42 protein-coding genes and 1 tRNA gene (1 of these 43 cut by a window edge) are annotated in these 57,671 nt (G+C 57.5%); 15 read left to right on the plus strand and 28 right to left on the minus strand.

Annotated elements, in window-relative coordinates:
- Both ACWUI2_RS11895 and ACWUI2_RS11900 read right to left on the minus strand, forming a co-directional pair.
- Positions 1–3,203 carry the 5' portion of a hypothetical protein gene (locus tag ACWUI2_RS11895; RefSeq protein ID WP_486983065.1) on the minus strand. It extends 2,284 nt beyond the left edge of the window, so the window shows 3,203 of its 5,487 coding nt (coding positions 1–3,203); the start codon lies at positions 3,201–3,203; the stop codon falls past the left edge of the window.
- A gap of 305 nt (positions 3,204–3,508) precedes the next feature.
- Entirely contained in the window at positions 3,509–4,921 is a 1,413-nt protein-coding gene (locus ACWUI2_RS11900; RefSeq protein WP_486983066.1) for a Glu/Leu/Phe/Val family dehydrogenase, read from the minus strand.
- A 357-nt stretch (positions 4,922–5,278) separates the two neighbouring features.
- Between ACWUI2_RS11900 and ACWUI2_RS11905 the strand changes: the two genes are divergently transcribed.
- A complete protein-coding gene (locus ACWUI2_RS11905) occupies positions 5,279–6,415 on the plus strand; it encodes an IS110 family RNA-guided transposase (protein ID WP_486981276.1) in 1,137 nt (378 codons plus the stop codon).
- Between the two features lie 500 nt (positions 6,416–6,915).
- Positions 6,916–8,052, plus strand: coding sequence for an IS110 family RNA-guided transposase (locus tag ACWUI2_RS11910; protein ID WP_486981276.1), 1,137 nt, complete (start codon positions 6,916–6,918; stop codon positions 8,050–8,052).
- A gap of 586 nt (positions 8,053–8,638) precedes the next feature.
- On the opposite strand, the gene gcvPB is transcribed toward ACWUI2_RS11910, so the two are convergent.
- On the minus strand, positions 8,639–11,671 hold the full coding sequence (gene gcvPB / locus ACWUI2_RS11915) for an aminomethyl-transferring glycine dehydrogenase subunit GcvPB (RefSeq protein WP_486983067.1): 3,033 nt from the start codon (positions 11,669–11,671) through the stop codon (positions 8,639–8,641).
- 192 nt (positions 11,672–11,863) lie between these two features.
- Between gcvPB and ACWUI2_RS11920 the strand changes: the two genes are divergently transcribed.
- Together ACWUI2_RS11920 and ACWUI2_RS11925 are read left to right on the plus strand one after the other, a co-directional pair.
- Positions 11,864–13,255 carry an ATP-grasp domain-containing protein gene (locus ACWUI2_RS11920; protein ID WP_486983068.1) on the plus strand — a complete coding sequence of 464 codons (1,392 nt, stop codon included), beginning with the start codon at positions 11,864–11,866 and terminating at the stop codon, positions 13,253–13,255.
- Positions 13,248–14,366 (plus strand): M20 family metallopeptidase, encoded by a 1,119-nt coding sequence (locus tag ACWUI2_RS11925; protein WP_486983069.1) that lies wholly within the window; start codon positions 13,248–13,250, stop codon positions 14,364–14,366. The genes ACWUI2_RS11920 and ACWUI2_RS11925 overlap by 8 nt, the downstream gene beginning before the upstream one ends.
- A 547-nt stretch (positions 14,367–14,913) precedes the next feature.
- Here the strand turns inward: ACWUI2_RS11925 and ACWUI2_RS11930 are convergent.
- The 4 genes from ACWUI2_RS11930 to ACWUI2_RS11945 form a co-directional block, all read right to left on the minus strand.
- Positions 14,914–16,161, minus strand: coding sequence for a tagaturonate epimerase family protein (locus tag ACWUI2_RS11930; RefSeq protein WP_486983070.1), 1,248 nt, complete (start codon positions 16,159–16,161; stop codon positions 14,914–14,916).
- Between the two features lie 166 nt (positions 16,162–16,327).
- Positions 16,328–17,368, minus strand: coding sequence for a hypothetical protein (locus ACWUI2_RS11935; RefSeq protein ID WP_486983071.1), 1,041 nt, complete (start codon positions 17,366–17,368; stop codon positions 16,328–16,330).
- A 31-nt stretch (positions 17,369–17,399) separates the two neighbouring features.
- Positions 17,400–18,182, minus strand: a complete 783-nt coding sequence (locus ACWUI2_RS11940; RefSeq protein WP_486983072.1) for a type II secretion system protein — start codon at positions 18,180–18,182, stop codon at positions 17,400–17,402.
- A complete protein-coding gene (locus tag ACWUI2_RS11945; protein WP_486983073.1) occupies positions 18,172–19,476 on the minus strand; it encodes a hypothetical protein in 1,305 nt (434 codons plus the stop codon). Before ACWUI2_RS11945 ends, ACWUI2_RS11940 begins: the two co-directional genes overlap by 11 nt.
- 70 nt (positions 19,477–19,546) lie before the next feature.
- Between ACWUI2_RS11945 and ACWUI2_RS11950 the strand changes: the two genes are divergently transcribed.
- The 3 genes from ACWUI2_RS11950 to ACWUI2_RS11960 all read left to right on the plus strand — a co-directional run bounded on the left by ACWUI2_RS11950 (position 19,547) and on the right by ACWUI2_RS11960 (position 20,948).
- The gene (locus ACWUI2_RS11950; RefSeq protein WP_486983074.1) at positions 19,547–19,927 is read left to right on the plus strand and encodes a Fur family transcriptional regulator; all 381 of its coding nucleotides are present in this window, start codon (positions 19,547–19,549) and stop codon (positions 19,925–19,927) included.
- A gap of 44 nt (positions 19,928–19,971) precedes the next feature.
- Positions 19,972–20,166: a hypothetical protein gene (locus ACWUI2_RS11955; protein ID WP_486983075.1), complete on the plus strand. Its 195-nt coding sequence runs from the start codon at positions 19,972–19,974 to the stop codon at positions 20,164–20,166.
- 176 nt (positions 20,167–20,342) lie between these two features.
- A complete protein-coding gene (locus tag ACWUI2_RS11960; protein WP_486983076.1) occupies positions 20,343–20,948 on the plus strand; it encodes a peroxiredoxin in 606 nt (201 codons plus the stop codon).
- 273 nt (positions 20,949–21,221) lie between these two features.
- On the opposite strand, the gene ACWUI2_RS11965 is transcribed toward ACWUI2_RS11960, so the two are convergent.
- The 3 genes from ACWUI2_RS11965 to ACWUI2_RS11975 all read right to left on the minus strand — a co-directional run bounded on the left by ACWUI2_RS11965 (position 21,222) and on the right by ACWUI2_RS11975 (position 25,478).
- On the minus strand, positions 21,222–23,105 hold the full coding sequence (locus ACWUI2_RS11965) for a TRAP transporter permease (protein WP_486983077.1): 1,884 nt from the start codon (positions 23,103–23,105) through the stop codon (positions 21,222–21,224).
- Positions 23,106–23,117: 12 nt separating this feature from the next.
- Entirely contained in the window at positions 23,118–24,191 is a 1,074-nt protein-coding gene (locus ACWUI2_RS11970; protein ID WP_486983078.1) for a TAXI family TRAP transporter solute-binding subunit, read from the minus strand.
- A gap of 1,047 nt (positions 24,192–25,238) precedes the next feature.
- Complete coding sequence (locus tag ACWUI2_RS11975; protein ID WP_486983079.1) at positions 25,239–25,478, minus strand: hypothetical protein; 240 nt, start codon at positions 25,476–25,478, stop codon at positions 25,239–25,241.
- A 773-nt stretch (positions 25,479–26,251) separates the two neighbouring features.
- Here ACWUI2_RS11975 and ACWUI2_RS11980 point away from each other — a divergent pair.
- The gene (locus tag ACWUI2_RS11980) at positions 26,252–27,214 is read left to right on the plus strand and encodes a DNA/RNA non-specific endonuclease (RefSeq protein ID WP_486983080.1); all 963 of its coding nucleotides are present in this window, start codon (positions 26,252–26,254) and stop codon (positions 27,212–27,214) included.
- 35 nt (positions 27,215–27,249) lie between these two features.
- Here ACWUI2_RS11980 and ACWUI2_RS11985 read toward each other — a convergent pair whose 3' ends face one another.
- From ACWUI2_RS11985 to ACWUI2_RS12005, 5 genes are all read right to left on the minus strand, one after another.
- Positions 27,250–27,714, minus strand: coding sequence for a response regulator (locus ACWUI2_RS11985; protein WP_486983081.1), 465 nt, complete (start codon positions 27,712–27,714; stop codon positions 27,250–27,252).
- Between the two features lie 6 nt (positions 27,715–27,720).
- Positions 27,721–30,285, minus strand: a complete 2,565-nt coding sequence (locus tag ACWUI2_RS11990; RefSeq protein WP_486983082.1) for a CHASE domain-containing protein — start codon at positions 30,283–30,285, stop codon at positions 27,721–27,723.
- A 165-nt stretch (positions 30,286–30,450) separates the two neighbouring features.
- Positions 30,451–31,239: a restriction endonuclease gene (locus ACWUI2_RS11995; RefSeq protein ID WP_486983083.1), complete on the minus strand. Its 789-nt coding sequence runs from the start codon at positions 31,237–31,239 to the stop codon at positions 30,451–30,453.
- Between the two features lie 404 nt (positions 31,240–31,643).
- On the minus strand, positions 31,644–32,057 hold the full coding sequence (locus ACWUI2_RS12000; RefSeq protein WP_486983084.1) for a type II toxin-antitoxin system VapC family toxin: 414 nt from the start codon (positions 32,055–32,057) through the stop codon (positions 31,644–31,646).
- Complete coding sequence (locus ACWUI2_RS12005) at positions 32,054–32,302, minus strand: type II toxin-antitoxin system Phd/YefM family antitoxin (RefSeq protein ID WP_486983085.1); 249 nt, start codon at positions 32,300–32,302, stop codon at positions 32,054–32,056. Before ACWUI2_RS12005 ends, ACWUI2_RS12000 begins: the two co-directional genes overlap by 4 nt.
- Positions 32,303–32,818: 516 nt before the next feature.
- On the opposite strand from ACWUI2_RS12005, the gene ACWUI2_RS12010 reads away from it, so the two are divergent.
- The 4 genes from ACWUI2_RS12010 to ACWUI2_RS12025 all read left to right on the plus strand — a co-directional run bounded on the left by ACWUI2_RS12010 (position 32,819) and on the right by ACWUI2_RS12025 (position 39,867).
- Positions 32,819–34,720 (plus strand): fibronectin type III domain-containing protein, encoded by a 1,902-nt coding sequence (locus tag ACWUI2_RS12010; RefSeq protein ID WP_486983086.1) that lies wholly within the window; start codon positions 32,819–32,821, stop codon positions 34,718–34,720.
- An 859-nt stretch (positions 34,721–35,579) separates the two neighbouring features.
- Complete coding sequence (locus tag ACWUI2_RS12015; protein ID WP_486983087.1) at positions 35,580–36,956, plus strand: hypothetical protein; 1,377 nt, start codon at positions 35,580–35,582, stop codon at positions 36,954–36,956.
- 475 nt (positions 36,957–37,431) lie between these two features.
- Positions 37,432–38,457: a hypothetical protein gene (locus ACWUI2_RS12020; RefSeq protein WP_486983088.1), complete on the plus strand. Its 1,026-nt coding sequence runs from the start codon at positions 37,432–37,434 to the stop codon at positions 38,455–38,457.
- Between the two features lie 177 nt (positions 38,458–38,634).
- Positions 38,635–39,867: a glycosyltransferase gene (locus tag ACWUI2_RS12025; RefSeq protein ID WP_486983089.1), complete on the plus strand. Its 1,233-nt coding sequence runs from the start codon at positions 38,635–38,637 to the stop codon at positions 39,865–39,867.
- Between the two features lie 370 nt (positions 39,868–40,237).
- Here the strand turns inward: ACWUI2_RS12025 and ACWUI2_RS12030 are convergent, their stop codons facing one another.
- The 5 genes from ACWUI2_RS12030 to ACWUI2_RS12050 form a co-directional block, all read right to left on the minus strand.
- Complete coding sequence (locus tag ACWUI2_RS12030) at positions 40,238–40,645, minus strand: type II toxin-antitoxin system VapC family toxin (protein ID WP_486983090.1); 408 nt, start codon at positions 40,643–40,645, stop codon at positions 40,238–40,240.
- Positions 40,642–40,905 (minus strand): AbrB/MazE/SpoVT family DNA-binding domain-containing protein, encoded by a 264-nt coding sequence (locus ACWUI2_RS12035; protein ID WP_486983091.1) that lies wholly within the window; start codon positions 40,903–40,905, stop codon positions 40,642–40,644. The genes ACWUI2_RS12030 and ACWUI2_RS12035 overlap by 4 nt, the downstream gene beginning before the upstream one ends.
- Positions 40,906–41,277: 372 nt before the next feature.
- Positions 41,278–42,432 carry an ACR3 family arsenite efflux transporter gene (gene arsB / locus ACWUI2_RS12040; protein WP_486983092.1) on the minus strand — a complete coding sequence of 385 codons (1,155 nt, stop codon included), beginning with the start codon at positions 42,430–42,432 and terminating at the stop codon, positions 41,278–41,280.
- Positions 42,432–42,905 carry an arsenate reductase ArsC gene (locus ACWUI2_RS12045; RefSeq protein WP_486983093.1) on the minus strand — a complete coding sequence of 158 codons (474 nt, stop codon included), beginning with the start codon at positions 42,903–42,905 and terminating at the stop codon, positions 42,432–42,434. The genes arsB and ACWUI2_RS12045 overlap by 1 nt, the downstream gene beginning before the upstream one ends.
- Positions 42,906–42,935: 30 nt before the next feature.
- Positions 42,936–43,316, minus strand: coding sequence for an ArsR/SmtB family transcription factor (locus tag ACWUI2_RS12050; protein WP_486983094.1), 381 nt, complete (start codon positions 43,314–43,316; stop codon positions 42,936–42,938).
- A gap of 582 nt (positions 43,317–43,898) precedes the next feature.
- Between ACWUI2_RS12050 and ACWUI2_RS12055 the strand changes: the two genes are divergently transcribed.
- Entirely contained in the window at positions 43,899–44,111 is a 213-nt protein-coding gene (locus ACWUI2_RS12055) for a hypothetical protein (RefSeq protein WP_486983095.1), read from the plus strand.
- Positions 44,112–44,492: 381 nt separating this feature from the next.
- On the opposite strand, the gene ACWUI2_RS12060 is transcribed toward ACWUI2_RS12055, so the two are convergent.
- From ACWUI2_RS12060 to ACWUI2_RS12070, 3 genes are all read right to left on the minus strand, one after another.
- Positions 44,493–44,810, minus strand: a complete 318-nt coding sequence (locus ACWUI2_RS12060; protein ID WP_486983096.1) for a hypothetical protein — start codon at positions 44,808–44,810, stop codon at positions 44,493–44,495.
- Positions 44,811–44,988: 178 nt separating this feature from the next.
- Positions 44,989–45,798 (minus strand): hypothetical protein, encoded by an 810-nt coding sequence (locus ACWUI2_RS12065; protein ID WP_486983097.1) that lies wholly within the window; start codon positions 45,796–45,798, stop codon positions 44,989–44,991.
- A 718-nt stretch (positions 45,799–46,516) separates the two neighbouring features.
- Entirely contained in the window at positions 46,517–48,529 is a 2,013-nt protein-coding gene (locus ACWUI2_RS12070; protein WP_486983098.1) for an RCC1 domain-containing protein, read from the minus strand.
- A 1,506-nt stretch (positions 48,530–50,035) separates the two neighbouring features.
- Here ACWUI2_RS12070 and ACWUI2_RS12075 point away from each other — a divergent pair.
- On the plus strand, positions 50,036–50,713 hold the full coding sequence (locus ACWUI2_RS12075; RefSeq protein ID WP_486983099.1) for a hypothetical protein: 678 nt from the start codon (positions 50,036–50,038) through the stop codon (positions 50,711–50,713).
- A gap of 1,036 nt (positions 50,714–51,749) precedes the next feature.
- On the opposite strand, the gene ACWUI2_RS12080 is transcribed toward ACWUI2_RS12075, so the two are convergent.
- From ACWUI2_RS12080 to ACWUI2_RS12090, 3 genes are all read right to left on the minus strand, one after another.
- Positions 51,750–52,646, minus strand: coding sequence for a hypothetical protein (locus ACWUI2_RS12080; protein ID WP_486983100.1), 897 nt, complete (start codon positions 52,644–52,646; stop codon positions 51,750–51,752).
- Positions 52,647–52,792: 146 nt separating this feature from the next.
- Complete coding sequence (locus ACWUI2_RS12085) at positions 52,793–53,350, minus strand: hypothetical protein (RefSeq protein WP_486983101.1); 558 nt, start codon at positions 53,348–53,350, stop codon at positions 52,793–52,795.
- A gap of 15 nt (positions 53,351–53,365) precedes the next feature.
- Entirely contained in the window at positions 53,366–55,522 is a 2,157-nt protein-coding gene (locus ACWUI2_RS12090; protein ID WP_486983102.1) for an AAA family ATPase, read from the minus strand.
- An 85-nt stretch (positions 55,523–55,607) separates the two neighbouring features.
- On the opposite strand from ACWUI2_RS12090, the gene ACWUI2_RS12095 reads away from it, so the two are divergent.
- Positions 55,608–55,757: a hypothetical protein gene (locus ACWUI2_RS12095; protein ID WP_486983103.1), complete on the plus strand. Its 150-nt coding sequence runs from the start codon at positions 55,608–55,610 to the stop codon at positions 55,755–55,757.
- Positions 55,758–56,893: 1,136 nt separating this feature from the next.
- Here the strand turns inward: ACWUI2_RS12095 and ACWUI2_RS12100 are convergent.
- Both ACWUI2_RS12100 and ACWUI2_RS12105 read right to left on the minus strand, forming a co-directional pair.
- The gene (locus tag ACWUI2_RS12100) at positions 56,894–57,229 is read right to left on the minus strand and encodes a hypothetical protein (RefSeq protein ID WP_486983104.1); all 336 of its coding nucleotides are present in this window, start codon (positions 57,227–57,229) and stop codon (positions 56,894–56,896) included.
- Between the two features lie 252 nt (positions 57,230–57,481).
- Positions 57,482–57,558: transfer RNA gene (locus tag ACWUI2_RS12105), tRNA-Pro, on the minus strand.
- Between the last annotated feature and the right edge of the window lie 113 nt (positions 57,559–57,671).

Raw genomic sequence — 57,671 nt, forward strand, 5'->3', positions numbered from 1 at the left:
CCGGATGGATAGGCGCGGTTGGTTGGATCGAAGAAAGTCGAGGTGAAATAGGTGGCGGAAGCTTCTTCCCAACCCCCCATCAGGTGGAGGAGGGAGTCGGGGTTGAAGTTCTTTGAGGCGGTGGTCCGGACGTGCGCCGCAAGATCCTCGAAGAACGGCACCGAGATTTTCGCCGCGAAGTTGAGGCGGCCTTGTCCCTGTTGTTGCTCGGAAGAAGAGGCGAAGTCGTTGAAGTAAGCGTCGGAGATGGCAGTCAACTCATAAACTTCGTCGGCGGGGCCGTCCATTTCGACCCGGTTGGGCAGGCGGAGGCGTGAGGTGATTTCGGTTTGGAGCCCATTGTCCCGCGAGAACTTCTGGTGGATCAGTTCGCCGTCGGGACGGATCCCGATCGCGCCGTGGAGGGCGACGTCGATGAGGGTGGAGTAGGCGCTGACCCCGAGCATCGCGAAGGAATCGGTGGATGGATCGCAACTATCGGAAGTGACGAAGCTGAGGGCGGCGACGTCGATATCGGCGTTCCAGTAGGCGAGTCGTTTTTCGAGTCCCCCCTCCGGAAGGCGGGCCGTATCCAATGCGCCGAGACAGGTGAAGGAAAGACCGTCGAACTCAAACTTCTCGGCGGAAGGGAAAGGGACCGCCATCGAGCCGGCGGTGAAGCTGCGTTCGGCATTGGTCACGCTGTCGATGAAACCGAGGCCGTAGTAATCGAAGGTAAAATCGTAACCGTAGAGTTTGAGTTCGGACGGAAACGAGCCCGGGGTCGCTTCGAGGGTGCCGGTGACTCCGCTGAAGCGGGCGTAGAATTTGTTGCAATCCCGCGGGGTGTAGGAGACCAGATTGCCGGCGATGTTGGCGAGGCCGAGCATCGATCCGTGTTCGATGGTGAGATTGACGCCCGCGTAGTGATGCGTGCCGGCTTGGTCTTCCGCGCTGCCGGGGCGGGCGACTTCGGTCGGTGTGTCGTTGTGGACGGCGGAAAGGTGGATCGCCCCCGGGCCGTGGTTCGCCGTGTCGGTTCCGCCGCTGCCCGGAATGAAATGGCCGGTGAGGTGGAACACCGCTTCGGTGAAGGAGTGGATGGAGTGGGCGAATACATCTTCTTCCAGAGAACTGAGCGCGTCGATGTAACCCCAGCTCAAAACGGTGTCGCCGGGAAGTTCGTCGATCAGCTCGCCATGTCCGATCAGACCGCCGTCGGGAGTGAAGAACAAAGTCGGGACGTTGACCAGGAACCGGCCGATCTCGGCGCCGTCGCCGCAGTCGTCGTCGGGACAATTCTGCCGGTATTCGAGGAGAAGCGGGGCGACGTTGGTGAGGGAGCCACCCTGGACGGAGTCATCAATGATCGACAGTGCGCCGGAATTGAAGGCGACGAGGGCTCCGTAGGGGAAATGGGTTCGGAATTTCCCTTCCTGAAAGAGGAAATCGGCCCGAAGGCGGGCGGATTGATCTTCTCCGACCATTACCCGATATAGGGGCGTGTCGAGCCCGTAAACGGAGGCGTAGTAACCGGCGTTGTTCGGTTTGATCTGGTCTTTTTGGGGAATGGGTGAATTGGCGAGGAATTGATGTTCGGTTTCCCGGACGTAGCGGACATTACCGGTACCATTGAGGCGGAATTCTCCGGTGGATACGCGCCACTCGAGTCCGGACGTTTGAATCGCGGCCGGTTTGGTCTCCTCGACGATGTAGACGGGCGAGCCGAAACTGAAGGGGATGGCGGTTACCGCGGGTCGAAGTTGGTCGTCGAGCTTTTGGTTGGACGAATAAAGGTTCGCGAAGAGCGTCCGCATTTGGATATCGCTATAATATCCCATCCCTTGTGGCAGGAAGACGTTCAGATCCCCGACGAGACCGCTGACGCTGAGCCTCAGGTTCTCGCGGGCGAAGCGGACACCCGTAGCGTCGTCGAAGTCGGGGGAGACGGGACTGTCGACGGAGAAAGGTGCCGTGACGCTGTGGACCGAGGCGGTGCCGTCGCTGAACAAGCGTAGTGTGATCCATGAAGGGACTTCAAAGGTGTATCCACTGCCATAGGACAGGTGTCCCTTGACTCCCTCGAAGGAGACCACCAGATGGCCTCCCGACGGGGAGACGGACGGTTGCGGATCGCGGGAGAGGTCGTTCATGACCGTACTGATCCCGCTGAAGTCGAGGGCGCCGTTGAAATGGTAAAGTTGGAGTTCGTCGAGATCGCGGGAGTTGCCGGTCTTGATGAGTTGGGGCGACGGGCGTTCGACGTGGGTGATGGTGACGGTGAGTTCGTATTCGCCGTTGACCGGGTCGAGTTGCTGGAGGGGCTGGATATGTAGTGTATCGGAAAAGTTGGTGGTGGAGGGGATTTTCGTGCCGCCTCCGGTGGTCGCGTAGGAGGGGATCGATTTTAAAACGGAGATGGTGTTGTTTTGAAGGGGAATGACCGAGCCGGAGTTGGCATCGCGCAATTCGACCTGGTAGCGAAAACTGATGGAGGTGTTGTGAATGGCGGAGTTGTAATTGTCCCACCGCCGGGCGGTAGTTTCGACGTCGACCGTGAAACCACGTTTGTCGGCGACGGTGGCGCCATCGAGCAGGAACGGATTGTCGAGGGAGACGGAGTTGACGGTGGCGATGACGTTGCGGAAAGCATCTCCGCTGAAGGTGTTAGTGAAGTGGTAGAGGTTGCGGGTCGAACTGTTGCGGGGGCCCTCTACATCGTGGTAGACCCCGAAAAACGGTTGGCGTCGCAATTGGCCGACGACACGGTAGGTGGCATACGGATCGAGGGTATCTGCGGGGACCAGGGACCCTTGATGATTGACCAAGGCGCTATCGGGATAATCGTCGTTGTTCGCGGAAAGAATGACGATTTCCTCCGGACTGAAAACGACGTTGGGACCGTCCAACTCGACTTGGGACCAGGAACCGTTTGGATTCTGGATCTGCAGTTGCCAGGCGAAACGGTAGCTGGCGATTTCGTCGCCGGTGGTCACCATGAGGACCGCCATTTGAACCGCCACGCCGTCTCTGGCCGGAGATACGCTGTCGCCGGTCAGAACAAAATTCCGCTCGAAGGAGGGGTTCCCAATCAAATACGACATGTGGTTGCTCGCGGATGCGACGGGAGCGGCGAGCAGGGCCGCAAGAAGAGTCAATGTGCGGGCGACGCTGGAACGAAAGAATCGGCAACGGGCAAGGAGGGATCGAATACGGTCGAACATGGCAAAAAGGAAAATAGGAAGAGATGTCAGGGGGAGGGTCCTGACTTTTTTGCAGGTTGGATGTGTGATTCTGACTGAGGGAAAAACGATGGTCAAGGAAAAGCCGGAATCCATAGGAATTCGGCGATATTTTCAATGTGAAGAGGATCGCCGGGAGGGGCAATCCGAGAGGCCGATGAGGATAAACAACGGGACGTCGGAATGGGAATAAAGAATTTTAAAAAAGGAGGATTAATCAAAAATTTTACATTTAGAATCGTATTTTAAATGCGGATACGATTGATCTGGCGCGGCTCGGCGGAGCTTCAGGGGAAGATCCCGCGTTCGGTGTAGCTGCGGGCGATCTTGTCGATTGCTCCGGCGAAGGCGGCGGTGCGGAGATCGATGCCGGAGCGGTGGCGTTGCCGGTCACGAATTTCCTGATACGCTACGACCATCGTTTCTTCCAAGCCTGAGAATACGAGGTCTTCTTCGCCGCCCCCGGCGGTGAGTTCGTCGAAGACCCGGGGATCGAAGCGCTTGCCGGTCAGTTGTTCGACCTCTTGAAGGAGTTTGCGGGTGTTGCTTTGGTCGAAGCGTTTGCCCATACGGCCGAAACGGACCCGGGAAAGATTTTTCACCCATTCGAAATAGGAGACGGTGACTCCGCCGGCGTTGAGGTAGGTGTCGGGAATGATCAGGACGCCGCGGTCGTGGAGGGCGGCGCTGGCGTCGGCGGTGACCGGTCCGTTGGCGGCCTCGGCGATGATTTTGGCTTGGATGCGGTCGGCGTTTTCGTCAGTGATCTGGTTTTCCAGCGCGGCGGGAATCAGGATGTCGCACGGAAGTTCGAGGGCGTCGCCGCTCTGGGCGAGGGAGCGGGAACCGGGGAAGCCGATGATCGAGCCGGTTTCCTGGCGGAAGGCGTGGAGTTTGGGGATATCGAGACCGGAGTCGGCGACGATGGCACCGTCGAATTCGGCCACGGCGACGATGACGGCTCCGGCCTCCTGGAGGAATTTTGCCGCATGGTAACCGACGTTGCCGAGACCCTGGACGACGATTTTCTTCCCCTCGACTCCGACCGGGAGACCGAGTTGTTTCATGTCGTCGGGATCGGCGCAGGCTTCGCGGATTCCGAAGAAGACCCCTTTGCCGGTGGCTTCGATCCGGCCGCGGACGCCGCTCATGGTGACCGGTTTGCCGGTGACGCAGGCGAGCGAATCGATCTGGGAGGTGGTGAGGGCGGCGTAGGTGTCGGCGATCCAGGCCATTTCCTGGTGACCGGTCCCGTAATCCGGGGCCGGGACGTCGATGCCGGGCCCGATCAGATTGCGGGAAACCAATTCGTGGGTGTAGCGCCGGGTGATATGTTCGAGTTCACGTTGGGAATAGTTCCGGGGATTGATCCGGACGGCTCCCTTCGCTCCGCCGAACGGAACGTCGACGATCGCGCATTTGTAAGTCATGAGGGCGGCGAGGGCGGCGACCTCGTCTTCGTTGGCGATCGGGGCGTAGCGGATTCCTCCTTTGACCGGCAGGCGGTGGAAGCTATGTTGAGCCCGCCAGCCGTGGATCACCTCGATGGAGCCGTCGTCGCGTTTCAGCGGAAACGCCATGTGGTAAACGCCGTTGCACGACTTGATTTGTTCGAGCAAACCCGGCGGATGGTCGGTCAACGCGGCGGCCCGGTCGAAGTTGCGGTTTACCTGTTCGAAAAATTTGATTTTCTCGCCCATGGCCCGAGTTTGGCAGAGCGAGACGGAAAGGGCAACCGGAGAAACGGCGGGATGGAAGGCGTTCGAGGAGGGCTGGGGAGGCCCGGCCTCGTAGCATCGAGTTTTCACTCGATGATGCCTCTCTGTGCGACGCGTCATCCGGCGAAAGCCGGGATGCTACAAGCCGGAGCTTGATTGGTAGCATCGAGTTTTCACTCGATGGGTTCCTCTTTGCGTGACGGTCATCCGGCGAAAGCCGGGATGCTACGAGCCGGAGCTTGGCTGGTAGCATCGAGTTTTCACTCGATGATTCCTTCCCGCGACGGTCATCCGGCGAAAGCCGGGATGCTACAAGCCGGAGCTTGGCTGGTAGATAACATGAGGGCGACAAGTGGGAAAGAATTCTCCAACATGTCGCCCGATATGAATAACCAATCGAAAAATAACTTCTCCAAATTGATTAACGGAATCGTCTCGTCCAATGGGCAGGAGGTCAAGCTCGGGATCGATCTTCATGCCCGCGATGGCGTGGCTTGCCTACAGGTGGACGGCAGCTTGCCGCAACGCCCGTTGCGCTTGAAGCACGAGGAACTGGTTCGCCTCGTTGGCAAGTTAGTGGCCGCCGACCTGAAGGTTTATGCCTGTTATGAGGCTGGTCCTTGCGGCTATGGATTATACCGCCAGCTCACCGAATTGGGAGCCACCGTTTTCGTGGTTGCCCCGGTGAGCCTGGCGGGCGGACGCAACCAAAAGACGGATAACCTTGATGCGCGGGGGCTGGTCGACCAACTCGACCGCTATTTGCGAGGCAACAAGAAGGCCTTCACGGTCATTCGTGTGCCAAGCCAGGAGGAAGAACAGGCGCGGGCGAGATCACGTCTGCGCGATCAGATCAAGAAGAGCCGGAGTGGATGGGAGGCACGTGGTCGAAGCGCGTTGCTGGCGCAGGGATTCCACGTGAAAGGCCGTTGGTGGGGGCCGCGCAAATGGAAGGATCTCTGTCTCGAATTACCCGAGTATCTGGTCCAGCAACTTGAGGTAATGCGTGAGATTCTGCTGAAGCTCGACGAGAAGGAAAGGGCCATCAAAAAGGAACTGGTCGAGGAGGTTAAACAGCCTCTGCCGGTCGGAATCGGAGCCCTGACCTGGGTGATGCTCCTGCGGGAGATCTGCGACTGGGGACGGTTTAAGAACCGGCGTCAAGTGGCCGGCTTCGTCGGATTATGTGCCGGGGTTCACCAAAGCGGAGGATCCTCCCGGGATCTGAGTATAAACAAGCACGGCAATCCGCGAATACGCGCCCTGTTAATCGAAGCGGTCTGGCGCATGGTGCGATGGCAACCCGATTACCCGCCCGTGCGCGAGTTGGTCGAGAAGCTTGTCAGCGGCCGGTCTCGGCGCAAGATCGCGGTCGCGGCCGCCCGCAAGCTCGCCATCGATCTGTGGCGGTTGGCCACCGGTCAAACCACGCCTGAGAAGCTCGGCCTGAGGATGCCCGAGGTTGCAGTCGGCTGAGGGCAACCAACTTCCCTTTTTGTTCTTTGATCTTTTTGCCTGAAGCGAACCCGATTTCGGAGTGGAGCGCGCACGTTTCGATGCTTGGACTTTCATCCGTTCCTGTAGATTGTGCCGCTTGCTCCGTCCCTCTTTTCCTCCGGCCTCGCCGGGGGTCGCATAAATTATAATGCGCTGCCTCTAAGGCACGCGCGGATAGCAGTTTGTCCCCCCGGCCAGTTCGAGGGGACCGGGGACGAGAGACATTCCTTTCCGGGGGCAACTCCAAAGGCCAAAAGATTGGGGCTCATTGCCGCCCCCAAACCCCCGCTAGGGGAACTAAGGTAAGAAAGCAGATCTTAAGAATGTCCTAAGAAAAATAAATCAAACAACGGTTTCATTTTCCGCTTGTCACGAAACCCTCATAGCAGCATCGAGTTTTCACTCGATGGGTTCCTTCCCGCGACGGTCATCCGGCGAAAGCCGGGATGCTACGAGCCGGAGCTTGGCTGGTAGATAACATGAGGGCGACAAGTGGGAAAGAATTCTCCAACATGTCGCCCGATATGAATAACCAATCGAAAAATAACTTCTCCAAATTGATTAACGGAATCGTCTCGTCCAATGGGCAGGAGGTCAAGCTCGGGATCGATCTTCATGCCCGCGATGGCGTGGCTTGCCTACAGGTGGACGGCAGCTTGCCGCAACGCCCGTTGCGCTTGAAGCACGAGGAACTGGTTCGCCTCGTTGGCAAGTTAGTGGCCGCCGACCTGAAGGTTTATGCCTGTTATGAGGCTGGTCCTTGCGGCTATGGATTATACCGCCAGCTCACCGAATTGGGAGCCACCGTTTTCGTGGTTGCCCCGGTGAGCCTGGCGGGCGGACGCAACCAAAAGACGGATAACCTTGATGCGCGGGGGCTGGTCGACCAACTCGACCGCTATTTGCGAGGCAACAAGAAGGCCTTCACGGTCATTCGTGTGCCAAGCCAGGAGGAAGAACAGGCGCGGGCGAGATCACGTCTGCGCGATCAGATCAAGAAGAGCCGGAGTGGATGGGAGGCACGTGGTCGAAGCGCGTTGCTGGCGCAGGGATTCCACGTGAAAGGCCGTTGGTGGGGGCCGCGCAAATGGAAGGATCTCTGTCTCGAATTACCCGAGTATCTGGTCCAGCAACTTGAGGTAATGCGTGAGATTCTGCTGAAGCTCGACGAGAAGGAAAGGGCCATCAAAAAGGAACTGGTCGAGGAGGTTAAACAGCCTCTGCCGGTCGGAATCGGAGCCCTGACCTGGGTGATGCTCCTGCGGGAGATCTGCGACTGGGGACGGTTTAAGAACCGGCGTCAAGTGGCCGGCTTCGTCGGATTATGTGCCGGGGTTCACCAAAGCGGAGGATCCTCCCGGGATCTGAGTATAAACAAGCACGGCAATCCGCGAATACGCGCCCTGTTAATCGAAGCGGTCTGGCGCATGGTGCGATGGCAACCCGATTACCCGCCCGTGCGCGAGTTGGTCGAGAAGCTTGTCAGCGGCCGGTCTCGGCGCAAGATCGCGGTCGCGGCCGCCCGCAAGCTCGCCATCGATCTGTGGCGGTTGGCCACCGGTCAAACCACGCCTGAGAAGCTCGGCCTGAGGATGCCCGAGGTTGCAGTCGGCTGAGGGCAACCAACTTCCCTTTTTGTTCTTTGATCTTTTTGCCTGAAGCGAACCCGATTTCGGAGTGGAGCGCGCACGTTTCGATGCTTGGACTTTCATCCGTTCCTGTAGATTGTGCCGCTTGCTCCGTCCCTCTTTTCCTCCGGCCTCGCCGGGGGTCGCATAAATTATAATGCGCTGCCTCTAAGGCACGCGCGGATAGCAGTTTGTCCCCCCGGCCAGTTCGAGGGGACCGGGGACGAGAGACATTCCTTTCCGGGGGCAACTCCAAAGGCCAAAAGATTGGGGCTCATTGCCGCCCCCAAACCCCCGCTAGGGGAACTAAGGTAAGAAAGCAGATCTTAAGAATGTCCTAAGAAAAATAAATCAAACAACGGTTTCATTTTCCGCTTGTCACGAAACCCTCATAGCAGCATCGAGTTTTCACTCGATGATTCCTTCCCGCGACGCGTCATCCGGCGAAAGCCGGGATGCTACGAGCCGGAGCTTGGCTGGTAGCATCGAGTTTTCACTCGATGGGTTCCTTCCCGCGACGGTCATCCGGCGAAAGCCGGGATGCTACGGAAGTGAGGAGCGTAGCATCGAGTTTTCACTCGATGGGTTTTCTGCCCGTGATCGCGGCGGCTTCGATGATTTTGGCGCGGAGGTCGGCGAGGTCCATGCGGACCAGGTCGCGGGGAGGGATCCGGTTGGGGGGAAGCCGGGGGAGGTCGCGGATTGGTTCGCTGACGGTGAGTTCGCGGTTGGCGGCGACTTCGTCGACGCGGTCGATCGGAGTGAAGTGGGGAGCGGACTTCAACACCTCCGGGTGGTCGGAAATGAGGCGCTCGATTTCGCGGACCGTCTCGGAGAAGCGGTCGAGTTCGGCGCGGGTATAGCTTTCGGTCGGCTCGATCATCAGTCCGAAAACTTCCGGAAAAGCGACGGTCGGCGCGTGGTAGCCGAAATCGAGGAAAAGCTTTCCGACCCGGGGAATGATGTTGGCCCGGGGGATACCGGCTTCTTCGATTTTTTGGAAGAGCGATTCCGGGAGGGTGATGATGAACTCGTGCATCCGCGGCGCTTCTTCCGATTGGGGCGGCAGGAACGGGAAGGTGCTTTCGAGTTGTTTCGCCACGTAGCGGGCGGAAAGGACCGCCATGGCGGACATCCGTTTGACGCCGTCGCGGCCGAGGCGGGCGAGGTAGGTGTAGGCCCGGATCTTGTGCCCGAAGTTGCCCCAGTGGCGGTGCATCGGTCCGATGGTTTGTTTCGGCACGACCGGGACGTAGCGGTCGCCTTCCTTGATGATTTGGGCGCCCGGGAGGAAATCGACCAGTTTTTCGCTGACCGCGACGATGGCGTCGCCGGGACCGCCGCCGCCGTGGGGAATGGTCCAGGTTTTGTGGAGATTGTTGTGGACCGCGTCGACCCCCATCTTGCCGAGATCGATCCAGCCGGCGATGGCGTTCATGTTGGCGCCGTCCATGTAAACCAATCCGCCCGCCTCGTGGATGAGGTCGGCAATCTCGCGGAAACGGGCCTCAAAGATGCCGCCGGTGTTTGGGTTGGTGATCATGATGCCGCTGATCCGCGGACCGTAGGCGGCGACCTTTTCGCGGAGGGAATTCATTTCGACCTGACCGGTTTCGTCGGCGTCGAGCAGGACGATGCCGCCCGATTGGGGACCGCCCGGTTTGTTGTCGAAGCCGGCCATGGTGGCGGTGGCGAAATTGGTGCCGTGGGCGGAGCGCGGGATCAGGATGAGATCGCGTCCGGTGTCGCCCCGGGCGCGGTGGTAGGCCTGGAAGAGTTTCAATCCGACCAGTTCGCCCTGGGCTCCGGCGACCGGTTGGGTGGTGACCCCGGCGAGGCCGGTGATCTTTTTGAACCATTCCTGGATGCGGTACAAGATCTCCAACGACCCTTGGGCGTCGTCGACATCGGCCTGCGGGTGGATGTTGGTGAAACCGGGGAGGCCCGCCGCATAGTCGTTAATATGCGGGTTGTATTTCATCGTGCAGGAACCGAGCGGATAACAACCGTCGTCGGGACTGATGTTGAGATCGGCCAGTTCGCTGTAATAGGCCTTCAATTCCTCCAGTGAGGGATTGGGGAGGCCGACCGGATCGGCGCGGCGGAGTCCGCCGGGGATTTCCGCCGGAGGGGTCGCCGGTTCGTCGGTGGCGGGGCCGAAGGTTTCGGTGAAGAAGGAGAACAGCAGTTCGAGGTCGGCGTCGCTCTGCCAATCGGAGAAGGAGAGTTTGAGGTGGTTGCCGGTGGAGCCGGGGACCCGGGCGGAGACGTCGACTCCCGGGTGGATGCCGAAGCGGCGTCCGGCGGCGATGCAGTCGGCGGCGGAAATCGGAAGGGCGAGGACGAATTCGTTGAAGAAGGGCGTCTCGGGGAAGGCGAGGGCGACTCCCGGGTGGGAGGCGAGGCGGGCGGCGGCGCGGCGGGCGCGGTCCATTCCGGTCCGGCAGGCGTCGGCCATGCCGTTTTCGCCCCGTTGGAGGATGGCGGCTCCGGCGAGGGTGGCGAGGAAGGCCTGGTTGGAGCAAATGTTGGAGGTCGCTTTCTCGCGGCGGATGTGTTGTTCGCGGGTGGAAAGGACCATCACTAGGCAATCGCGGCCGTCGAGGTCGCGGGCGCGGCCGACGTAGCGGCCCGGGGTGGCGCGGATGTCGTTGCGGACCTTGTCATTGTGCCGGACGCCGAAGAGGCCGAGTCCGGGACCGCCGAAATTCGGTCCGATGGCGAGATGTTGCGCTTCGCCGACGAACATGTTGGCACCGTTGCGGCCGAACTTCGCGGGCGGTTTCAATCCGCCGGTGGCGAGCAGCATCGGGTCGATGACGGCGACGCTCTTGACCTTCAGGTCCTCGGCGAGATCGGTCAACGCGTCGACTTCCTCGAGGAGGCCGAAGGTGTTGACCTGCGGGAAAACGATGGCGGCGAGATTGCTCCCGATCTCGGCGGCCCGGGCCCGGACGGCGGCGGGATCGAGCCGGCCGGTGGCGGGATGGGCCGGGACCTCGACGATCTTGATTTTGGTGTCGAGGACGAGCGACCGGATCACTTCAAGGTCGCCGGGAAAAATGGCTTGGCTGACGAGGACGGTGTCGGTGCCGCGGGTGAGGCGGAGGGAGCAGCAGATCGCTTCGAAGATGGCGGTGGCGCGGTCGTAGAGGGAGAGGTTGATCGCCTCGAAACCGGTGAGTATTGCGAGGGCGCACTGGTAAATCCAGTGGGTCATCAACGTCCCCTGGCTTCGCTCCGGTTGGTAAGGGGTGTAGGAAGTGGTGAGGTTGCGCAGGGAGGAGACGTGGGAGGTGATTTCCGGCTCGCGGTATTGGGGAAGGCCGTCGCCGACGAAGGAAGGTCGGATCTGGTTTTTGGCTGCGAGATCGACCAGGTGTTTCCGCAACTCCTCGTATTCAAGTTCCTCGGGCAAGGGGAGGGTGTCCGGCATGGCGAGGCGGGAATCGATGTGACGGAAAAGCTCCTTCATCGAACCGGCGCCGACCGCTTGCAACATGGCGGTGATGTCGTCGTCGCTGGCCGGGATGTAGTGCCGGGCTTTTTCCCGGGGAAGAAGCTCGGGATCGTATGGAAGAGAAACGGTGTCGCTGTCGGTCTTCATAAAATAAGAGGGCAATCTTTCATGGAAGGGGGTGGTCGGGCAAGCGGGAAGAGAATTTTGAACGCCGGAGGGAATGAATTATGAAGGGGAGGAGCCGTTGACGGGCAACGGGCTTTTCTTTCGGGGGAATTGCGGATATAGTTTGTGGAGACGGTTTTGGAAATCGTAATGTGGGAGGATCGGATTCGGATTATGGAGAATGTCGAGGCGGGAACGGAGATGGAGACGGGTTTGACGGTCGAACGGAAGATCGGGGCCGCGCCGCGCTTATGGGACAGGGACGCGGTGTTCGTCGCCAATTTGCTTTCCCTCTTTTTCGGCAACGTCCGGGGAACGGAAGTGCTGCGTCATGAGGTCGGGTCGCTCGAAACCTACGGCGGCCGGTTGATTCCGATCGTCGACCTGATCTTCCAGGGCGGGAAGAATCTGCTGATTTTGGAAGGGAAGCCGGATGCTCGGTTGTGCGAGTATTTTGAAAAGGAGTTGAAGCTTTCCATTCCCGACGTGGAGGTGGCGAAACATTCGGATTATCTCTCGTTGAGGGAAGGGGACGGGCCGCTTTCGGAGGGGGCGGCGGAATTGGTTAGGCGGGTCCGGGAGCACCCGGCGGAGTGGCTCGACGGATTCGTGACCGATCTCGCGCTGGTGCGTTTGGCGGAATTGAGCGGGAAAAAGCTGATCGCCTCGCGGGAAGGGAGTCATCGGGGGAACAACAAGTTTTTGTTGCACGAATTCCTCGTCTCGCGCGGCCTGCCGGTCTTCGACACGGTCATCGTCCGGGACGACGCGGAAGTGCGGGCGGCGGTCGGTGAATTGAAGAAAAAAGGATACCGCCAAGGTGTGATCAAGGCCCAGGTCGGGGCGTCGGGAATCGGGATGTTGCGGCTCCGTTTCGACGAAGGCGAAGTCGATCCGATGCCGGAGTATTTGTTTTATGAAGGGCCGTGTCTCATGCAGGGATGGCTGGAGGAAAGCGAAGGCGTCCGTTTCCTCGGGTCGCCCAGCGTCCAGATGTTCATCGGCGACGATCGGGTGGCGCTCTTCGATTTGACCGATCAAATCCTGAGCGGGATGAGCGTCCATGAAGGGAATGTTTCGCCGCCGGCTTATCTGGAGGACTATCCGGGATTGCGGAAAGAATTGCTCGACCAGGGGGGAATCGCCGCGCGGTGGTTGCACGAGCAAGGCTACCGGGGGACGGCGAGCGCCGATTTCCATGTGGTTGACCGGGGTGGAAGTTGTGAAGCCCGCTTGTGCGAGTTGAACGCCCGGATCACCGGAGCGACCTATCCCTCGTTGCTGGCGCGGCACTTTTTGCCCGAAGGAGTCTGGCTGATGCGCAACATCCGGTTCGCCCAACCTTACGGCAGCGATCTGATCCTGCGGGCGCTTGATGACGCCTGTCTGTTGTATCGGCCGGGAATGACGAACGGGGTGTTGCCGATCAATTTCAACCTGACCCGCGACGGGTTTGTCACGAAAGGGCAGTTTCTCGCCCTCGGGGCCGATCTGGACGAAGTGCGGGAAATATTCCGGGCGGTGCGAAACCTGGAATCGATTTTATGGGAGTTTGACCGTGACTGAGACTGAGGAAACGACTCGCTTGCGGAGCCGATTGGTGGCGTTGACCCGGGATCTGATGTTGATCCCCGGCATTCCCTCGCGGCCGGACGATCTGCGCCGCTGTTATGAGTTCGTGAAGAACCATCTGGAGTCGATGGAAGGGACGGTGATCCGGGAGTTCGAGCACGCCGGGGTGCAGTCGTTGGTGGCCGCCCCGAAAGGTTGCGACACGCCCGATGTTTTGCTCGCCGCCCATTGCGACGTGATCGGCCATCCGGACCTGTCGGTTTACCGGTCGCACGTGCGCGAAGGCCGGATTTACGGTCCGGGGTCGGGCGATATGAAAGGAGCCCTGGCGATCCTCTTGGAACTCTACCGGGCGGTGCAGCAGCGGCGTCCGGGGGCATCGGTCGGGGTCGCCGTCACCACCGACGAGGAAATCGGCGGCGAGGACGGGATGGGTTATCTCTTCGGCGAGGCGGGGATGCGTTGCGGGGTGGCGTTGATTCCCGATGGCGGATCGGTGACGGCGATCACGGTGGAGGAAAAAGGGATCCTTCATCTCCGGATCAAGAGCAGCGGTCGGGAAGGGCACGCCGCCCGCCCGTGGTTGGCGGACAATGCGGTGGAGAAAATGATCGCCGGACTGGAGCGGGTTCGGCGTTACTTCGACGGTTTGGTCGAGTCGGGGACGACGTGGCATCCGACTTGCAGTGTATCCAGAATCCACACCGCGAACGAAACGATCAACCGGGTGCCGGCCCACGCGGAGGCGATTTTGGATATCCGCTTTCCGGCTCCCCATACGTCCGCCTCGATTCTGGAAGGGGTGAAAGCGGCGCTCGGAGGGCAGGCGGAAACGGAAGTGATCGTCTTCTCGGAGGCGACCCGCCTCGATCCGGATCCGCTCTATTTGCAGGTGACCGAAGAAGTGACCGGTGAACCGGCCCGGAGAATCCGCGACGACGGCGGGAGCGACGCCCGGTTCATTTCCGAGCATGGAATTCCGGTGGTGATGTCCCGTCCTTTGGTGGGAAACCTCCATGGAAAAGACGAATGGATCGACATCGAGTCGATGGTCGTTTTTTACCGGATTTACGAAGAATACGTATCGAGAAAGTTGGGACTTTAACGACGGCGGCTGAAGCGCGCCGCTCCGGTCATCCGGCGAAAGCCGGATGCTACCCGTGGCATCGAGTTTTCTCTTGATGAAACAGAGCATAAGCCGGAACTTCGTGCTTCAGCCGAAGACCGTCAAACTAGGCACTGACGGCGGCTGAAGCGCGCCGCTCCGGTCATCCGGCGAAAGCCGGATGCTACCGTAGCATCGAGTTTTCACTCGATGAAACAGAGCATAAGCCGGAACTTCGTGCTTCAGCCGAAGACCCTCAACCTCGGCAACGACGGCGGCTGAAGCGCGCCGCTGCGGTCATCCGGCGAAAGCCGGATGCTACCCGTAGCATCGAGTTTTCACTCGATGAAACAGAGCTTAAGCCGGAACTTCGTGCTTCAGCCGAAGACCGTCGACCACGGCACTGACGGCGGCTGAAGCGCGCCGCTCCGGTCATCCGGCGAAAGCCGGATGCTACCCGTAGCATCGAGTTTTTACTCGATGAAGCAGTGCTTAAGCCGAAGACCGTCAACCGCGGCACTGACGGCGCGCTGCCGGATTGCTTTGATTACAGGAATAGCGGCTTCATGTGCCGCTCAAAGAGGTTGCCGGTGACGTTTTTTCCGATCACGTCGGCGTTCTTCTTGAGGGCGTCCAAATAGGTGCCGCCGAGTTGGGCGGCGACTTTGAAGCCGACGTGGAGGAGCTGGCGGAAGTGGGGGTTGTAGGCCGGGTTCTTCTGGTCGTGGCGGAGAGCTCCGGTGAATTGGTCGCTGCTCCAGCCGGCGACTTCGTCGGCGCTCGGAAGCTTGGCGTCGTCGATGTCGATGACGGTCGCATAGGGCTGGCAGAGCGCTTCCTTTTTTGCCAAGGCGGTGGCGTAGATTTTTTTCGCCAGTTCGAGGGCGTCGCCTCCGGCTTCGGCGAGGCCGATCACTTCCTCCAGCCAGGTGGTGCCGGCGGTTTTGATGTGAAGGCCGGCGCCGGTTCGGGCCAAGGCGGCGCGGATCGGGGCGTAGAGGGAGAATTTATCGGAGCCGGAATGAACCGACAACTTCAAGGTTTCCGGAAGGCCGTAGGCTTTGATGGCGTGGGCGATGACGGCGAGATCGTCGTTGAATTCCTTTTCGAACTTGGCGAGGTCGCCGACGTAATCGACGCCCTTGTTGAAACGGCCGGTGAACTTCGGGGCGATGGTTTGCACCGGAATGCCGAGATCGCCGATGGCGGCCAGAATCACCAGGAGTTCCGGCGGAGTCTGGGGCCGGTCGGTTTCGTCCATGGAAACTTCGGTGACGAAGTCGTCTTTGCCGCGCTTTTCGACGATGTGTTGGTAAATCGCGGCGGCCTTTTGGGTGGCCTTGAGGAATTGGCGGGCGGCCTTCTCGATATCTTCCCGGGTGGTCTGGAACGGTTGGTCGATCCCGGCGATCTCGATGGTGCCGATCAGTTCGGGATGGCGGTCGATGAAGGCGGAGATGTCGGTCGGATCGGCGGCCTCGCCGATGTCGTCGGCGACGTCCAGGGTGAAGAAGTCGCACGGCGCGATGAAGCGGTCGACCGTCCCGAGGTTGATGTGGTCGGCGTCGAGGAGGTAATCCTCTTTCCAGCCCAATTGTTTGACCGCGGCGTCGGCGGCCTCGCGGGTGCCGGACGGTTCGGATCCGATGATCTGGTGCTCGCGATTGGACTTGTTCCAAACGGGAACGATCTCGGCTCCGGCTGAGCGGGCGAGTTCGAAGGCTTTTAATTGAGCGACGGCTTGATGGGCGAACCGATCACCGACGCCGAACGTGAACTTCGGGCAAGTTTTCATAAGGAACCGGGAAGGATGATCGAGGGGCGAGTCGATTTCAATCATTGGTTTGGGAAAACGCGCAACCGTTGAACGTCAGTGCCGGGCGGCGGGTGGCCTGCTCGGAGGAAGAGAACCTTTTCTGCGGCGACGGCCTCCCGGTCGGCCGTCGCCGCAAAGATACGGGTCAGGCGGTGGTTCGTTGCCGGCTTCGCGTGACGAAGACCGCCCCGGCGGCAAAAAGCCCGAAGAGCAACGCCCAGGTCCGCGGTTCGGGGATGACTTGAAGAATGGTGTCGCCGACGGCCAAATAGAGCTGACCGTCGAAGTTTCGGAGTTCGCCGAGGCGGTCCGTGGTCGACAAGAGCTCCTGATGGCCGCCGCTCCAGTGGCCGGTGCCATCCATGCCGAAACGAACCAGGTAGGATGCCGCGTCGAAACTGGTGAGAGTGAGAGCGAGTTCTCCTTGATAATCGAACGCCATCGCCGTGGCTCCAGCGACGTCGCCATACAGTTCGCTGTAATTAGCCCAGAGTACTCCCGTGGTCGGCAGCGGACTTCCGACCGGATCGGCGATGGCGGCGGCCACTTGTTCAGCCGACCACCGGTATATGCTGTGATCGCCGAACCCGGGCGCGTAGAAAAGATTTCCCGCCCCGTCGAAGGCGAGTGGACCGGACGAACCGAAAGTTACGCCGAGATCGGTTGCCGGATCGGAATTCAATCCGCCTTGGGCGTCGAGTGTGCTGTGGTAGATATGGTTGGTGCCGAATCCGATTGAACCGGTGATGAAAAGGGCTCCGTCATGGGTGTGAAGCCCCGAATTGGGGGTGGTCGAGATCAGGGTGGTGGTCGGGCTGCCATTGGAAACCGGCCCGAAGCGGAAAATCTTTTGGTCGGTGAAATCACTCGTGTTGTAATACACGTGATTGCCGATGGCGACGACGCTCGAGCCGGTGAAATCGGAATTGGCGTTGACGAGAGTGGTCTGGTTCGCGCCGTTCCACCGGTGAAAACCGCCGAAACTCCAGTCGGCGTCGGTCGTGTAATAGAGGTGGCCATCCGCCGCCCGGTCGAATCCGACGATGACGCCCGTTCCTTGATGGGTGTGCACCGTGGTTCCGAAATAACCGGAACTGAAAGTGATGGAGGCGGCCGCGGAGGCCCCTGTGGCGAGAGCCGCGCCGGCGAGCAGCGCGATTTGTTTGATCGTGGGATTGATGTTCATGTTTGTATCAGAAAAATGAATGCGTGGGATGTCAGTTGGCCGGATTCCAGAAACCGTTGTTGTCGTCCGGTCCGATCCAGCCGAGGTCGTTCGAGGCGCTGTCGCCGCCGTGGGGATTGTGGCCGTGGGGGCGTGGTTGGGGGAGCTCCAGCGAGACGTGTCCGTCCGCCCAGGCGACAATGGCTTGGCCGCGGGCGCGGAAGTGGAGGGAAGGGGAAGGTCGGTGGCCCGAAATGTATCCGAAATCCCAGAACGGAGGTTCCACGAAGGGATACTCCTGTACTCCGGCGGCGAGCGCGTAAGCCGTCGTGGCGAACATAATGGTCCGGGAAGGGGTCCTGATTTGGTGGATGTGGGCGGAGGGGCGTCCCATGAAAACGCCTTCCACTCCGCCGAGATAGGCGCTGTTGTAACCGAAGCCGCCGGTATTCAGTTCGAAGGAGGGGGCGCCGAGATTCAGCAGATCGGCCAGAATGGGGCAATAGGAGGCCTGTTCGTTGGCGTCGAGATAGGGACTGAGGTAGCCGCGCGACCGATCCCAGGTGCCGTTGATCAATTTCGCCGACCATCGTTTGTCGTTGTTTTCGTTGGTCGCGAAAGCGAGAGCTCCCCCGTTGTCGGCGGCATGAGCGAAATTGGCGACGACCAATTGCCGGAGTGTCGTCGACGAGTAGGCGATCCGGGCACTGAGCCGGACATCCGCGATCACCGGCAGCAGGATCGCCACCAGAATTCCGATGACCGCCAGCACCACCAGCAGTTCGATCAAGGTGAAGGCCCGGCGAGGGAGAGTCGCTTGCCCTTCAGTCTTCATCGGTCAGCGAGAGCTTGAGACGCAGGAAGCGCGCGTTTCCCGCGGAAAGCGGTTCGATATCGGAAACCTCCACTTGCCGGAGAACGCCGATGCTGGCGATCGGGCTGGCGGAGTCTTCGACGATCCGGATCGGATGCTCGCTGGTGACCGGGGCTCCCGCCTGGCTCCGGGCGATGGTCTCCCAGGATCGCAGATCCGTTGAAACCTGGACTTCGTAGAGCAGATCCGTCACCCGTTCGTCGCGGACGAATCGGAGGGTGAGAAACGTTTCCCCATCCGTTTGGTGAAGGGAGAATCCGTGATCGCCGGGCTTGAAACCCGTTCGGAGAGGGTGTCCGCCTGAAGCATATTCGAGAAGATTTGCGACGCCGTTTCCCGATGGATCCGCCGAAGGTGCCGCATGCTCGCCCGCGACTCCCGCGTTGGCGATCCAAGCGGCGTAAGTCATCGGTGTTGAGATCACTCCGATCGCCTCGAGGTCGAACCCCCCGGAGCCGGTGGTCAGCCAGGCGTCGTAGATTGGATTGCCAAGACTGTCGGTGAAGAATCCGTTGCCTGGGATATCGACGATTCGCACCCGGGTGATGGCGTCGAGGTCGACCGTGCCGTCGAGCACCCGTGGATGATCCTGTAAATCCTCCAGGAAAAAAGGAGTGCCCCACGAATCGCCGTAGGCGTTGAGGTGCTTGCCGGCGAGATTGCGGACGCGGGTCGGATCGATGGTGCCGTACGGGCCGACCGGGGCCGGAGTCAGCGAATGCGAAGGAAAGCGGGCGAAATCGATACCGTTGCTGGAGACCTCGACGTAGGCCAGTTCCGCGAAGACTTCTCCGGCGACACCGGCTCCGCCCGCGGAACGGTAAGCGTTTTCGAAGATGACGAAATCGGCGCCGGAACGATTGCCGATCGGGCGGCCCAGCGCCACGGTGATTGAGCCGGGCGCCTCCGCGCTGGCGATCTGGGTCGCGCTGAGGTCGCCGAGGGAGACGACGTTCAGGTGGTTGCCGGTGACGGGGCCCAGCACTCGCGATGAATCGCTCCAACTCGAGGCGACCCCCGGGGCGGGTGCGTATTCGACCACCTCTTCAATCCAGCTGAAAAAGACCGGGTTCACGAAATTGTTTTCCGGCGCCGACCGACCGAGCCCCCCCGGCCCGACAAACCCTGGCACGGGAGCGTCGAACGCGTTCTCCGGATCATCGAGTCCGCGGGAATAGGGTCCGCCGGATGCCGCCGGGAGCATGCCCGGGAAAACCAAGGGGACGGATAATAGAAATGCCGGAAGAAATCGCACTTAATGATAATGAATTATCATTATCATTTGGGGGCTTGCTTTTTGCTTGGCAACAGAAAAAGTGGAGAAAATGCCGCAACGTAAAACCAAACAATGGGACATCATCGTTTCCGTTTTGGAGACGACGGATCGTCCGTTGACGCGGCATGAGTTGTGGGAGGCGGCGAAGGCGCGGCTTCCCGCGATCGGGTTCGCCACGGTGAGCCGCGCGGTGAACGCGCTTCTGGAGGAGGGTTATCTGGTCGGCCTTCAATATCCTGGCCAGCCGAGCCGTTACGAGAAGGTCGCCCGCGACGAACATCCTCATTTCATCTGCAACCGTTGCCGGCAGACCTTCGACCTCGATTGTCCAATGCCATTCGTCCCACTGCCGAAAGTTCCGGGAATCGCCCTGTCCGGTTACGAGGTGCTTTTTTTCGGTTTGTGCTCCGCTTGTCGGGTGGAGGGCTGATGCGTGGGCTTGTGCGGGGGAGGCGGATTCGCTAACACGAATGCATGGAACATGAGAAAGAATCGCATCGGTCGGCGGGGATTCACGTCGAGCATCACAGTGCGGCCGGGCTGCTGTGGGTGGCGGCCTGGTTGTTCACGATCGGGTTTCTCCAGTTGGGTTTTTGGCAGGGCGTGCTGGCGCTGGTGGTTTGGCCTTATTATCTCGGCTCGGCCTTGAGTTCGTGGTTGCCGTTGTAGGGGGAGCCGAGGTTTCGACTGAACGTTCAATCGTCGTCCGGCATGCACTCGCGTCGCGTCCGACTAGCGTCACCGGCTTTTTCCCATTTGTCGCTTGCGTCATTCGACCGGCGCCCTACCTTGTCCCTTTTTCATCAACCACCCGGCGGCCTGCGCCGGGCAATTATAAGAAAATTATGGCCGTATTAGTTGGACGAAAAGCACCTGATTTCACCGCCGCCGCGGTTCTCGGCAACGGGGAGATCGTCGATAAATACACGCTGAGCGATCACATCGAAGGCAAGAAGGCGGTTCTCTTCTTCTATCCGCTCGACTTCACGTTCGTGTGTCCGTCGGAATTGATCGCGTTTCACAAACGCGTGCCCGAATTCGCCAAGCGCGGCGTTCAGGTGATCGGGATTTCGATCGATTCGCAATTCACCCACAACGCCTGGCGGAATACGCCGGTCGCGGAGGGCGGGATCGGCGCGGTCGGTTATCCGCTGATTGCCGACGTGAAACACGAGATCTGCCGTGCCTACGACGTCGAGCACCCGGACGCCGGGGTGGCTTTCCGTGCCTCGTTCCTGATCGACGAGGAAGGGGTCGTCCGGCATCAGGTGGTCAACGACCTTCCGCTCGGCCGTGATGTGGATGAAATGCTCCGCATGGTCGACGCTCTGGCATTTCACCAAGCGCACGGGGAAGTCTGCCCGGCCGGATGGCGCGCGGGAGACGAAGGCATGAAGGGAACGACCGAAGGAGTCGCCGCTTATCTCGCCAAGAACAGCGACCGGCTCTGAGAGCGAAAACCTGTATCATTTGCAAAACGCCAAGGTGTGATCGCCTTGGCGTTTTTTTTATCCTAAGCTCCGCAGTTGGAGTAGCCGCAAGAAAGCGCGGAATACGCAAAAGCATGGGATAGCCCATCTATGCGCCTTTTGTGCCTCCTCGCGGCTAAGTACTGCTGGTTTAAGGCTTACTGACACTGTGATTCCACTCGGAAAAACTCGCGACCACTGGGAGGGATGGCATCCTGCCGTCCGCCGTCATCTGGCGGAGACTTCCAAGACCTCTCATTTGTCCGTCGACCATAATCCGCCAGTCACGAGGGCAAGGATCATAACGGCCAGGACCGGCGACAGATAGGGGACAGGGAAGAAAATCACCGCCAAGCCGAGGGCGGCAAGGATTGCCCGCAGCAGGCGATCCCCCTTCGGACCGAGTCGGCGGAAACGTCCGTGGACCGCGAAGGTCATTCCCACGGTTCCGATCAATATGAAACCGAACGCCTCCAATTGGGCGACACCCGGTTCGAGCACAAGGTCCGGACGGCAGAAGACCGCTCCGGTCAAGATCAACAGCGGCAACGCCATGCCGATCGCATGGAACATCGTTCGGAGAAACGAGGCCTCGGCGATCCGGGCGGTGACCGCCGCCGTCACCGAGGTCGGCGGCGACAATTCCCCGAAGATCGCGACGAAGAACGCGAAGAAGTGGACCACCCATGGATTGATCCCGGCTTGAATGAGAAACGGGGCCGTCACCACCGCCAGCACGATGTAGGTCGGCGCGACCGGCAGGCCCATTCCGATCAAATATCCGAATACGAAGGCCGCCGCCACCATTGCCACCGGATGGAATCCCCCGAGTTGCATCAGGAGCACGCCGACCTTGTCCGGCACGCCGGTGACGGTGAAGGCCGCCGTCAGGATGCCGAGCGAGGCGAGGAGAATGGTCAACTCCGACGTGGTGGTCGCGAAGTTTCCGATCAGTTTCCGGTAAGGATCGAGGAGGGATTTAAGTCGCTTTTTCACGGATCCCGGCGTCTCCAGCAGAAACACCGTCGTGAGAACCGCCAACAAGCCGAGGAAAACCTGTTGGGCCGCGAGCATCGCCGGCAGCCGGAGATATCCCATCAGCCAAACCAACGCGACCAACGCGCCGACGTAGGCGAAGAGGCGCATGGTATCGAACCATCGGATACGCTCGATCCCCGTCGTCACCGGTCGAATTTGGAAGCGGGCGGTCAACAAATGGACCGCCAGGGCGACGCCCGCGAAGTAGATGATCGCCGGGGCGAATCCCCGCACCACCACGTCGAAGTAGCTCACTCCCATGACCTCCGCCATCAGGAAGGCCGAAATGCCCATCAGGGGCGGCATCAATTGGCCGCCTAGGGATGAAGCCGTTTCCACCGCCGCCGCCCGGGCTTTGGGGAATCCCGCCCGGATCAACATCGGAATGGTCGCCGCCCCCGTGGCCGCCGCGTTGGCCGCGCCACTGCCGCTGACCGCCCCCACGCCGAACGATCCGAGCACGGCGGCCTGGGGGAGGAGCCGGGGCGAGCGCGCCGCCAGGCGTCCGCTCGCCCGCAGGAGAGTGTCGATGCATCCGAACGCCTGGAGCGCCGCCAGCAGCAAGAGGAACGACCCGATCAAGGTCAGGCCCAATTGCGGCAACCGTTCGAAAACGCCGGTCGACATTTCCAACCCGAGCGAACTGCTCAACCGTTCCCACGAGATTCCGGGATGCCGGAACAAGCCCGGGACCAGCCAACCGAACACCGCATACACGCAGAGGAGGAGATTGAGGACGAAAACCGGGAAATATTTTCGGCGGGTGTATTCCAGGACGAGCAGGATGACGGCTCCCGCCGCGAGGTGATCGGCCAAATTCCAGATGCCGAGTCGCTCGATCCGGATCGCGTCGAATTCCACCAACAGATAAACCGACGGGATGGCCGCCAGCGCGACGTAGAGTCCCGCGACGCCTTGCCGCGCCCGCAGACGGAGTCGGGGATAGAACTCGCCCCGCCGCAGATCGTTGAGCGTCAGAATGACGATCGAGGCCGGCACCATCAGCACCGCCAACATCGTCGGGCCTCCTTTGCCGGTCGCGAAGTAGCCGATCAGAACCCCGAAATAAAGGAGGCTGGCGACGTAGAAAAGACCGGTCATCGGCTCCGTGCGTTAATCGAGTACCGCCACCCGTTCGTCCCAGGCAGGATCCCATACGCTCCGCTCCCGCATGTAGCGGGCGAGGCCGGGATGGATCTCCGCGTGTGCTTGCGCGCTGGATACACCCCGCCGTTGCAACTCCGGCATGTCGGCGGCCAATTGGCGGAAGACGGTGTCCGCCGCCGCCAGTTCCCGGGCATGTTTTTCGATCGTGAGCAGGACCTGATAGACGGTCTCTTCGGAAAAGTCGGCGCCGAGGTGGAAGCCGTAGAAGAACGGCGACAACACCGCCTCGGTCGGTTCCTCGCCGCTGCGGAAGGCACGGGTCTCCACCGTGACTAAGCCGAAACCGGCCGCCCGCAAGGTCTCCCGTTCTTCCGGGCTCGGGTTCACCACCGCGAGATCGGCGGCGAGATCGGCTTCGGCGACCCATGGGGCGACGTCTCCTTCGCCGGTCGTGTAAATGCCGATGGCCGCCACCGTGCCGCCCCGGAGTTGCGACCCGGCCATGCCGAGATCGAGTTCCACGTAACGATGTTCGATTTCGAGGGCGGCGAACAGGCGCTCCAAGTGGGCCCGGGTGTCCCACGGTCGTGGTCCGGTGAATACGGGTCGGCCGGACAGATCGCTCCAACTTTGGATCGAGTCCCGGTTGCCGGCGTCGATCGCGATCCCCATTTCCATGGTGTAGGCCCAAAACGATTGGATTGGCGCCCGCCGCATTCTCGGGGCGAATCCGGAAAACCGGCCGCTGTCGGTCGCGAGTTCCGCGAAGGCGATGTCGGCTCCGTAAAAAGCGTCGAGATCGCCCATGGCGTAGTTGCGCATCCCCATGATCGCCCCCGGCATCGGCAGCACCGTGATGCTCAGGTCGTCGAGTTCGCGATTGAGCAACGAGGCGAGGCCGACCAAGGCCCGGTGGCCCGACGAACCGACCGCCGACGTCCCCCAGCGGACATCGTTGCGCCCCCCTTCGTCATCGAGCGGGGCGCATCCGGCGACCATCGCGGCACCGGCTAAAAGAAGAAGGAGCGGCCACCGGAGCCGTCCGATCGCCACATCAAGGAAAGGTTTGCAATACATCATCGGAAAAGGGAGCGGGAACGTCGGCCAAGAGTGAAAAGGAAACGCCGGGAGGTCAACGGAATCTTGGCCGTGCGTCCCGGGACCGCAGGGCGATTCAATGAGCTTTCCGCGGGCGAGTTTTCGGTTTTCTTATCGTCGCTCGGCGGGGGAGTATCGGATGGATGGCGACGAGACGATTGCGGGTTGCGCAGGAAATGGGTGGACCATGCTTTCTCGCGATTGGGGTCGCCGAATCGGGTGAAGCGAAGGCTGTCTCGTTTGGGAGGTTTCATTGGTGTCTACGCGACGTCATTTCGTAGTCGGGTTGGCTCCGCCGCCCGACAGCAGCGGCCAGAGACGAATGGCCGAAAGTTCGATGTCACGCGTCGCCGGCGGGATCGGTCGGCTCCCGCGATTCGGCCACCAAACGGGAGGGCGGCGGAGCCAACCCCACTACGTTGAACGGCTTCTGTGCGGACCAAATCGGAGGGTTGGCTTCCAGCCGACCTGCCTCTGAGCCCGACGCCGACGGCGGACGGCAGGATGCCATCCCTCCCAGTGGCAGGGAGGTATTATTGGCTTCTCCGTGACGTCATTTCGTAGTCGGGTTGGCTCTGCCGCCCGACAGCAGCGGCGAGAGACGAATGGCCGAAAGTTCGATGTCACGCGTCGCCGGCGGGATTGGTCGGCCCCCGCGTTTCGGAGACCAAACGGTAGGGCGGCGGAGCCAACCCCACTACGTTGAACGGCTTCTGTGCGGCCCAAATCGGAGGGTTGGCTTCCAGCCGACCTGCCTCTGAGCCCGACGCCGACGGCGGACGGCAGGATGCCATCCCTCCCAGTGGCAGGGAGGTATTATTGGCTTCTCCGTGACGTCATTTCGTAGTCGGGTTGGCTCTGCCGCCCGACAGCAGCGGCCAGAGACGAATGGCCGAAAGTTCGATGTCACGCGTCGCCGGCGGATCGGTTGGCTTCCAGCCGACCTGCCTCTGAGCCCGACGCCGACGGGGGACGGCAGGATGCCATCCCTCCCAGTGGCAGGGAGGTATTATTGGCTTCTCCGTGACGTCATTTCGTAGTCGGGTTGGCTGCGCCGCCCGACAGCAGCGGCGAGAGACGAATGGCCGAAAGTTCGATGTCACGCGTCCCCGGGGGATTGGTCGGCTCCCGCGTTTCGGCCACCAAACGGTAGGGCGGCGGAGCCAACCCCACTACGTTGAACGGCTTCTGTGCGGCCCAAATCGGAGGGTTGGCTTCCAGCCGACCTGCCTCTGAGCCCGACGCCGACGGCGGACGGCAGGATGCCATCCCTCCCAGTGGCAGGGAGGTATTATCGGGTTCTCCGTGACGTCATTTCGTAGTCGGGTTGGCTCTGCCGCCCGACAGCAGCGGCCAGAGACGAATGGCCGAAAGGTCGATCTCACGCGTCGCCGGGGATTGGTCGGCTCCCGCGTTTCGCCCACCAAACGGTAGGGCGGCGGAGCCAACCCCACTACGTTGAACGGCTTCTGTACGGCCCAAATCGGAGGGTTGGCTTCCAGCCGACCTGCCTCTGAGCCCGACGCCGACGGCGGACGGCAGGATGCCATCCCTCCCAGTGGCAGGGAGGTATTATCGGGTTCTCCGCGACGTCATTTCGTAGTCGGGTTGGCTCCGCCGCCCGACAGCAGCGGCCAGAGACGAATGGCCGAAAGTTCGATGTCACGCGTCGCTGGCGGGATTGGTCGGCCCCCGCGTTTCGGAGACCAAACGGTAGGGTCGGCGGAGCCAACCCTACTACGTTGGATGGCTTCTGTGCGGACCAAATTGGAGGGTTGGCTTCCAGCCGACCTGCGTCTGAGCCCGACGCCGACGGCGGACGGCAGGATGCCATCCCTCCCAGTGGTAGGGAAGAGGCAAGATTTGACATCATACCTGGTCCGAAATGGGTCGCTGGTTGCCGGAAGCGGGGCTTGCCAGCGGTTCTTGAATCGGACGTATTCGGGGAGGTGAAAACGGCAAAGCAAACAAGAGGCCGCGGCGCGGGAGGACGGCGTAAGGGCAACGGAGTCGGCCGGGGTCGGGCGCTTCGGCCGCGGGGAATGGCTCGACGGCTGAAGCGGTTCAGTTTCGGGTTGTTTTTCGCGACCATCGTGGCGGTCGGAATCGGCGGGGGCGTGGGGTTTCTCTGGTATCAGCAGCAGGAACGCGAGACCCAGGAGAAGGCGGAGCATTACACGCTGCTCGCGTTGGATCTGCTGAGGGAGAATCGCCACTTGCCGGTGGAGGTCCGGTTGGTTCTCGATTTCGTGGCCGACCGGGTGCCGCTCCATGTCGGGTTCACCGTCGATACAGCCCGTTACGAGGGGGACCGCACCCACGTTCTCGGAGGATTGCCGGCCAGTGTTCGTCCGTTGCGGGTTTTGGAAAACGTCGGTTACATCGTCGGTTACGACGAGGTCCGAGGGAATCCGGCTTGGGTGGCCTACCGGGCGTTTGCCCCGGATTCGATGAACGCGGGGGAAAGGCCGGAGCGTTTCGTGCCGGATCCGCGGACCCGCTCCAGGATTCACCCGGGGCTTTACACCAACAGCGGATATGATCGCGGCCACATGGCGCCCAACTACGCGATCGCCGTCATGCACGGAGATGCGGCGCAGGCGGAAACGTTTTTTATGTCGAACATCGTTCCCCAGACCCCCGCCCTCAACCGGCAGGTTTGGCGGGATCTGGAGCAGCGGATCATCCGCCGTTACACCCGCCGGTTTTCAGAAGTCTGGGTGATCACCGGTCCGGTTTATCCCGCCAGCGGAAAACAGTGGCTGGGCGGTGGGGCGGTCGCGGTGCCGGAGGCTTGCTTCAAGGTGATTCTGGATGAACACGAAAACGGATTGAGGGCCCTTGCGTTCATCATTCCGCAGGAGGTTTCCGGCAAGGAGGATCCGGCGGAATTCCTCACCAGCATCCGGGCAATCGAGGAGCGTACCGGACTCGATTTCCTCGCCGCCTTCGATCAGGCTACCCAGGATCTCCTGGAGTTGCAGGTCAACCGGCGGGTTTGGTGAACCTCGCGCCCTCCGTCTCCGTCCCCGTGGCTGGACTATGGTCGGCTGGACGGACCGGTGGATGGTCGCGACGGGGGAGGCGGCCGGTTGTATTTCAACCAATATCGTTCGATCAGCGCGATCAATTCGGTCAATTGCCGCGAATTGGGAGGTTTGACCAGAAAGGAATGGGCGCCCAAGGCATAGGCGCGCTCGATGTCGACCGGCAGGTGGGAGGACGTCAGGACGATCACGATGACATGCTGCAATTGGGGTTGCCCGTGGATCCACGCGAGCACTTCCAGACCGGGACGTTGGGGGAGTTTCAAGTCGATCAGGATGAGGGAGGGCAACGGATGTTTTTGGCGATCACCAAACGGTCCGGCGCCGCTGAGGTAGTCGATGGCAGTCTGGCCGTCTTCGACGACCTGCAGGGGATGGGAAATGGCGTTTGCCTTGAAGGCCCGCTTCACGAAGAAGATGTCGTCGGGGTTGTCTTCGACCAGGAGGATGGTGTCCATGGCGATTCAGTCGGCGGCCGGCAGGTCGATCCAAAACCGGCTTCCGGTTCCTGGTTCCGAGTCCACGCCGGCGGCGCCCCCCATGCGTTCCGCGGCCTTCTGCACGATGGCCAAGCCGATGCCCGTTCCCTCAAACTCCTTGTCGCTATGGACCCGCTCGAACATTTGGAAAATGCGTTGGTGTTGATGGTCGGCGATTCCGATGCCGTTGTCGGCCACGGTGATTCTTACCCGCTTTTCCCGTCGTTCGGTTGTGATCCGGACTTCCGGTCGCCTGTCGGGCGGGACGAACTTCACCGCGTTGGTGAGAAGATTCGAGAGGCATTGGGAGAGCATCGACGCGTGGGCTCGCACCGGCAGGAGGGGAGGGTGGAGTTCGATCTTCGCCTGCGGTTCCTGCAACGCCGGGTAGTGGCTCACGATTTCGTCGATCAATTGCGCGAGGTCGATCGTATCCAGCACCGGATCGGCGCGGCTCACCTGGCTGTAGGTCAGCACATCCTGGATCAGTTGATCGAGCTTGCGCCCGGAGTTGACGATGCGCCGGATGTAATCCTGGCCGACTTCGCCCAGTTGGTCGCTGAAGTCCTCTTCGAGGGCTTGGGCAAAGCTCTGCATCGCCCGCAGCGGGGCCCGGAGATCATGGGAAAGGCTATAGGAGAAGGCTTCCAGCTCGGAGACCGTTTCGGTGAGGAGCAAGGTCCGTTCTTTCACCACCTCTTCCAGTTCTTCTTCCCAGCGTTTCCGTTCGGTTATGTCCCAGGCAACTTTGGCGAACTCGTTGAAGGCGCCGTCTCCGTCGAGGACCGGTCGGACCGCCGCGCTGGCGAAGAACCGGCTGCCGTCCTTTCGTTGCAACCAGCGCTCTTCCACGCGCGATCCGGTGTCGGACGCGATCTTGCGCTCTTCCGCCGGAACCCCCGCGGCGCGGTCCTCGGGGGTGAAGAGAGTCCCGACGTCGATGCCGATCATTTCTTCCGTGGAATAACCGAAAACCACTTCGGCCCCCGGCGTCCATTGACTGACTTTCCCGTCCCGGTCGAAGGTGAAAACGGCGAAATCGCGGGCGTTTTCCACAATGAGTCGAAAACGGCTTTCGATTTCGGCCAATTCGCTGCGCGCCTTTTGCCGTTCCTCCTCCGCCGTTTTTCTCTTGGTGACGTCGCGGAAAACCAGCACCGCTCCTTTGAGCCGGCCTGCGGCATCGCGGATTGGTGCCGCGCTGTCTTCGATCGCCCTTTCCGTTCCATCGGCCGCGAGAAGGAGCGATTGGTTGGGAATATGGACCGTGTGGTTGTTGTTGAGGACCGCTTCGACCGGATCGGGCAACGGCTTGCGCGTCTCCTCGTGGACGATCCGGAAATTTTCCCGCAGCGGTTTGCCTTGAGCCTGGTCCTGGGTGATGCCGGTTAATTCTTCGGCCACGGCGTTCATGAAGATGATCGTTCCGGCCTCGTTGGTGGCGATGACGGCGTCCCCGATGCTGGCCAAGGTCACGTGGTATTCTTCCCGTTGGGCGATCGCCTGCCGCTGTGCCTTCTCGGCTCGCGATACCGCGGAGGCCAAGGCGTGGGTGATGACGAAGAAAATCCCGCTGAGAACGACGCCACCGGCCAGGATCCAACCGGAGAGAGGTTGACTCGATTCGCTTTCGAACCGGGGCGTTGTCACCAGGCGCAACGTCCAGGGTCGCCCCGCGATCTCGATCGGCAAGGTGCCGGTGAGGAGAGGGTGGTCCGCCGGCCGGATCCGGGAGCGGTGGAGAATATTTGCGTCGTCGATCTCCGTTCCATCGTAGACTTCAAAATATAGGCTGGGCGGAGTGGCCGGGGAAAAGATTCCCTCAAAAAGGTCATCCGCCCGGAAGGGGCTATAGATAAAACCAAGCACGGTCCGGCGCCTTTCCTCCACCTCATCGGGGATGCCGCCGCCACTGTAGGAGGGCGTATAGATCAGGAACCCCGCCTGTTTCTCGGGATCGATTTCCTGCACCAGCGTGACCCGCCCAGAGGCGGCGGGACGGCCGGTGTCGCGGGCGCGGGCCATCGCCTCCTGGCGGATCGGTTCGCTGAACATATCGTAACCGATGGCGACTCGGTTTCTCTCATCCTGAGGTTCGAGGAAAACGATCGGGAACGATTCTTCGCGGACGCCCTCCGGTCGGATATCGAAATTCGGACGGACCTCCCGCATGGTATCGATCACCGATTCCCGTTCCTCCGGCCGAACCCGCTGGGCGAATCCGAAGCCTTGGATTCCCGGATAGTTTCGCTCAATGCGGAGGCGGTCGACATATTTTCGAAACTCCTCCTCAGTCACTTCCTCTCGGCTCGCCATCATGGCAGTTCCGCTACGCAGAATCGCCGTATAGACGCTGACCCGCTCATGGATCGCGTCGCTGATCTGAATCGCCAAGCCGTCAAAGCGGGCTTGATCCCGCGCCTTCGCGGTCACATCGAACCGATGGGCGACCGCAACGGTTGCCAGAAGGGCGAGCAGAAGAACCGCAATCGGCGCCCAATGTAGAACTGGCTGCCGTCTAGCGCCCGGCTGGCTCAATGGGAATGGCACAGAAAGAAAGTCTACGGTCCGGCCGGTCGGCATGCAAGCGCCATCAAAATAACCGGGGGAAGCGGGGAGGTGCCCGCGGAAGCAATCCTTTGGAGAGGTGGCTTCCCTGCCGCCCGCCTTCGCCGCCGATGGCCGAAGGACTGAGCGAGACCGCCGGGCGGTCGATCAATTCTCGTCGGCGGTTTCGACTTTGGAGAGCAAATTTCGAGCGGTTTCCGGGGGTAACAATAAAACGCGGGTGATGAATTCCTGTCCGCCGAGCAGCTCGACCCCGTTGGCGTGACCGAATTCGATCGCTTCTTCGTCGATCACCCCGGTGGTCAGCACGACTCCGAGACTGGCGCCGGCGAGTCGGGCCGCGCGATGAAACGTCCGCGCCTGGTCCACATCCACCCGTTTGGTCCCGCGAGGCAAGCAACGCACGGCCACGACATCGAGGTCGGTCTCCGTATATAGGAGGAAATCGACTCCGCAGGCCCGTTGCGGCTGGTCCAGCACCCGGAAACCGATCTCACGGAAATAGTCCATGCCCAAATCCTTGAAACGGATCCAGTCCGCGGTCTGGGCGGCTTGGAGAGCCTGTTCCACTTGGGCGGGGGAAGGTGCGCGAGTGTCCGGCGATTTCCCGGCCGCGCCGGCGCGGCTACCGTTCGCAAACGGCGTGATTCTCCGGATGAGCCATTTGCTCCAACGACCTTGCTTCTCGACAGGTGCGGTGAGGTTCCGGGAGGTCAATGCCGCCCCGAGAGAGAGCGCTCCGAAGAAACAGCAACCATAGCCGAACGGTATGACCCAGGCGAGGATCTCTTGGGCGCCCTGGGCAGAGATGTCCATGACGAGGTAGTAGATGGTCAAAACGAGCAGCCCGTTTCCGACCAGATGAACCCCGAGCCCGAAAAGGAAATCGGGACGCACCATCGTGTGTTTGCCCGGCAGATTTTCTCTCAGTGTCATATAGTCCGTCTCTTTCTGTATTGTCGGAAATTGCGGCAAGCGGCGCGGGAGTGTTGAAACAAATGAGCCCGCGCGGGCCGTGCTGAAGAGAGAAACGATTCTTGGCCAATTGCGCAATACCGGTGGCGGTCAAGAGATTGTAAAAGATCAGCCCCGCCGGGCACCGATGACGGAGCGAAGCGGAGAATCACATCCGCTTCGCCGTCGAGTTTGGTGATGACCTTCAAACGTGCCTCGGAGTCTTGTAGCGAATCTTCCCCTGAAGATTCGACGGTGCGGCGGTGTTGAACGTTTCCCCATTCCAGAGCAAGCGGTTGGATTCCCGCATTCAAGCGGTTCCGGACCAATTCACGCAGCGAAAGGATTGAAAGGTGAGGCTGTCCCGACCCCAAGGGCTCTGAAGGTCAGGGAAGCACGTTGAGATTTCTGGCTGCATCAGCCAGCCGCACGTCCCCGGTATGCAAGGGCGCGCGCAACCGATCAGCAAGTTCCAGATAAGCGGCATCGTAGGCTGACAGATCAAATTGGAGAGCTAGCCGCGTGATCCGCTCGACGGTCAATCCTTCCGGAACATCGACGTGCCTCGCTCGAACCTTAGCGAGCAATTCCAAACCGTCGGATATCGCCTCCTCTTTCATGCGTTTCCGGCGATGGGCCGAACGGAGCATGTTTGCCAGCTCGTAAGTCCACAGTGCCGGCGTCCACAGTTCCAATTCTCCGCGCAGGAGCGCGGCCAGTACTTTCTCGGCCCGCGATGAACTCTCGTCGGGGAGCATCCAGGCCCCGCAAAAAGAGGCGTCGGCGACGATTCGCTTCAACGTCGGCCCTCCTCGATAAGGGATTTGAGCGACTCAGGGCCTTTGCGCGCCGACCGTCGCAGTTTTCTGAATTGGGCGAGAATCTCCTCGGGCGTCTCCTTCGGCTCGGACTCCCGTCCCGAAGAGAGTAGGGCAACCCGTTTCCCCCGCTTGGTGATCCAAACCCGCTGACCTTTCGCCGCCTCATCGACCAAGGCCGAAAGCCGGTTCTTCGCTTCAAATGCACCTACCTCAATCTCATTCATTCAGCCAGATTACCTAGCTAGCTATTGAAATCAAGTCTTGGGATTGAACTTCTCCATTGCCCAGAGGCCAGGATGGGGGCGGGCTGAGTAACAAGTCATTTTCAATCTGCGGTCAAACGTGCCTCGGGGTCTTGTAGCGAATCTTCCCCTGAAGATTCGACGATTTACCGCGAGCATTTTGCGTCGTTTCGCGGCTACAGCCTGATTCAGGTATGGAGTTGAAATTTTCACCCCTACATGGGCGTTTCCATCCTGACCTCTGGAGAATCGCTGAAAATCCTGCGGCAAGGAAAATCCGGCCAACCGGAGCAGCGTTGACCCCTGCAACGATTTGAGTCATCGTTTCGTTGCGACTCGGCAGCCCCGGGAATTTAAGACTGGAGCTGGCCAACCGGGAACCGGGGCCGCTGGTTTCCGCCTTCTCTTCTATCGGCATGCCGGTTTGAGGGTAACCAGCTCGCCTCGTTCAGAATGCGGCCAACGACAGGAATCTTGCGCTTATGTGAGAAATCAAGGATGAAAAATCAAGTGATCATCGCAGTGGGAATCGCCTCCCTTTTGGGGGTGACGGTGTTGAGAGGGGCGCAGTTGACATTGCAACCTCATTACATGAACCGCGTCAGTTTTGAGGTGGAAGCCGATGCTTTAATCCGGGGTGGAGAGCACTCCGGGGAAGTGCAGGAAGGTGAGAGCCTGGTGGCTGAACTCGGGAACACGCCGGAGGGAACCCGACGGATTTACCTGCGGTTCGACTTGAGCGAGGCCGGAGCCGATTATTTGGTCGAACCTGGATTCCTGAGGGTAGTCAAGGACGATTGGCGGCGCCATGATCTGGAGATTTGGGTCATCGCCGGCGCCGGTAGCGGTGATTGGGATCCGGCGACGATCACTTGGGACAACGCTCCCGCCGGCGGTGACAGCATGGATTCATTGGTGACCGATCCTGCAGCGGCGATTCATGCGGTTTCCCTGGGAACGTGGACTGCGGAGGAAACTGCTGGAGGAACGAGCACCGAAGTGGTTTTTCCCGTGCCGATGGATCCGAGATTTGTGGATGACGGCCATCTCACACTTGCGATCACCGGACGCCATCTCGGTGTCAATGACAGTGACAACCGGAGCTTTCATATCAAGCGGGGGAAGTCCCATTTGACCTTGTTTCCCAAACGAGAGGAGACCCGGGAACCGGCGGCGCTGTATTTATCGTGGCAGCGGGATCCGCTTACGACGATGACCATCCAGTGGCACACGCGGGGAGAAGTGGCTGAAGGCGGAGTGGCCTTTAGTTACCTGGACGATGAAGAGCTGACTACTGTCCCTTCGCGCAGTCATCCGATGGCCTTTTCGGATCGTTTCGTTCATACCACGGAACTTACGGGACTCGATCCCGACACGGATTATCGTTTCCGGATCAAAAACGTCGAAGAGGGGCTTAACAGTCAGTTCTACAAGTTCCGGACGATGCCGGAGAGCCCGGACCGGCCTATACGTATCGCGGTCGGGGGCGATGTGCGGATGAGTCGGGATTTGATGGAGGAGGTCAACCGGCAGGTGATGCGTTTTGATCCCGAGTTTATCGTCTGGGGCGGAGATTTGGCCTATTCCGACGGCCGAGAGGATTTTCTTTACCGGGAATACGAGTTCTTCGATGTCATGATGGAGACCTTGATCACCAAGGGAGGTCGCGTGGTGCCGACACTTACGGCGATCGGGAACCACGAGGTTTATCTGGGACGCTCTTATTTTCGTCAGGAAGGAGGCGTTGAGGCCTACAAGGACACCGATGAATACCGCGAACGAATTGCGCCGTATTTTTACAACCTGTTCGCGTTTCCGGGACATCCCGGCTACGGCCTGCTCGATTTCGGGGATTATATGACCTGGGTCTTTCTCGACAGCGATCACTCGGGACCGATTGAAGGTCGCCAGACGGAGTGGTTGACCGAGCAACTCCGTGAACGGACCAATGTTCCCCATCTGATTCCGATCTACCATGTGCCAGCTTACCCGTCTGTCCGCAATTACACCGGACGGGCGAGCACCAGCATTCGCCAGCACTGGGTGCCTTTGTTTGAAGAGGCGGGAGTCCGGGTCGCCTTTGAGAATCACGACCATTCGTACAAGCGGACCGTTCCGATTCTCCGAGGCCAGGAGGATCCGGACGGGATCGTCTATATCGGAGACGGTGCCTGGGGGGTGCCGCCAAGGCCGGTTCATGACGCCGCTGAAGTCTGGTATCTCGAGAGGGCTGAATCGATGCTGCACTTCATTCTCCTGACGATCCACGGAAAATCACAAGATATCAAAGTGTTCAATAATAAGGGGGAGATCATCGACCATCATGCGTCCCGGCTCTGGGCGACTCCAGCCGATCTCAGCGATGTGAGTTCCCGAAATGTTGAAATGCAAAACCGTTGAGCGGCGTTTTGGGGTGTCCCCCCCGCGGGCCGTTCGTCATTGGCCCACCCAGTTGGTAGAGATCGGGATCGAGGCCCGGCGTGTCACTTATCCAATTGGGTTTGGCGCTTCGGTTACAGCTTGAACATGATGAATAGTTCGGGGAGAGGAAATGAGAATGCCGTAAAAACCGATCCGAAGAACTCTCTTCACCCAAAATCGTCTTTATGCCATAAGGATCTCGGTGAGAGACACAGAGGCGAATCCATTGATGTCAGTGAAGGAATATGTGGCACTGTAACAGCGGGGAAGACAACACACCCCACCATGCTCGCGCATGGTCCCTCTCTCAAAAGGGGAACTGCTTACAAAAAGATCCCCTCTTGAGAGGGGGGGACCGCTCGCTAGAGCGGTGGGGTGTGTTTCCGGGCCGATCCGGTCGCTGCCAACTCTTTTCGGATGGGGTCTAGCTAACGCACGCCGGATATTGTCATGCGGTGGGTTTACACGTCATGCGCGGAAACCGGGCGGAAAACCGTTTCTGATGCCTTTTGTCTGTCAAGAGTCAAGACCTGACGTCTTTGGCTGCGCCGGTTATCGTTATGCTGGCGAAGGACGATCTCTTAAGCGCATTCTTCGTTGAATGAATTCTCAAGTGTGCTTTGGTCGGGTGTAAGAGGATGATGGCTACGTAGCAAAGGAGTGATCGAGCTGCAAAACGACGGAGGCGAGGTTGAGATTGGGTTTTCGCTTGGCGGTGAAGTGAGGGGCAAAAGCGAAATCATTTCGTTTTTGAGAGGGCGCAGGCCCGATATTGCCTGGATTCAAGGCACATCTTTCCCGTTGCTTTCCAGATGCCTCGATCTACCCTTCCAAGCCAATGAACCCTCAAGTGCCCCAGTGCAAGTCTGCCCGGATACCGAAGAAATCTCTCCTTTGGGTTGGAGGAGGGTTCGGACTTCTGATCCTGATCGGAGCCGTCTTGCCGATAGTTCACAGCTCCCAGGCGGAATCCGCCCTGGCTGAGAAGTGGGCGGAGCTGGAGGCCGCCGGTATTCCCGTTACTCTCGAAGAGGTAAATCGCCGATATCATGAGCATGGCCGCGATCCGGCAGAAAATGCCAGGAATCTCTACGCTCAGGCATTTTCAGAAATGACGACTGAAGATCTGCCCATAGAGGAATTGAAAGAGGCCCTGAGGCCTTCCGCAAAATTCGAGTCCATTGCCCCGGCGGCCCTGGAGTCGATGCGGGAAATTGCGTCTGCCAACAAGAACGCAATTCACTTGTACAAGAAGGCGGCAGCTTTTCCTTACCTTCGTTTCGATCTCGATTTTACCCAAGGATCGGACTTGCTGATACTGCATGTTAGCAACTTGAGAGAAGCAGGACGGATATTGGCAGCTGAAGCGATTGTCGCGGCTGCCGATGGGGATACTACACGAGCCTTTGATGCAGTTCGGGCCATCCTTCGGATTGCGGAACACATTTCCGAGGAGCCCACCTTGATTTCTCACATGATGCAGATCGCTCTGGAATCAATCGGAGGAATAGCCCTGGAACGGATCATCGGCGAGGTGGAACTTTCTTCTTCTGCTCTTTCTTCTCTGCAGACGAAACTAAAAGCGTTGGAGAAGGGACCCCGCATGGAGGCGCCACTCGGAGCGGAAGTTGCCTATGGTGGCTGGATCTACCGACAATTTTCCGGGAACATCCCAAGCGCCGTTGAAGATGGGCATAGGCGGGAAGAAAACTCGTTTTTCACTCTCTACCGGTTAAGCGGAATGTTGGCGAGGGATCAAACTTTCTACCTGGGGGAAATGCAGGAGTACCTGCGGGTGGCTGCATTGCCGTTTTCTGAACGCGTGAAAGTTGTGTGGAATAAGAGGGATGATCGATTCGAGATGATCCATGGCCGCTTAATCGCAAACATCGCGATCCCTGCAGTGGAGCGCGTGATGGAATCCGACAATCGAGCCGTGACTTTTCTTCGAGCCATTCGAATCGCTGTTGCGGCAGAGCAGTTCAGGCTGGAGAATGGCGAACTTCCTCAGGACCTGGACAAACTGGTTCCTGCGTATCTTCCTGTCCTGCCGTCAGATCCTTATTCTGCGGACGACAGATTTCAGCTTGTTCGGGAAGGGGGCTCGTTCTATGTGCGTAGTGCGATGATCATCGAGGGACGAGGCGGAGCAGAACGGAGGCCGATTCAATTCAGACTTCCGATCAGAAACGAACTCGCCAGCGATTTGGAATGAAAAGGGCAGATGCCAGAGAAGTCCCCCTGTTTCGCTTACCGGTGAGGTAAGGTCCAAAAGCGAAATTATTTCGCTTTTGCCCTGATCAATAGGGATGCAAACGTTGGCATCCTTATTTAACCTCCGCACGATGAGGACGCCATCCAACCTGTTTTTCGTCTTCCCCTGAAGACTCGACGATTTACCTTGAGCATTTTGCGCCTTTTCGCGGCTACAGCCTGATTCGACAGTGCGGCGGTGTTGAACGTTCTCCCCGTTCCAGAGCAAGCGGTTGGCGCCCGCATTCATGCGGTCCGGTTAACGCCGCGTGAAGATTGTGAGGTGGCGTCACACTATGTCCAGGGACAAGACCTGACGTTTTTCGTCTGACGGCCGAAATCAGATATTTAGAGCGTGCAACCTATCTAATTAACATCAAGAGATTGAATCAGGCGGAAGATGACAATTTCAGGTCACAGTGACAATAACTGACAAAATGACAAAAAAACAGCACGAGCTTTTGGCCATGATGAGCAAATGGAACCGCATGGAATACCCTATCCGATTGAAATGGTATCGTACCAAGCTCGCCATTGGAATTGAACCTAAATCGGACAAAAACTTTCTCGCGCATGATTTTGCCAAGCGGCTCGAACGCGGTTTGCTTCCTCCAGATGCGCGGTTCACGATCGCGGGACGCCTCGATGGCGTCGGCATGCAGGCCATGGCAAGATTGTCTGGCCTGCTTTTCGCCCATGTCTTCGGCGCAACTTACGTTGATACGCCATTTCGGTCGATTGATCACGTTAATAACAACAACGTTTCGGCGTGGGAAGACCTCCTCAATCTGGGGCGAGGCGAGGAGTCCGTCAGTGGACGCGAGGACCGCGTCATCTGTTACGCGGACATTCTGGCGGGTAGGGCACAATGGAGCAAAGATGTCATCCTCCGTTTACCCCAATGCTTCTGGCTTTACCGGAGGCACCCTTACCTGCTCGATCGTTCAACCAGCATCTTCACATCCAGATACGAGTGGCCGAAACAATCGGATGATCCACGCCTGTCGGTAGCGGTGCATGTCCGTCGCGGCGATGTGGCAAAAAACAGAAACTCGATGCGCTATACCGAAAACTCCGTTATACTTCGTGTTATTGCGGGTGTTGAGGAAAGCCTGCAGCAGCTCGGCCTAGCCTGGCGTGTGACCGTGCATTCCCAAGGTGATCCGTTGGATTTCGAAGAGTTCACAAAACGTGGATACGCCTTGAAACTTGCGGAAGATGCGACCATAGCAATGCGTGCTTTTATTGAAAGCGACGTGCTGCTGATGTCCAAAAGTTCGTTCTCTTACTTGGCGGCGATTTATAACAGAGGCGTCAAACTCTACTACCCCACCTTTAACCCGTGCTTGGCAAGCTGGGTCAAGGTCTCAAAAGGTGGCTCTTTTAACCAAGCGCGTTTTGCGGAAGCAATTCGTAAGGGGAAAGTGAAGGGTCAGACAGACGTGATAGACGTCAGATCTTGATCTTTGACAAATCACCGGGGGAGGCTCCTATTCCATACACAGCTGTCAAGGGACAAGACCTGACGTTTTTCGTGTGATCCAGATTTTGGAGATGATGTGACCGTCGGTGATCATCGGCGAGGGCCGGTGAGATTTGAGTTTTGAGATTTGAGATAGGGAGAGGGGAGATTTTGCGGAATGCGGACGTTGTTGATTGGGAAAACCTGGCCGGAGCCGGGGTCGAGTGCGGCGGGGGGGCGGACGTTGGAGCTCTTGCGGGCCTTTCGGGAGGCTGGGTGGCCGACGATTTTTGCCACCGCGGCGATGGCTTCGCCGTATGCCGCTGATTTGGGGGCGATCGGGGTTGATTGTCAACAAGTGGCGGTGAACGATTCGGGGTTCGATTCGTGGGTTCGGGGGTTGCGGCCAGAGTTGGTGGTTTTTGATCGTTATATGATCGAGGAGCAGTTCGGGTGGCGGGTGGAGAAAAATTGTCCCGAGGCGATGCGGGTGATTGACACGAGTGACTTGCATTCGCTGCGTGAAGCCCGCCGAAAGCAGTTGGTCGAAGGGGGCGAGCTGGAACTTTGTAACGACATCGCGCTGCGGGAGATCGCGGCGATTTTTCGGTCCGATTTGAGTCTGATCATTTCGGAATATGAACTCGATTTAATCGAACGGGTGTTTCAGGTGCCATCGAGCCAGTTGGCGTATCTGCCCCTGATGTTGCCGGAACCGGATGAAGAGGCTCCCTGTTTCGCGGCCCGAAAAAATTATGTGATGATGGGGAATTATCTGCACGAGCCCAACTGGGATGCGGTGCAGTGGTGTTGCCGGGAAATCTGGCCGCTGGTTCGGGCGAAGTTGCCTGCCGCGGAATTGCATATCTTTGGGGCTTATGAACCGGAGAAAGCCCGGCAGTTGCACCGTGAGCGGGATGGGATTCACGTTTTGGGTCGGGCGAAAGATGCCTTGGATACGCTCCGCCGTTATCGGGTAAATCTGGCGCCGCTGCGTTTTGGGGCGGGTCAGAAGGGGAAGGTCGCTGACGGTTTTTTGTCGGGCACGCCGACCATTGTTACTCCGATCGCGGCGGAGTCGATGAACGGTTCGATCGATTGGGGTTGTCCGATCGAGGCGGAGGCCGGTCCATTTGCCGAGACCGCGGTCGACATCCATGAAGACGCCGGGAAATGGGAACGAGTGCGGCAACAAGGGTTTGCCATTGCCCGCGAGCGTTTGGCCGCGTCGGAATGGAAACCCCGTCTCATCGAGCGACTGCAACGGTTGAGGGAAACCGGGCTCAAAGACCGGCGGCGGCATTTTATCGGGCGTTTGTTGCGTCACCATCACCACCGGAGCACCGAGTTCATGAGCCGCTGGATCGAAGAGAAGAACAGGCGGGGTGGGGAACGGTTGGGCGATCCATAGAAGCGGTGAAGAATGATGGGGGCGATTGAAAGCGGTGGGAAAACAGACAACCGTCGGTCATTGCGAAGAAGGAGGAACGACTGACGCGGCAATCCACCTTCCGTGAAAGGGGGCGCGGGTCGCTGTTTCGTGGATTGCTTCGTCGGCGGAGCCTCCTCGCAATGACACGATGGTGATCCCACCACTTCTTCTTCTATGAAACTTCAATGTTTATGCGGGCTGGGGGGCGACGGGAACGAGGACAAATCCGAGCTGTTCGGCTTGTTTGCGCAGGGAGTATTCTTTCTTCTGACGAAGAAACTCGGGGTTGCCAAAACGACCCGGATCGAATGGCTGGCGATGCTTGACCATCGAGTAAAGGATGCGGGCGTTAAGGATGTTTCAGCGTCAGCTTCGGGATCTTTTTAAAATCGGTATCGAAGCTCGCCACAGCGTGACCGACCAAGCGCGCCTCTGCCGCGAGGCAGGCATCGACATAATCGATTGAATGGTTTCGGAACAGTTCCAGCGCGAGCAGCACCACGTCACGTTTCTCGACGTCCAGGGAGGGAGATTGGAGAAAAGGAATCAGCGCCGAAGCAACCTCGTCCCGATCATACCCGTAAACCTTGCCCGAGAGGACGAAGACAACTTCGGCCACCACGAGAGGGACCACTTTCAAAGTCAGCTCACCGGACTCATTGGCGGCGAAGAGATCCTTCGCGCGGGTTGCCCGTTTTTCCGGCTCTCCCGTGAGAAAGCGGATAATCACGTTGGTATCGACCAGGCAGGACTTCACTTGTCCGAGCCCTCTCGTTCGGCATGTTCGGCCCACTCAACCCGGGCCGCTGCGCGTGCCTCCTGAAAAGTCGGCCGCCCTTTGCCTTTCCGCTTCTTCAGTGATCCGAACGACGCGAGCACCCCGGGGTGGGAATGGAGAACCACCCGGTCTCCTTCGACCTCATACACAAGGCTCTGCCCGGGCTTGATTTTCAATGCATCCCGCACTCGCCTTGGCAGTGTGGTTTGGCCGCGACTTGTTACCTTTGATGTAATCATGGGAAAAACAATGCAAAGCCTCACTCGCCTTGTCAAACCGCCTGACGACACAAAAAATACCTCCGGCCGTTCATTTGGACAGACGCAAAAGACGCCAGGGCCTTGATCTTCGACAAACGACCGGCGAAGGGCCGAAGTCATATCTATCTGGCAAGAATCAACTATAGCATACAAAGGGGCCAGGTCTTGTGGATTGTACTCAGATGAGGTCGACCCCTTCCGCCCCCCTCCAAGAAGCACAAGACGTCAGGTCTTGATCTTTGACAAATTACCGGAGAAGGGCCGAATCCACATGCATCTGTCAAGAGTCAAGACCTGACGTCTTCCCGCGGCTTTCCGCTTCCCCTCGGCGTCATTGTCCCGGACATCCGCCTATCCATCCGAAAGTGATCTTTCCTCCGGGGCACACTTTATCTTCACTGGAGGGACTAATACTCTCGACTGGTCCAAGTCGTGCCCAAAATACTTTCTGCGGAGCCAGAGGGCCACATGCACCAGCCCGATCAGGACCGGCACCTCGATCAGCGGACCGACGACTGTGGCAAAGGCAACCCCGGAGGTGATTCCGAACACCGCGATCGCGACCGCGATCGCCAGTTCAAAATTGTTTCCCGAGGCCGTGAAAGCGAGAGTTGCGCTGCGAGAATAATCAGCGCCAGCCATCTTCCCCATATAGAAGCTGACCAGAAACATCAGAACGAAATAGATGCCCAAAGGGAGTGCGATCCGGAAAACATCCAATGGCAATTTCACGATCGCATCTCCCTTGAACATGAACATCACGACAATCGTGAAAAGCAACGCGATCAGGGTGATCGGGGAGATTCGAGGCACGAATTTCGTGTCGTACCACTCCGCCCCTTTGAGGGGAATCAAGATTACGCGGCTAAGAATGCCGGCCGCAAAGGGGATGCCGAGATAGATCATTACGCTCCGGAAAATCTCCCCGATCGTAACATCCGCCAGCGTCTTTCCGCCGATTCCCTGGACCACGGAAAGGTCGATCCCCAGCAGCCCCGGCAGCCATGTGATGAAGATCCAGGCGTAGAGTCCGAAAAAGAGGATCTGAAACACGCTATTCAGCGCGACGAGTCCCGCGCAGTATTCAGAATTCCCCTTCGCAAGTTGATTCCAGACAAGCACCATCGCGATACAACGGGCAATGCCCACCAGAATCAGGCCAACCATATACTCCGGGTGGTTGTGGAGAAAGAGCACCGCCAGTACAAACATCAATACCGGCCCCACGATCCAGTTCTGAACCAGCGAAAGGCCGAGCACCCGCGGATTCGCGAAAACCTTCGGCATCTGTTCGTATTTCACCTTCGCCAGCGGCGGATACATCATGAGGATCAACCCGGCCGCGATCAAAAGATTGGTCGTACCGACCGTGAGGGGAGCAAAGAATGCCTCCGGGTCACCGATCATCAACGATCCGATGGCCACGCCGAGGGCCATGGCTACGAAGATCCAGATCGTCAGGAAACGATCGAGAAACGACATTCTCTTCGAGATAGACTCGCTCATCACGCCCCCCTTGTCGCTTCATTCGGCTGTCCGCCGCAGGTTTTCAACGCGGTGCGAAATCCCGCGGAAAACGCTTTGAAAACCCGATGCATCTCATCCCGGGTCTGGCGAAAAGCAGCCTGAACCTCCCCTTCAGATCCTTCCGCATGAGCAGGATCGGCAAAGCTCCAATGGAAGCGATCCGCGTCGCCCGGGAAAACAGGACAGGACTCGTGCGCGTGGTCACAAACGGTAATGACCACATCAATACCTGCATTCAAAAACTCATCAACGTGTTTTGAGCGCTGCCCGCTGATATCGATCCCGATTTCCGCCATGTATTTGATTGCTCCGGGATGAATCCTTCCCGCGGGATTCACACCGGCGCTATGCACCTCGAAACGGCCCTCCGCCGCCTCTCGAAAAATGCCCTCGGCCATTTGGCTCCGGCATGAATTACCCGTGCATAAAATGAGTATTTTAGCTTTTTTCATCTCAAGAAAGAGTTCACCTCTGATCCGTATTCACACACCGGGTATTCCCTTTAGGACCACCGTAGGGCAATCGCCGCGATCGCGCTGAATGCGTTTGATCACCTTGGCCCGAAACTTCAGATCCTCGCGGAAGCAAGGATACTCCCGAGCACAATCCTGGAGACACCCAAGATTTTTCTGGAGGAGGGGATGCGGTTTTTCAGGAAGCTTATAGACCATCCAAGGCCCCTGACGGGCAGCCTCCAGGATCCCGAGCCTCTTCATGTATCCGAGTTGCTTTGAGACCTTCACCTGGTTCTCCTGCAAAACCTCCTGCAAATGACATACGCACAGGGGCCCCTCCTTCAGCAGGTTAAGAATTCGCAGTCGTTGCAAATCGCACAGACACTTGTAGATGTTGACCACTTCCATTGCGACCAACGATCACCTCGACCTCGCATTCCGTCAAGAGTATATTCCACTAACTGCATATGTAGCCCGAATGATTACCCGGTTCCGCGGACCTCAAGAGCCATGTAGCCCGCTTTGGAAGAAGCGGTACAACCGTCCCCGGCCCCTCCAACTGCAGCAACCAGCCTGCAAGCCCAAGGACCGGCTGCTTCAGCTGCCGTCCGATTCGCCACCAGGGGAATTTATCTAACAGAAGGACGCAAAGGAAGCGAAGGACAGAGCTGACCTTTCTCTGAACGTTGAACGTCGAACGTTGTAACTTGGCGCTAACTGTGACAGGACCCAGCGCTTCCCTTGGAGTGATCTCTTCCGGTCAAGGGCAGTCGAGGAATCAACAAACAACGGCCTGACCCCATCCGGTTCCCGTCCCAAGCCGGAGCTTCGTGCTTCAGCCGAAGACCGTCGGTCACGGGGATCGTCCCCCGAACTCTGCCCACCCAACACCGGCGGCTGAAGCAGGCTGAAGCACGCCGCTCCCCCATCTGCGTCTATCCGCGAAATCTGCGGTCCAATTCTTTTCTGCGCCGCCTAAGCTTCTTCCTCATGAACCTGCAGGAGATTGCGGCGGAAGCCGCAAAGTTGACGGAGGAGGAGCGGGCCTCTTTGGCTTCTCAGTTGCTTCATGGCTTGGAATCTCTGGTATATGTCGTGCCCGATGACGATGTGTTACTGCGAGTTCGGGAGGGTGAAGCCGATCCTTCGGTGATGCTCACATTCGACGAACTGGTCGCGGGAATGACCCGGCGTGGAGATTAGGTTCCATAAGCAAGTTCGGACGGACCTCGAACAGGCGTTGAAAAATATCAAAGGGGAACTGCTTACAAAAAGTTCCCCTCTTGAGAGGGGGGGACCGCTCGCTAGAGCGGTGGGGTGTGTTTCCGGGCCGATCCGGTCGCTGCCAACCCTTTTTCGGATGGGGTCTAGCTAGATTCCATCCGAAAAGGGTTTTTACGAGCGGCGATTGTTTGATTGAAGATGGATGTTTGGTGGATGGGTGGAATCCGGCACCCCCAAAGGCAGTAACCAAACAGTGAATACGGTCCGAATCGTCGTTTTGGAACCAAATTGAGCAGGATCGGTACAGGACCGATCCTCCGTCTTCGACGTTCTTTGTTTGGAATGACGGGGGGACCTCGCTCAAGCGACTTGGCACCGTCGTTTTCGCTTTCGCAGCAGGATCGTCCGACACGCATTGTAGGCCAGGCACTTCTCCAAAAATTCCTCGCGGGCTGCCGCAATGCCTGTCCGGCTGAGTTGGCCGAAGTCGAAGCCATACTTCAGGCAAAACATTAAAGACTCCACGGCCGAACGGCCGGCCCGGGCCAGGCGATACTCCTCCCCGTCCCAGTCCTCGCCAAGGAGCTTCTTTCCCTTCGATCCACTGATGCTGACGATCTCCACTCCCAACTCCCTGACCCGATCATAGCCCTCCCGCGAAGAATAGCCGTCGTCCACGCTGGTCAGGTGCGGTATGACTCCAGTGTTGGCCTGACCCCTTGCCGGCTTTCTGACGTCTTTCGGCTTTCTGACGTCTTTCGGCTTTCTGACGTCTTTCGGCTTGCTATGACGTCTTTCAACTTGCTACCGGTATCGGAGTGGGCTGATTCTAAAGTGACCCCTGACACCTTTTGACTCAACTGCTAACTCGTAGTTTCTGACGGATATGGTCTACCGTTCCATACATACGAAGTGACTTTAGGAGAAAAAGGCAGCGTAGGAAATAGCAGAAAGCATCAGGTTCGGTTTGGGAAGCTTCGAGGATGATTTTCTCGCTCGTTTCTAACGCCTTCACTCGCTCCTCAACATCAGTAATTTTTTCTAAAACCTCTTCATCAAAGGGGTTTCGAAATTTCTTGAAACAGAAATGAATGGTAACCGGAGTCTCTGAGTATTGAACATTCAAGTCAACGGCTACAAGTCCCTGCTCATTATAAATTTGGTAATAACTAGTCAAGCCGACGCGATTGGAAATCGCGTGTCTGAGTATGGAAACCGCGGCAACGACCAGATCAAAGAGCGCCTCGATGTCTTTAACGATGGGTTTCCGAAATTCATGCTCAACCTTATTTCGCAGAGTCATGAACCGATTGATACTCCGCGAGGAGAATAACCCAATGTCCGCGATAAATTTCAACTTCTTGTCTGACGAAATATTCTTCGACTTTACGAGCGGCAGGAGATCGTAAGCGAAGAGGAAACACTCGATCTGCGCGCTCAATGCTCTTTTCAAATTCGCGACACAACTGATTAGCTCATTTGTCTTCGACGCTTCATTCTTGGCGGCTTCAAACCGTTCCAGATTTTCTTCCGCGAAAGCCACGTAATCATCGGGGTAGAGATCGAATTCCGGTAAACTTGGGTAGCGGCCGGTGTCGCCGTCCTCTTCAATGGATTCCACATATTGGTCGAGGAGCTTGTAGAGATCGTAGATTTTTCTATTCATCGTCGGGAAGCACGACAGGTCACGTGTTAATTCAAGGGCTCACTCCGACCGGCTTACCCAAGACATTCAGCGGAGAGTGAACTTAAAACTTGATTCTGCTGAAAAACTCAATGCAATTTGGTAAATTGTCTTCGTATGTCATTGAAAATTGCCCCGGGAATCTGGTTTGAGCATCAGAAATCGGGTTTTTACAGTCAAATCGAGGAACCGAAAAGAGATCATTGTTCATATGTCATACTGAGCCGACAGATTGGATTTCCGGAAGAAGGCCCAGTTCTTTGAAGGGAAAAGAGCATCAGAATATGAGATATGAGCAATGACCCCATTCGGTTTCCCCATGTTCAGGTGTTACGACACCTGCTGGTTGCCGACTCCGCTTCTCGATTTCACTTTTTTGCTTACCCCCTCTGTCAAGAGTCAAGACCTGACGTCTTCCGTCCGCTCGGTCTGCCCTTATGAACCACAGCACTGGCGATGACAGGAAAAGGATGACGGGAAAAGGGGTCAGGCCGTTGTTTGTTGATTTCTACCGTGCCGTGACAGCATTTGGCGAAAGCCTTGAGGACATGTCCGCCGCACTCATCAGCTCCTTCCCGCTCCGGACAACCCTTCAGTTGCCGTCTTGCACCCTCCCGATAAATCAACAAACAACGGCCTGACCCCGTCCGTCGTGCCTCATTTTCCTACGGACTGATGGTTGTCGTTTTGTTGCATCTTTTCACGGTGCGGCCGATGCCCGGACAGCGCGGTAGAAGCCGGAGCTCCATGCCGGCAACGGCTCTTCAAAGTTCCCGATCCCATCGGTGCCGAGGATGACGGAATCGATATCGATCCATGGGCCGGTGAGGATTTCGGTTCGTTGGATGGTCCAGGTTTCTCCTTCGATGCCGCCCTCAAGGCCAAAGCGAAGGGTCAACACTTCGTCGATCTCTACGATCAGAAGTTCAACCAGGCGAAGTTTCGAGGTGGCCGGCATCGCGGTCGTGACGGCAAGGCTGTGGAATATCCCCGCAGCCACTGCAGTTGCGCCACTCAGGCCGCTGACCTGCACCGGCGCGAGTCTCGGGATGGTCGTGCCGTCGCCAAGCTGACCAAAGTCGTTGCGTCCCCAAGCCCAGACGGTCCCATCCGATTTCGCCGCCAAACTGTGGCGATTCCCTGCGGAAGCGGCAGTCGCATCGCTCAGGCCGGTGGCCTGCCCAGGTGTTTGCCTGTCGGTGGTCGTACCGTCCCCAAGCTGGCCGAAGTCGTTGAGACCCCAGGCCCAAGCTGTCCCGTCTGATTTCACCACAAGGCTGTGGCCTACTCCGGCTGAAACGGCCACCGCGTCGCTTAGGCCACTGACCTGCACCGGGGTGTGCCGTTCGGTAGTCGTGCCGTCGCCAAGCCGGCCATCGGTGTTGCGTCCCCAAGCCCAAACGGTCCCGTCTGATTCAACCGCAAGGCTGTGCATATCCCCTGCGGAGACGCCGACCGCATCAGTGACATCGGTAACGACAGGCGTCGTTCTCGATGTCCCAAGCACGCCCGATCCCCAGGCCAGGACGCTTCCATCCGATTTCATCGTCAAACTGTGGCGATTCCCTGCGGAAACGACCGCCGCGTCGCTCAGGCCGCTGACCTGAATCGGGATGTGCCGTTCGGTGGTCGTGCCGTCACCAAGCTGTCCGAAATCGTTCTTTCCCCAAGCCCAGACCGTCCCGTCCAATTTCACCGCAAGGTTATAATGGGTACCTGCGGAGACCGCAACCGCATCGCTCAGGCCGCTCACCTGCACCGGCGCGTGCCTCTCGGTAGTCGTCCCATCGCCAAGTTGGCCATTCCAGTTCCAACCCCATGCCCAGGCCGTCCCGTCCGATTTTACCGCAAGCGTGTGCCACTCCCCTCCAGAGACTGCAACCGCATCGCTCAGGCCGCTGACCTGTACCGGTGTAGTTCGAGCCGTGGTCGTGCCGTCGCCAAGCTGGCCGCTACCGTTGTCTCCCCAGGCCCAGACGGTCCCATCCGATTTCACCGCCACGCTGTGCATGCTCCCAGCGGAGACGGCAATCACGTCGGTCAAACCGGTTACCTGGACCGGGGTGTGTCTTTGGGTGCTCGTGCCGTCGCCAAGCTGACCGTTGCCGTTCCATCCCCAGGCCCAGACGGTCCCGTCCGACTTCAAAGCTAGGCTGTGGGTGTTGCCTGCGGAAACGGCGATTGCATCGGTCAGGCCACCGACCTGCACCAAAATGTGCCGGTCGGTAGTCGTGCCGTCGCCAAGACGGCCATCGGTGTTGCGTCCCCAAGCCCAAACGGTCCCGTCTGATTCAACCGCAAGGCTGTGCATATCCCCTGCGGAGACGCCGACCGCATCGTTCAGGCCGCTGACTTGCACCGGCGTCTGCCTGATGGTGGTCGTGCCGTCGCCAAGCTGACCAGAGTCGTTGCGTCCCCAGGCCCAAACTGTTCCGTCCGATTTCATAGCCAGGCTGTGGGTTATCCCCAAGCTGTGAGTGTTGCCCGCAGAGACGGCGACCACGTCGTCTATTTCGGTGACCACCATCCAGTCCGGATCCGCCAACTTCCCCCATTCATTTTGTCCCCAGGCGAAAACAGTCGCTCCGTTGCCTGTTGCCGTTTCCTGCTTCTCGGCCATTGCGTCGGGTTGTGCCAGGCAAACGGCGCATAGAGCAGCGAGCGGGGCGAAATGCCAGGTTTTCCATTTCGCGGTGAAGTTCGAGGTTTTCATGATCGTATCCTTTTCTGTTTGATGTGGGTAAAGCTCTGTCGTCGTGGCCATCATCGCAGCCGGTTCACGGCACGGCCCAAGGCATGGGCGGGATTTCTTCCAGCTCCGCTCCGTATTCATAAAATGGGTTTATCATCTGAGGTATGGCTCCACCGACCGGTTGAAAAGTGAAACACGCTCCTCCTTGCAGCTCGCCTGCGAGGTGGCGGAATGAAATGGGGAGTAGCTCGGCGAGAAGCGAGCGCTCCCGGGAAATGAGATTGGGTATTTTTTTAAGTTTTGGTTGGCGGGGGAATGATCGGGAAGTGTGCTGAAAGCCCGCGCGGTGGGTGATCCGGTGAAAGTCTAACAAATATAACTAAAGGCGGAACTCAGGGGATTACGCGTTTGCCCGTGGAGCTTTGCTCCAACCGCGATCAGGGGTAAGCTGTTAGATTCGGGAGCTGAGTTGGCCCCAGTTGCGGGTAATTACTTCCGTAAACCTGCAATTGCGTTTCGGGTTTCAAAGCAGGTGAGGAAAATCCGTGCAATAAGTAGGGGAATCGGCGAGGAGAAGATGGGAGGGCGGATTTATTTCACAGAAGCAAAGATCCGGGCTGCGCCCGGGGGAAGATATGGAATGAAACTGAGCGCGTCTGTGAGAAGCACAGCCGTCAGGTCTTGATCTTTGACAAAATACCGGAGAAGGGCCGAATTCACATGCATCTGTCAAGAGTCAAGACCTGACGTCTTCCGGCGGACCCATCTGTCAAGAGTCAAGACCTGACGTCTTCCGGCGGACCCATCTGTCAAGAGTCAAGACCTGACGTCTTCCGGCGGACCTTGCATGATCTCGGTTGGATGCGAAAATACTCAAATACTAGGCCTGACCCCTTGGCGGCTGCCTGACGTCTTTCGGCTCTCCATCTGTCAAGAGTCAAGACCTGACGTCTTTCGGCTCTCCATGGACCACTTGGTTGGAGGCAGAATTCTCCAATACTAGGCCTGAGCCCTTGCCGACTTCTCGTGAAGCGCCCAGTCCGGGCCAATACGGTAAATCTCTCTTTTTCGGTCATCGGTTCGGTTCTCTTCCAAGGCATAATCGCCTTCAGAATGTGTTAACGATGTCCTCAGGTAAACTGTTACCGATGTCCTCGGATCGAACGCGCCGCCCCAACGGATTCCCTCCAGAGGTGGCCGCTTTTGAGTTGCACTATTCCTGGCGGTGGACAGTTTCGAAGCGCTATGAAAAAATATAACGTTTACCTAAAGGGCCGCACGACAATAACTGTGCAGGCGTCGGAAATATACAGAGTGACCGAAGGCGTAGTTATCCTCCGGACTGCTCAAGGCGAAGTTGTCGCCGTTTTCCCAGTGTCTGATTTGATAGGAATCGTTGAAGCGGAATCACAAATTGGGGACTGAACAGGGGAGGACGTGGTCAGACTGAGTAATTCAACATTTCAATCACCGATATCGCAATACTCAGTCTGACCCCGTAATCTACCTTCTGTTACTCCTGCAGATATGAAGAAGCCACAAATTCCCGACGAGTTTGCTCAAAATATTGAAGGGTTAAGCGAAGAGTTGCTAGCTTGTTTCAAAGAGCATTTCCTTAAGTTGAAAATTGCCTCTGGCGATCGCAAAGAATATTCACCTGAAGAATTTGAGGCAGAGCTCATACAACACCTTCGGGACGCGATAACACGGGACGCGGAATTTCAGCCCATTATTGATCACACACCTTCACTTTTAGAGAAAGCAAAAGCTTTCTGCGAGCAGGGACATACTGACGAAGCTTTCTTGTATTTTGCAACATGGATTGAGCATACTTTGAACGGTCATCTCGCGATTTATATTGAAGCCGTCGGCGGGACAGACAACGATGAGCGTAGCTTGATTAGAGGAACCGATCTCAAGGCAAAATTGCTTCTCTGTTATTTGCTGTTTCAAAAAGAGCTTCCCGAGAAACAGCTCCTCTCTCAAGTCCAACGGGTTTCCGAAATGAGGAACGCCTTTGTGCACTACAAGTGGCAGTATCGCGGTGATTTCCCGAAATCCGCAAAACAGAAGGAGTGCGCAGTCCTAATGGATGGCATATCTACTGCTCTGAATAACTTCAGGGAGACGGCAATCCTTGGCGGACGAGGAAAGCTACTCAAGCAACTGAAGCGGGCGGGGGATGGGGAAACGTTGTCAGGCTGAGTAACTCGAGATTTCAGTACTGACATCGAAATACTCGGCCTGACCCCGTTTGCGTTCTCTTGGTTAGATGCGAAAATATTCCAATACTTGCCCTGACCCCTTGGTGGATTCCCGAATTCAACTAAATCTGTCAAGAGTCAAGACCTGACGTCTTTCGGCTGACCCTGCAATTGCGTTTCGGGTTTCAAAGCAGGTGAGGAAAATCCGTGCAATAAGCAGGGGAATCGGCGAGGAGAAGATGGGAGGGCGGATTTATTTCACACAAGCAAAGATCCGGGCTGCGCCCGGGGGAAGATATGGAATGAAACTGAGCGCGTCTGTGAGAAGCACAGACGTCAGGTCTTGATCTTTGACAAATTACCGGAGAAGGGCCGAATCCACATGCAACTGCCAAGAGTCAAGACCTGACGTCTTCCGTCCGCTGACGTCTTTCGTCCGCTTCGGAGAAGGGCCGAATTCAGAGGCATCTGTCAAGAGTCAAGACCTGACGTCTTTCGTCCGCTCTGACGTCTTCCGTCCGCTGACGTCTTTCGTCCGCTTCGGAGAAGGGCCGAATTCAGAGGCATCTGTCAAGAGTCAAGACCTGACGTCTTTCGTCCGCTCCGTCATCGCGCTGCGATCTTATCGAAATCGAACCGAAACCGCGAGCACCAAATCCATTAAATGAATACGTTTCCATAGGTCGATTCCGGGCGCAGGAGCTGCTCTTTGCTCTCCAAAGGGCGAGTGGAAGAAAATAATTCCCGCCCGCCAAACGCCCCGTGACGAGCCCGTCAGGCGCGCCCACGGGGCGATATGCCATTATGGAAAAATTTTTTCCAGAAGCAAATAACCTGAACTCGATCAGCAAATGCAACCACGTTTCAGTTACAAACCACATGCAAGCCTCGCCAGCGATCTCCTAGCGCCCCTGTCGTGTAAGATCCGTCCGAATGCCTCCGATCCAACCGGACACCGTTCGAAGATCCAATTCAATACGCATCTGTCAAGAATCAAGACCTGACGTCTTTCGGCTTCTTGACGTCTTTCGGCTTCTTCAAATAGACCGAGTCGTGACCTCGGAATCGAATAGAGGTCTGCTATTCTTTCGCCAGAGCCTTCGTCTCCTCGGCCATTTTTCGAGCCGCACCGGAAATGCGCGATCAGTGTAAAGGGAGTGTCTAATCGATTTCCCATCGCAGGAACGAGCAAACTCTGCGACACATTTCTCTCCAAGCAATCGCTTCCCTTTGACGTTCCATGCTACGACCTGTACGGAAAAGAAGATTTTATTCTCCTCGTCCTCCCCCTGTTCTCGGCACCTCAAGACCTCTGCCAACGGTGTTGATAGATCCCATGAAGCCATTTTGCCTGCTTCGATGACTTTTGGGAGATCCCCCCTTTGAACCTCCGTTTTCTCGAAGAACGATCTTACAAATGTCTTATCGAAATACCCCTCTACAACTATACTGCGTACGAGTAAGGCCCTGGTGCCGAGATTTGCGAGCGCAACCTGAAATATTCCTCTTTCCGAATTAATATCTGCGGCGAGTAAAGTACAGGACGCTGCGTCAACTACCCTTAGATATTGCCAGAAGAAAGATGCCATGGAAACAATCAGAGCAAAAATTGCTACAATTATTGCAGCATGGTCTGTATTATAAACTACTTTTGGCTTTAGGTCATATTCTCCTACCACAACACCGGAAGGTTCCGCCTCTGATACACGCCCCGGCGTTTCAACGTGACCATTCAAGTCGTCAATAGTACCCCATGCCATTATGAGTAGGAAAAGAATAACGAAGGTTCTGATTCTAATTGGGATTGTCATTGATCTTTGATGCAGTTCAGAATGTTCTCTATTTCTCCTTATCCCTGTTTCCTTCTGCTTCTCCTTCAACCTCTTCAGCAGGAGGCGAAAGAGGGGGTCAGGCCGTTGTTCGTTGATTGGCACCTATACCGAATCGCATCTGAGGCACGGTAAGTCGTCCCGCGAGCCCGTGGAATCAGTCAACAAACACCGCTTGACCCCATTTGCCCGCACCCCTTTCATGTTACCTAACCCCGTCGGGCTCTTTCCTCTCGTTCGGTCTGCCTCCGTTACTGCCCCCTGACGCCTCTTCGAGCTCCTTCTGCAGCGGAGCACGCATCGCAAAGTGCCGATAAGTCGATGCGCGCAATAGAAGCAGGCTGCCCCATGCCTGCGCGGGTATAAATAAAAATAACGTGCTCTAAACTTTCCGAAACACTGAATCGCATGTGGGCAATCGCACGGTGCTTCAGTTTACTCAGGCCGTGTTCGAGTATCAGTGGCGTTGGCTGTGCTCCGGGTGGATATGCACCACTCCCATGCGGCTGAGATTCGAAGGCACGAAGGTCTTCGGGCGATGGGGAAAAGACAATGTCTCCGATGGTTTGGTTCATTGCTCTCTCATATGCCGACCCCCGAAAAGTAGAGTTGGCCTTCATTTCATCTCGGTGCCGAAGAAGCTCATTCTGCAGATGATCGAGGATCTCTATCGCTTCTTGGCTCGTCGCGAATGCGTCTTCTCGACGTTCATCCAACCAACTCCTGCAGAATCCATTGGACGCGTCACGGAGCCTGCGAATTCCATCTCGAAGTGATTTCGGTGCTGATTTATTAACAAGAAATTCCATTGTTATCCTTCTGTATTACTTCATCATCGCCTTATAATGCTCGCCGTATCCGCATTTCTCGAAAACAAGTTTAAGTCCACCCATAAAATGGGCGTAATCAAACTCCTTAATATCGAAAATATTCTGACCTAATGAGTGCGATTCTCGGTTCATGTATCGATTAAAACATTTAAATTTATCCTCGGAAAGCTCGGGAAGTTGAAATACGTTATTGAAGTCCCTCTTGCGAACAAATGCAAAGAAGTGCTCAATAATGTTCCTCATGCAATTAGCTATAAGTGCAGGTTGTTGGGTAGAGTCCTTCACGATCGACCAATAAGTTTGATAATCGTTTTGTATTTCCTCATACCGCATATCTTTTATTTCCGTGCCGTTCGCGGTCTTTATAAGACGATGCAATGACTGTCTGGCGTCACGATCCTCCTTTTTGGTGAATGTCAGTTCGTAGAAAAAATACAGGCTATGCGTCAGGACAACAACTTGGGAATATGTAGCACTATTGACAAACTCTCGCTTTATATACTGCCCAATATTAAAAACATAGATATGAGACAAGTTTGAAATTGGATCATCAATGACAACTACTTTATTTTTTTGTGGCAGATTAGGGTCCAGCGTTCCGTGACATCTTTCAATAAAATACAAGAAACTTATTAAGGTCTTCTCTCCCTCGCTTAGCGAACGGAACACACCCTCGTCTTGACCATCTCTCGCCAATCTATACGTTGTTTCGCAAAATTTTTCAATGCGAAATCCTTGCACCCCCAGGTCCGCCAATCTCGAATTTATTGCGTCGACGCACGAATCAACGTTTACTGTTTTCTTTCGAAGGTCACGTAAGTCTTCTCTGATTTGGGATACGCGTGAATTAATATCCCTCATTTCTTTATCGATCTGATTCTTTTCCGATTGATATTCTTTTCGGGCCCTTTCCTCGGATTGCACCGTCTGGTCATACTGCCTCCGCATATGTTGCCAGAACTCATTTTTCACCTCGTTCAAGGATTTTTCACGATTTGCAATTGCTAAATTAAAAATGATAATCTTTTTATTTATCTTTTTAATAATGTTATTTAACGTAGCTACAGCATCCGATACCGGTGATAAGCTTATGCAAATCTGCGGATTGTCGCGTTTATTACTGATCTTTTGAATGTTCGCATCAAGTAAAGACAACAGCTTCTCTGAATTTGCTTTCCATATTTCGCCGTCCTCATCCGAAATGAATTGCGAATCCTCGATCGAAGGTAAATTAAGTAACTCCACCGCTTCCTTATAATTCTCGAGGTAGGTGGAAAGAAGGCCGAGTTCTTTATTATACTTCCCATCGAATACAGATCTGATCGAAGTCAGAAGTTCCTTTGTTATTGTGTTCTGTTGGCAGAATGGACATTCCGAAGAACCATCTTCGACATCCCGAACAAAAGACAGTCCTCGACTGACCCAATCCGAATTATTCAACGTTTCGATAAATTCTGCAACTGGTCCGTCTTTGCTTCCTTGTATGGGCCGTTCTAGAAGAGGATTATTGTCGAATTCGATACCCAGAACTATCTCATCAAATTCAGGAAGTGGCTTGGTATTCTCGTCGGATAAAGCAGTCGCCCGTTCCTTAAGTGTGTCTATCGAATAAGGTGGAGTAGCTTTTGGAAGAGGTATTTGCTTTAAGTAATCGTAAAGACGCTCCTTTCGCATTAAGCCTGTGATGCAATATTCCAGTATGCGATCCCCCCCGGCGTAGGTGGTCTTTATCTCCCAAACTTTCTCGATCGAACCAGAACGAACTTTCTCGTAATTCGAATCGCACGAAGTCGAGGCTTGGGTCCTTTGGGTTAGCCGGTCGAGCGCTTCCTTCTCCTCACCCTCCTTTATCTTTATCTTACCTTTAATATCTTTATTCTCTTTGGAAAGAGTAAACACCCCTTTAAGGGACCCATCTTCATAGAAGTAGTCTTCAATAAATTGATGATTATAAACAAGTATATCCAAATCGCCAGTTACCTGATGGGAACACAAGGAGAACTCTTTATTCTTCGGGTCATAAAGATAGTTAGATAACGTGCTTTTTCCTGATCCATTGAGGCCATAGAAAAGGCAAACATCCTTAGCTAGTTGGATTCGGACAGGTGATTTGTAGCACGCTACTTCGGTTAGGGTAATTTCTTTTATCACAGTAATAGGATTTGAACGTAATAGAGGGGGAGTGGCTTATTAAATGCGGCGTCTTTCACGCCGAATACCTCCCATCCTCCACCTCATGCGCGTGGCCGAGGGCTTGGAGGCTTTCGAGGATGGCCTCGATGCGATCCTTGCGAGCACCTTTAAAAAGTTTGGCGATCGCGGGGGCGTTGGCTGGGGCGGAGAGGGATTCGAGGGCGAAGCGGACGGCTGCGATCTGGTTAGCTAATTCCTTGGGCCAAGGAATTGCTGTTCTTTGTTGTGAGCCTTTGGCCGTTCTTGGTTCTTGGTTCTTGGTGCTTGGTTGGGAAGTTCCTTCCAATTCAGTTTGTGTGAACGCGGCGTGTGGCGCCTGGTAATCGGGACGGAGCCAGCGGATGAAGCCGCGCTTTTCTTCGTCGGCGCGTTCGTGGTTGAGGGCGACGAGGCGAGGAGAGGTCCGAATGCGGAAGTGAGAATTTCGAATATGCGAAACCTTCCTCCTGCAATAATTCGACATTTGAAGTTCGAACTTTGGACTTTCTCTGGTCGTGGATCGTTCGGACTGGGGCGAAATGTTCATGCGGAGAGAGTTAGAAGATAAATCCTTGAGGGGGAAAGAAAAAAGAGGGGGAGAGGTGAAGAGAGGAAGGGAGGAGGAGAGAAAGGGGAGAAAGGGGAGAACGTTCAACTTTCAACGTCCAAAGCGGGGAAGGGAGGGGAGAAGAGAGGGAAGGTGAGAGGAAGCAGGGAGGGAGGGGAAGGTCGGAGGTGGGTGCGGTTGGATTTAAGATGTCGAAGAGGCTTCGCGGGGGGCATTGGTGCTTGTTTCTCGCCGGAACTTTCTTGGTGTGGCATCCCGGTTCTGGTGGTCGGCCGATTCTTTTTGGTGATGATTCGGCCGTTCCTACTGGCCGGTTTAATCGCTCCTACCGGTCGTTTGGTGGTTCCTACCGGTCATTTCGTGGTTCCTGCTGGTTGTTTCGGGCGTTCCTACTGATCGTTTTGTGATTCCTACTCGTCGTTTCATCGCTCCTACCGGTCGTTTGACCGGTGGGGTGTGTGAGTAGTGGGGTTGGCTCCGCCGCCCCATTCTCCAAAAAGTTCGAAAACCCGGATCGACAACCCCGCCCTCGACGTGGGAGATCAATGCCGTTGGTGGCACCCATGGCCGCTGCTGTCGGGCGGCGGAGCCAACCCGATTACGAAAGAGTTCGCGAATCCGCGGTCCCTCCCTCTCAAGAGGGATGACACACCCCACCATGCTTGCGCATGGTCCCCCCCTCTCAAGAGGGGATCTATCATAATGTTCCCCTCTGGAGAGGGGGGGACCGCTCGCTAGAGTGGTGGGGTGTGTTTCCAGGGTGGTCCGATCGCTGCAAGTCCTCAGAACCGCATCATCAGGCCGACCTTGACGGACAGATATCCGAAGTTGTCGAATACATCGTTGCGAAATCCTTCGTATGTGTTTCGTTGATACATGGTTCCCCCGACGCCGGCCTCGCCGAAAACATTGATCCCTTTTGCTCTTCCAACCGCGACGCCAAGGCCGGTGTAGGCGGTGAACCCGTTGAGGCGATCCGAAGTGATCCGGTCGCCGTTTGTTGGAACCGGGCTCCGGTATCTCCAGTAGAGGGGTTGCCAGGCGAGGCTCGCGGCAACGTAGGGGCTCAGGAACACATGGGGGTCATTGATGTAACGCCGGTGTGGCGCAACCGCCAAGAAAGAGGAGGGCGATCACACACCCCACCATGCTTGCGTATGGTCCCTCTCTTTCAAGAGGGGATCGGCGGGAAAAAGTTCCCCTCTGGAGAGGGGACCGCTCGCCAGAGCGGTGGGGTGTGTTGTCGTGCAGATTCGGCGGGCGCCAAGGGGCGGGTCGATGAATGCTTGGCTTCATCGCTACGAAGAGGGATTCGATACTTTGGGGTGGATCGAAATCGGCTTAGGCATGCGAATTCGGCTTCTGGAAAATGGTCGGGGTGACAGGATTCGAACCTGCGACCTCTACGTCCCGAACGTAGCGCTCTACCAAGCTGAGCCACACCCCGATTTTCCAAGCGGAAAAGCCTTTTACCTTGTCGCATGGGGATGGGGTTGCAAGTCCATTTTCCAACTTTCTCGCATTCGTTTCGAACCCGGAGTAAATCAGGTTCGGCTCATG

Source organism: Verruconatronum alginivorum (assembly GCF_056590205.1).

Bases quoted from the DNA above. Each gene is read 5' to 3' on its own strand.
- ACWUI2_RS11940 (WP_486983072.1), bottom strand. From the start codon at position 18,182: ATGAAGACTGAAGGGCAAGCGACTCTCCCTCGCCGGGCCTTCACCTTG.
- ACWUI2_RS12055 (WP_486983095.1), top strand. From the start codon at position 43,899: ATGAACCTGCAGGAGATTGCGGCGGAAGCCGCAAAGTTGACGGAGGAG.
- ACWUI2_RS12015 (WP_486983087.1), top strand. From the start codon at position 35,580: ATGAACCCTCAAGTGCCCCAGTGCAAGTCTGCCCGGATACCGAAGAAA.
- ACWUI2_RS12005 (WP_486983085.1), bottom strand. From the start codon at position 32,302: ATGAATGAGATTGAGGTAGGTGCATTTGAAGCGAAGAACCGGCTTTCG.
- ACWUI2_RS11950 (WP_486983074.1), top strand. From the start codon at position 19,547: ATGCCGCAACGTAAAACCAAACAATGGGACATCATCGTTTCCGTTTTG.
- ACWUI2_RS12025 (WP_486983089.1), top strand. From the start codon at position 38,635: ATGCGGACGTTGTTGATTGGGAAAACCTGGCCGGAGCCGGGGTCGAGT.
- gcvPB (WP_486983067.1), bottom strand. From the start codon at position 11,671: ATGAAGACCGACAGCGACACCGTTTCTCTTCCATACGATCCCGAGCTT.
- arsB (WP_486983092.1), bottom strand. From the start codon at position 42,432: ATGAGCGAGTCTATCTCGAAGAGAATGTCGTTTCTCGATCGTTTCCTG.
- ACWUI2_RS12035 (WP_486983091.1), bottom strand. From the start codon at position 40,905: ATGATTACATCAAAGGTAACAAGTCGCGGCCAAACCACACTGCCAAGG.
- ACWUI2_RS12045 (WP_486983093.1), bottom strand. From the start codon at position 42,905: ATGAAAAAAGCTAAAATACTCATTTTATGCACGGGTAATTCATGCCGG.
- ACWUI2_RS11985 (WP_486983081.1), bottom strand. From the start codon at position 27,714: ATGGACACCATCCTCCTGGTCGAAGACAACCCCGACGACATCTTCTTC.
- ACWUI2_RS11975 (WP_486983079.1), bottom strand. From the start codon at position 25,478: ATGGCATCCTGCCGTCCGCCGTCGGCGTCGGGCTCAGAGGCAGGTCGG.
- ACWUI2_RS11960 (WP_486983076.1), top strand. From the start codon at position 20,343: ATGGCCGTATTAGTTGGACGAAAAGCACCTGATTTCACCGCCGCCGCG.
- ACWUI2_RS11930 (WP_486983070.1), bottom strand. From the start codon at position 16,161: ATGAAAACTTGCCCGAAGTTCACGTTCGGCGTCGGTGATCGGTTCGCC.
- ACWUI2_RS11900 (WP_486983066.1), bottom strand. From the start codon at position 4,921: ATGGGCGAGAAAATCAAATTTTTCGAACAGGTAAACCGCAACTTCGAC.
- ACWUI2_RS12010 (WP_486983086.1), top strand. From the start codon at position 32,819: ATGAAAAATCAAGTGATCATCGCAGTGGGAATCGCCTCCCTTTTGGGG.
- ACWUI2_RS11920 (WP_486983068.1), top strand. From the start codon at position 11,864: ATGGAGAATGTCGAGGCGGGAACGGAGATGGAGACGGGTTTGACGGTC.
- ACWUI2_RS12085 (WP_486983101.1), bottom strand. From the start codon at position 53,350: ATGGAATTTCTTGTTAATAAATCAGCACCGAAATCACTTCGAGATGGA.
- ACWUI2_RS12070 (WP_486983098.1), bottom strand. From the start codon at position 48,529: ATGAAAACCTCGAACTTCACCGCGAAATGGAAAACCTGGCATTTCGCC.
- ACWUI2_RS12095 (WP_486983103.1), top strand. From the start codon at position 55,608: ATGCGCGTGGCCGAGGGCTTGGAGGCTTTCGAGGATGGCCTCGATGCG.
- ACWUI2_RS12065 (WP_486983097.1), bottom strand. From the start codon at position 45,798: ATGAATAGAAAAATCTACGATCTCTACAAGCTCCTCGACCAATATGTG.
- ACWUI2_RS11955 (WP_486983075.1), top strand. From the start codon at position 19,972: ATGGAACATGAGAAAGAATCGCATCGGTCGGCGGGGATTCACGTCGAG.
- ACWUI2_RS11935 (WP_486983071.1), bottom strand. From the start codon at position 17,368: ATGAACATCAATCCCACGATCAAACAAATCGCGCTGCTCGCCGGCGCG.
- ACWUI2_RS11995 (WP_486983083.1), bottom strand. From the start codon at position 31,239: ATGACACTGAGAGAAAATCTGCCGGGCAAACACACGATGGTGCGTCCC.
- ACWUI2_RS11965 (WP_486983077.1), bottom strand. From the start codon at position 23,105: ATGACCGGTCTTTTCTACGTCGCCAGCCTCCTTTATTTCGGGGTTCTG.
- ACWUI2_RS11905 (WP_486981276.1), top strand. From the start codon at position 5,279: ATGAGGGCGACAAGTGGGAAAGAATTCTCCAACATGTCGCCCGATATG.
- ACWUI2_RS12020 (WP_486983088.1), top strand. From the start codon at position 37,432: ATGACAAAAAAACAGCACGAGCTTTTGGCCATGATGAGCAAATGGAAC.
- ACWUI2_RS12050 (WP_486983094.1), bottom strand. From the start codon at position 43,316: ATGGAAGTGGTCAACATCTACAAGTGTCTGTGCGATTTGCAACGACTG.
- ACWUI2_RS12075 (WP_486983099.1), top strand. From the start codon at position 50,036: ATGAAGAAGCCACAAATTCCCGACGAGTTTGCTCAAAATATTGAAGGG.
- ACWUI2_RS11970 (WP_486983078.1), bottom strand. From the start codon at position 24,191: ATGATGTATTGCAAACCTTTCCTTGATGTGGCGATCGGACGGCTCCGG.
- ACWUI2_RS11980 (WP_486983080.1), top strand. From the start codon at position 26,252: ATGGCTCGACGGCTGAAGCGGTTCAGTTTCGGGTTGTTTTTCGCGACC.
- ACWUI2_RS11910 (WP_486981276.1), top strand. From the start codon at position 6,916: ATGAGGGCGACAAGTGGGAAAGAATTCTCCAACATGTCGCCCGATATG.